This is a genomic window from Tessaracoccus yangjingae, assembly GCF_055326235.1.
The window spans coordinates 1-47,910 of sequence record NZ_JBUZNN010000013.1 but is presented as its reverse complement, the minus strand read 5'-3'; the positions used below and the strand labels follow the sequence as shown (position 1 = coordinate 47,910).

Annotated in this window: 42 protein-coding genes; 23 read left to right on the top strand and 19 right to left on the bottom strand. The window is 69.9% G+C overall.

Going from position 1 to position 47,910, the window contains the following annotated elements; genetic code table 11:
• Positions 1 to 141 precede the first annotated feature (141 nt).
• Together ACZK5D_RS15155 and ACZK5D_RS15150 are read left to right on the top strand one after the other, a co-directional pair.
• Positions 142 to 1,749 (top strand): alpha-amylase family protein, encoded by a 1,608-nt coding sequence (locus ACZK5D_RS15155; RefSeq protein WP_463665880.1) that lies wholly within the window; start codon positions 142 to 144, stop codon positions 1,747 to 1,749.
• Between the two features lie 71 nt (positions 1,750 to 1,820).
• On the top strand, positions 1,821 to 3,149 hold the full coding sequence (locus tag ACZK5D_RS15150) for a serine hydrolase domain-containing protein (RefSeq protein WP_463665879.1): 1,329 nt from the start codon (positions 1,821 to 1,823) through the stop codon (positions 3,147 to 3,149).
• A gap of 126 nt (positions 3,150 to 3,275) precedes the next feature.
• Here ACZK5D_RS15150 and ACZK5D_RS15145 read toward each other — a convergent pair whose 3' ends face one another.
• Positions 3,276 to 3,881, bottom strand: a complete 606-nt coding sequence (locus ACZK5D_RS15145; RefSeq protein ID WP_463665878.1) for a GNAT family N-acetyltransferase — start codon at positions 3,879 to 3,881, stop codon at positions 3,276 to 3,278.
• A 208-nt stretch (positions 3,882 to 4,089) separates the two neighbouring features.
• Positions 4,090 to 4,767 carry a FadR/GntR family transcriptional regulator gene (locus ACZK5D_RS15140; RefSeq protein ID WP_463665877.1) on the bottom strand — a complete coding sequence of 226 codons (678 nt, stop codon included), beginning with the start codon at positions 4,765 to 4,767 and terminating at the stop codon, positions 4,090 to 4,092.
• Between the two features lie 153 nt (positions 4,768 to 4,920).
• Here ACZK5D_RS15140 and ACZK5D_RS15135 point away from each other — a divergent pair, with 153 nt between their 5' ends.
• The 7 genes from ACZK5D_RS15135 to ACZK5D_RS15105 all read left to right on the top strand — a co-directional run bounded on the left by ACZK5D_RS15135 (position 4,921) and on the right by ACZK5D_RS15105 (position 13,357).
• Positions 4,921 to 6,549 carry an ABC transporter substrate-binding protein gene (locus ACZK5D_RS15135; protein WP_463665876.1) on the top strand — a complete coding sequence of 543 codons (1,629 nt, stop codon included), beginning with the start codon at positions 4,921 to 4,923 and terminating at the stop codon, positions 6,547 to 6,549.
• A gap of 90 nt (positions 6,550 to 6,639) precedes the next feature.
• Entirely contained in the window at positions 6,640 to 7,605 is a 966-nt protein-coding gene (locus ACZK5D_RS15130; protein ID WP_463665875.1) for an ABC transporter permease, read from the top strand.
• The gene (locus ACZK5D_RS15125; RefSeq protein ID WP_463665874.1) at positions 7,605 to 9,683 is read left to right on the top strand and encodes a dipeptide/oligopeptide/nickel ABC transporter permease/ATP-binding protein; all 2,079 of its coding nucleotides are present in this window, start codon (positions 7,605 to 7,607) and stop codon (positions 9,681 to 9,683) included. The genes ACZK5D_RS15130 and ACZK5D_RS15125 overlap by 1 nt, the downstream gene beginning before the upstream one ends.
• Positions 9,680 to 10,492 carry an ATP-binding cassette domain-containing protein gene (locus ACZK5D_RS15120; RefSeq protein ID WP_463665873.1) on the top strand — a complete coding sequence of 271 codons (813 nt, stop codon included), beginning with the start codon at positions 9,680 to 9,682 and terminating at the stop codon, positions 10,490 to 10,492. The genes ACZK5D_RS15125 and ACZK5D_RS15120 overlap by 4 nt, the downstream gene beginning before the upstream one ends.
• 294 nt (positions 10,493 to 10,786) lie before the next feature.
• On the top strand, positions 10,787 to 11,704 hold the full coding sequence (locus ACZK5D_RS15115; protein ID WP_463665872.1) for a dihydrodipicolinate synthase family protein: 918 nt from the start codon (positions 10,787 to 10,789) through the stop codon (positions 11,702 to 11,704).
• Positions 11,701 to 12,630 carry an ROK family protein gene (locus ACZK5D_RS15110; RefSeq protein ID WP_463665871.1) on the top strand — a complete coding sequence of 310 codons (930 nt, stop codon included), beginning with the start codon at positions 11,701 to 11,703 and terminating at the stop codon, positions 12,628 to 12,630. The genes ACZK5D_RS15115 and ACZK5D_RS15110 overlap by 4 nt, the downstream gene beginning before the upstream one ends.
• Before the next feature lie 37 nt (positions 12,631 to 12,667).
• A complete protein-coding gene (locus ACZK5D_RS15105) occupies positions 12,668 to 13,357 on the top strand; it encodes an N-acetylmannosamine-6-phosphate 2-epimerase (protein WP_463665870.1) in 690 nt (229 codons plus the stop codon).
• Between the two features lie 343 nt (positions 13,358 to 13,700).
• Here ACZK5D_RS15105 and ACZK5D_RS15100 read toward each other — a convergent pair whose 3' ends face one another.
• On the bottom strand, positions 13,701 to 15,077 hold the full coding sequence (locus ACZK5D_RS15100) for an HNH endonuclease signature motif containing protein (RefSeq protein ID WP_463665869.1): 1,377 nt from the start codon (positions 15,075 to 15,077) through the stop codon (positions 13,701 to 13,703).
• Positions 15,078 to 15,365: 288 nt separating this feature from the next.
• Here ACZK5D_RS15100 and ACZK5D_RS15095 point away from each other — a divergent pair, with 288 nt between their 5' ends.
• From ACZK5D_RS15095 to ACZK5D_RS15085, 3 genes are all read left to right on the top strand, one after another.
• Positions 15,366 to 16,805: an SNIPE associated domain-containing protein gene (locus ACZK5D_RS15095; RefSeq protein ID WP_458994933.1), complete on the top strand. Its 1,440-nt coding sequence runs from the start codon at positions 15,366 to 15,368 to the stop codon at positions 16,803 to 16,805.
• A 204-nt stretch (positions 16,806 to 17,009) separates the two neighbouring features.
• Positions 17,010 to 17,582: a TetR/AcrR family transcriptional regulator gene (locus ACZK5D_RS15090; protein ID WP_463665868.1), complete on the top strand. Its 573-nt coding sequence runs from the start codon at positions 17,010 to 17,012 to the stop codon at positions 17,580 to 17,582.
• A 4-nt stretch (positions 17,583 to 17,586) separates the two neighbouring features.
• Positions 17,587 to 19,995, top strand: coding sequence for a glycoside hydrolase family 2 TIM barrel-domain containing protein (locus ACZK5D_RS15085; protein ID WP_463665867.1), 2,409 nt, complete (start codon positions 17,587 to 17,589; stop codon positions 19,993 to 19,995).
• A 111-nt stretch (positions 19,996 to 20,106) separates the two neighbouring features.
• Here ACZK5D_RS15085 and ACZK5D_RS15080 read toward each other — a convergent pair whose 3' ends face one another.
• Positions 20,107 to 20,601, bottom strand: coding sequence for a bifunctional nuclease family protein (locus tag ACZK5D_RS15080; RefSeq protein WP_463665866.1), 495 nt, complete (start codon positions 20,599 to 20,601; stop codon positions 20,107 to 20,109).
• Positions 20,602 to 20,769: 168 nt separating this feature from the next.
• Between ACZK5D_RS15080 and ACZK5D_RS15075 the strand changes: the two genes are divergently transcribed.
• Positions 20,770 to 21,882 (top strand): peptidoglycan-binding protein, encoded by a 1,113-nt coding sequence (locus tag ACZK5D_RS15075; protein ID WP_463665865.1) that lies wholly within the window; start codon positions 20,770 to 20,772, stop codon positions 21,880 to 21,882.
• Positions 21,883 to 21,907: 25 nt separating this feature from the next.
• Here the strand turns inward: ACZK5D_RS15075 and ACZK5D_RS15070 are convergent, their stop codons facing one another.
• The 12 genes from ACZK5D_RS15070 to ACZK5D_RS15015 form a co-directional block, all read right to left on the bottom strand.
• Positions 21,908 to 23,260: a glycoside hydrolase family 32 protein gene (locus ACZK5D_RS15070; protein WP_463665864.1), complete on the bottom strand. Its 1,353-nt coding sequence runs from the start codon at positions 23,258 to 23,260 to the stop codon at positions 21,908 to 21,910.
• Between the two features lie 32 nt (positions 23,261 to 23,292).
• Positions 23,293 to 24,888, bottom strand: a complete 1,596-nt coding sequence (locus ACZK5D_RS15065) for an extracellular solute-binding protein (RefSeq protein ID WP_463665863.1) — start codon at positions 24,886 to 24,888, stop codon at positions 23,293 to 23,295.
• A 26-nt stretch (positions 24,889 to 24,914) separates the two neighbouring features.
• Positions 24,915 to 25,853, bottom strand: a complete 939-nt coding sequence (locus tag ACZK5D_RS15060; RefSeq protein ID WP_463665893.1) for a carbohydrate ABC transporter permease — start codon at positions 25,851 to 25,853, stop codon at positions 24,915 to 24,917.
• Positions 25,854 to 25,858: 5 nt separating this feature from the next.
• Positions 25,859 to 26,839: an ABC transporter permease gene (locus ACZK5D_RS15055; protein WP_463665862.1), complete on the bottom strand. Its 981-nt coding sequence runs from the start codon at positions 26,837 to 26,839 to the stop codon at positions 25,859 to 25,861.
• Entirely contained in the window at positions 26,836 to 27,861 is a 1,026-nt protein-coding gene (locus ACZK5D_RS15050) for a LacI family DNA-binding transcriptional regulator (protein ID WP_463665861.1), read from the bottom strand. Before ACZK5D_RS15050 ends, ACZK5D_RS15055 begins: the two co-directional genes overlap by 4 nt.
• Before the next feature lie 168 nt (positions 27,862 to 28,029).
• Positions 28,030 to 28,521 carry a DUF456 domain-containing protein gene (locus tag ACZK5D_RS15045; RefSeq protein WP_458994928.1) on the bottom strand — a complete coding sequence of 164 codons (492 nt, stop codon included), beginning with the start codon at positions 28,519 to 28,521 and terminating at the stop codon, positions 28,030 to 28,032.
• A 271-nt stretch (positions 28,522 to 28,792) separates the two neighbouring features.
• Complete coding sequence (locus ACZK5D_RS15040) at positions 28,793 to 29,653, bottom strand: 2-oxo acid dehydrogenase subunit E2 (protein WP_458994927.1); 861 nt, start codon at positions 29,651 to 29,653, stop codon at positions 28,793 to 28,795.
• 61 nt (positions 29,654 to 29,714) lie between these two features.
• The gene (locus tag ACZK5D_RS15035) at positions 29,715 to 30,338 is read right to left on the bottom strand and encodes a phosphatase PAP2-related protein (RefSeq protein WP_458994926.1); all 624 of its coding nucleotides are present in this window, start codon (positions 30,336 to 30,338) and stop codon (positions 29,715 to 29,717) included.
• Between the two features lie 77 nt (positions 30,339 to 30,415).
• Positions 30,416 to 31,435 (bottom strand): LacI family DNA-binding transcriptional regulator, encoded by a 1,020-nt coding sequence (locus tag ACZK5D_RS15030; RefSeq protein ID WP_458994925.1) that lies wholly within the window; start codon positions 31,433 to 31,435, stop codon positions 30,416 to 30,418.
• Positions 31,436 to 31,464: 29 nt separating this feature from the next.
• A complete protein-coding gene (locus ACZK5D_RS15025; RefSeq protein WP_463665860.1) occupies positions 31,465 to 32,289 on the bottom strand; it encodes a carbohydrate ABC transporter permease in 825 nt (274 codons plus the stop codon).
• Positions 32,289 to 33,200, bottom strand: a complete 912-nt coding sequence (locus ACZK5D_RS15020) for a carbohydrate ABC transporter permease (RefSeq protein WP_458994923.1) — start codon at positions 33,198 to 33,200, stop codon at positions 32,289 to 32,291. Before ACZK5D_RS15020 ends, ACZK5D_RS15025 begins: the two co-directional genes overlap by 1 nt.
• A gap of 100 nt (positions 33,201 to 33,300) precedes the next feature.
• The gene (locus tag ACZK5D_RS15015) at positions 33,301 to 34,557 is read right to left on the bottom strand and encodes an ABC transporter substrate-binding protein (protein ID WP_458994922.1); all 1,257 of its coding nucleotides are present in this window, start codon (positions 34,555 to 34,557) and stop codon (positions 33,301 to 33,303) included.
• Positions 34,558 to 34,801: 244 nt separating this feature from the next.
• Here ACZK5D_RS15015 and ACZK5D_RS15010 point away from each other — a divergent pair, with 244 nt between their 5' ends.
• The 3 genes from ACZK5D_RS15010 (at position 34,802) to ACZK5D_RS15000 (ending at position 37,215) form a co-directional block, all read left to right on the top strand.
• Complete coding sequence (locus ACZK5D_RS15010) at positions 34,802 to 36,334, top strand: alpha-N-arabinofuranosidase (RefSeq protein WP_463665859.1); 1,533 nt, start codon at positions 34,802 to 34,804, stop codon at positions 36,332 to 36,334.
• 171 nt (positions 36,335 to 36,505) lie between these two features.
• Positions 36,506 to 36,790 carry a type II toxin-antitoxin system Phd/YefM family antitoxin gene (locus ACZK5D_RS15005; RefSeq protein WP_463665858.1) on the top strand — a complete coding sequence of 95 codons (285 nt, stop codon included), beginning with the start codon at positions 36,506 to 36,508 and terminating at the stop codon, positions 36,788 to 36,790.
• On the top strand, positions 36,787 to 37,215 hold the full coding sequence (locus tag ACZK5D_RS15000) for a type II toxin-antitoxin system VapC family toxin (protein WP_463665857.1): 429 nt from the start codon (positions 36,787 to 36,789) through the stop codon (positions 37,213 to 37,215). The genes ACZK5D_RS15005 and ACZK5D_RS15000 overlap by 4 nt, the downstream gene beginning before the upstream one ends.
• 8 nt (positions 37,216 to 37,223) lie before the next feature.
• Here ACZK5D_RS15000 and ACZK5D_RS14995 read toward each other — a convergent pair whose 3' ends face one another.
• Positions 37,224 to 38,660, bottom strand: coding sequence for a helix-turn-helix domain-containing protein (locus tag ACZK5D_RS14995; protein ID WP_463665856.1), 1,437 nt, complete (start codon positions 38,658 to 38,660; stop codon positions 37,224 to 37,226).
• 135 nt (positions 38,661 to 38,795) lie between these two features.
• On the opposite strand from ACZK5D_RS14995, the gene ACZK5D_RS14990 reads away from it, so the two are divergent.
• The 3 genes from ACZK5D_RS14990 (at position 38,796) to ACZK5D_RS14980 (ending at position 41,379) form a co-directional block, all read left to right on the top strand.
• Entirely contained in the window at positions 38,796 to 40,613 is a 1,818-nt protein-coding gene (locus ACZK5D_RS14990; RefSeq protein WP_463665855.1) for a phosphoenolpyruvate carboxykinase (GTP), read from the top strand.
• Positions 40,614 to 40,726: 113 nt separating this feature from the next.
• Positions 40,727 to 40,987, top strand: a complete 261-nt coding sequence (locus ACZK5D_RS14985; protein WP_463665854.1) for a type II toxin-antitoxin system Phd/YefM family antitoxin — start codon at positions 40,727 to 40,729, stop codon at positions 40,985 to 40,987.
• A complete protein-coding gene (locus ACZK5D_RS14980) occupies positions 40,984 to 41,379 on the top strand; it encodes a type II toxin-antitoxin system VapC family toxin (RefSeq protein ID WP_463665853.1) in 396 nt (131 codons plus the stop codon). The genes ACZK5D_RS14985 and ACZK5D_RS14980 overlap by 4 nt, the downstream gene beginning before the upstream one ends.
• Positions 41,380 to 41,400: 21 nt before the next feature.
• Here ACZK5D_RS14980 and ACZK5D_RS14975 read toward each other — a convergent pair whose 3' ends face one another.
• Positions 41,401 to 42,261, bottom strand: a complete 861-nt coding sequence (locus ACZK5D_RS14975; RefSeq protein WP_463665852.1) for an exodeoxyribonuclease III — start codon at positions 42,259 to 42,261, stop codon at positions 41,401 to 41,403.
• Between the two features lie 10 nt (positions 42,262 to 42,271).
• Positions 42,272 to 42,721 carry an HIT family protein gene (locus ACZK5D_RS14970; RefSeq protein ID WP_463665851.1) on the bottom strand — a complete coding sequence of 150 codons (450 nt, stop codon included), beginning with the start codon at positions 42,719 to 42,721 and terminating at the stop codon, positions 42,272 to 42,274.
• Between the two features lie 39 nt (positions 42,722 to 42,760).
• Between ACZK5D_RS14970 and ACZK5D_RS14965 the strand changes: the two genes are divergently transcribed.
• From ACZK5D_RS14965 to ACZK5D_RS14950, 4 genes are all read left to right on the top strand, one after another.
• Positions 42,761 to 42,958: a type II toxin-antitoxin system RelE family toxin gene (locus ACZK5D_RS14965; protein WP_463665850.1), complete on the top strand. Its 198-nt coding sequence runs from the start codon at positions 42,761 to 42,763 to the stop codon at positions 42,956 to 42,958.
• Positions 42,959 to 43,055: 97 nt separating this feature from the next.
• On the top strand, positions 43,056 to 44,333 hold the full coding sequence (locus ACZK5D_RS14960) for a hypothetical protein (RefSeq protein WP_463665849.1): 1,278 nt from the start codon (positions 43,056 to 43,058) through the stop codon (positions 44,331 to 44,333).
• A 12-nt stretch (positions 44,334 to 44,345) separates the two neighbouring features.
• Positions 44,346 to 45,455 (top strand): hypothetical protein, encoded by a 1,110-nt coding sequence (locus ACZK5D_RS14955; protein WP_463665848.1) that lies wholly within the window; start codon positions 44,346 to 44,348, stop codon positions 45,453 to 45,455.
• 411 nt (positions 45,456 to 45,866) lie between these two features.
• On the top strand, positions 45,867 to 47,243 hold the full coding sequence (locus ACZK5D_RS14950) for an HNH endonuclease signature motif containing protein (protein ID WP_463665847.1): 1,377 nt from the start codon (positions 45,867 to 45,869) through the stop codon (positions 47,241 to 47,243).
• Positions 47,244 to 47,910: the final 667 nt, after the last annotated feature.

Here is a 47,910-nt window from a genome sequence, read left to right as displayed (position 1 = left end):
CCCCCCTCTCCTGTCTGGCTTGGTTGGTGGGGGGAGTTGAGCCGATGGATGGGTTCGCGGCGGGCTCCCCGCGGGAACCGCGCGTGAGCCTCGCCGCGAACCCATCCATCGGCTCAAACCACCACCCCGGGAGGACCCACCATGATCATCACCGTTCCGACGCCGGACCTTGTCCGCGTCCAGTCCGGGCCCCGCGACGCCTGGGGCAGCCCGCACGCCGCGGGCGTCGCCGTCGATTTCCGTGCCGACGGCGACGGCCTGGCTGTCAGCGTCGCGGCCGCCGCCGGGCGTCAGCTCAGCCGCATCCACCTCCGCTGGCGTCGCGACCTCCCCGCCGACGCGCTCATCCTCGGCGACGCCTGGGAACGCACCTACGGCGACACCTGCTGGCAGCCGCTGCGCGCCGAGGTCCCTCAGCCGTGGATGGTGCTGGTCCACTCGCCGTCGGCCGGGTCCACCTGGGGCGCCGGCGTCGACGTGCGGGCCGGCGCCTTCGCCTTCTGGACCGTCGACGACGCCGGAGTCTCCCTCTGGCTCGACGTGCGCGCCGGCTCGGACCCGGTCCTCCTCGGCGACCGCACCCTGCTGGCCGCCGTCGTGCGGTTCGTCGACGGCGGGGCCCCGTTCGCCGTCCAGTGCGGGCTTGCAGAGGCTCTCTGCCGCGACCCTCGCGCCACAGGCCCCCTCGTCGGAGCCAACAACTGGTACTACGCCTATGGCCGCGACTTCGACGCCGACGCGGTCGTCCGCGACGCGCGCACCGTCGCCGAGCTCGTCGGCGACCATCCCGTCCGCCCGTTCGGCGTCGTCGACGACGGCTGGAGCCTCGACGGCACCGCCGACGGGCTGCCTGCGTCGGGAGGCCCGTGGGACGTCGGCCGCCCGGTCGAGTTCCCGGACATGGCCGAGGTCGCGGCCAGGATCGCAGCCGAGGGGGTGCGGCCGGGCATCTGGTTCCGGCCGCTCCAGCACCGCTGGGAACCCGACCTAGGCGGGTTGCGCCCGTGGGAGGGCGGATGGGCGCTGGACCCGAGCCACCCCGCGACGCTCGAGCGGGTCGCCGCCGACGTCCGACGCATCCGCGGCTGGGGCTTCGAGCTGATCAAGCACGACTTCTCAACGTTCGAGGCGCTCGGCCAGTGGGGCCCGACGATGGGGCCGCGGCCCGTCACCGACGGCGTGCACGTGCATGACAGGACCCGGTCCACCGCCGAGGTGCTGGTGGACTTCTACCGCGCGATCCGTGAGGCCGCCGGCGACGACGGCGTCGTGCTCGGGTGCAACGTGGTCGGCCACCTGGCGGCCGGTCTCGTCGAGGCGCAGCGCACGGGCGACGACACCTCCGGCCTGGTGTGGGAGAGGACCCGCCGGGTGGGGGTGAACACGCTGGCGTTCCGGGCGGCGCAACACGGGCGGTTCTTCACCGTCGACGCGGACTGCGTGCCCAGCACGCCCAGGACCGACTGGGCGAAGAACCGCCAGTTCCTGGACCTCATCGCCCGCTCGGGCACGGCGCTGTTCGTCTCCGTGGACCCCGCGACGAGGACAGACGCGGTGGATGCCGACCTGTCTGCGGCGCTCCGGCTGGCGCTCGACGGCGGGGCGCCCGGGGGAGTGGAGCCGCTCGACTGGCTGCACACCGCCACGCCGTCGCTGTGGGGGTCGGGCGGCGGGACCGTTCGCTACGACTGGTTCGCCGACGACGGCGCTGACCCCTTCGACGCCGTCGAGGGAGGGACCCCCTCCTGACCCGCGGTCGCGGCGCCACCGATCACGATTCCCCGGCCCCGCGTCCGGGACCCTGGGGCTAGATTCGGGCCATGCGTCGGTGGGTGGTCAGGGTTGTGGTGGGGGTCGTCGTGGTCGCGCTCGCGGCGGGGACGGCCGGGTACTGGTACGCGCGCCCCCTCCTCCTCACCGGCACGGGCTACGCCGCCCACAACGCATGCGCGCTGACGCACCTCGCGGACCGGCCCGCCGGAGACGATCTGCCGCCCAACCCGCTCGTGCCGTACCTGCGCACCAGCACCACCGACGACGGCGCCCGCACCACGGTGCTCGGCGCGCTCGCCGCCCAGCGCGCCTGGTACGCCGACGGCTTCGGCTGCACGCTGGCCGACGCCGCGCCCGACCTGGGCGAGCCGACGCCCATCAGCCCCAACGCGCTGACCTCCGCGCCCGCCCCGGCCCCCTCTCCGGAGATTGACGCCGCCGTCGGCCGGGCGTTCGGGGACGACCTCGACGCCGCCGCCCGCGACGAGCTGGGCACCCGCGCCGTCGTCGTCCTCCACGACGGCGAGCTGGTGGCCGAGCGCTACGCCGACGGGTTAACCGCCGCGACACCGCAGCTCGGCTGGTCCATGGCCAAGAGCGTCGCCAACCTCCTGACGGGCGTGCTGGTGGAGAAGGGGAGTGTGGCGGTGGACGACGCCGCCCTCCGCCCGGAGTGGACGGACGCCCGCCGCGACATCAGCGTCGACCACCTCATGCGCGGCACGAGCGGCCTGGAATGGGACGAGACCTACGACCTGGGCACGCCCATCACCCGGATGCTCTACCTGGAGGAGGACATGGCGGGCTATGTCGCGGGCCTGCCGTCGGCGCACGCGCCCGGCACCTATCAGCAGTACTCCAGCGGGGGCACGAACCTGCTCTGCTCGGTCCTGACGGAGCGGGCGGGGGTGGGCGCGGACCTGCCGCGGCGGGAGCTGCTCGCGCCGCTGGGGCTGTCGTCGGCGGTCTGGGAGGCGGACGCGACCGGGCTGCCGGTGTGCAGCTCCTACCTGTGGGCCACCCCGCGGGATTGGGCGGGCATCGGCCAGTTCGCCCTCCAGGACGGCGTCTGGGAGGGGGCGCGGATGCTGCCGGAGGGCTGGATGGCGGACTCGACGACGGTGACCGAGGTCGCCGAGAGCGAGGAGGAGGGGTACGCGGCGGGATGGTGGGTGAACCAGCTGCCCGACGGGTCGCTCGTCGACGAGTCGCTGCCCGCTGACGCCTACTCGGCCAATGGGCACGACGGTCAGCGGATGTACGTGGTGCCGTCGGCCGGCCTCGTGGTGGTGCGGATGGGGTTCAGCCCCGGGGTCGCGCGCGACGACCTCCGGGTGGGTGAGCTGGTGGCGGAGTTGGTGTCGCGGCTGGGGTGAGAGCGGTGCCTCGGCGGCCTGCAGTGTGTGAGGCGGTGGGCTTCGACCGCGGAGAACTGCCAGGATCAGCCACCACCCCACCCCTCCCTGAGCGCGGACGCCCGGACTGGGGGACCTCCTCCGCGCTCAGGCGAGGGTCTTGGCCAGCGCCTCGCCGCGACGCTCGAAGCCGACGTGCTCGAGGTAGTGGCGGTGGGCCTCGGTGGTGGGCGAGGCGGTCACCTCCCGGATGCCGTGGGCACGCAGCGCGCTGGTGCGCGACCCGTAGATCCACCTGCCCAGCTGGGAGTCGCGGTAGGCGGGCAGGACGTAGTCGAGCGTGAGGTTCAGGGTGTCGCCGTCGCGCGTGCCCAGGACCGCGCCCGCCGGCATCCCCTCCCGCATGAGGACGAAGGCGGTGTCCGCCGGACGTTGCTCGTACTCGGGCTGGGACGTGCGGATGTCGTCGAGGTGTGAGTGCAGGAAGTCGACGAGGAAGGGCGCGTCGGGCGCGATGGGGGTGGCGCCGAGCTCGGACCTGCTGCCGAACTCCCGGTACAGCGCGAGGCAGTGGAACACGACGATGGTGGCGTTGGCGAGGATGATAGGGATCGAGCCGATCAGCACGCCGTAGGCGACGTAGAACACGGAACCGACCAGCGAGATGGTGCGGATCTTCACGATGGAACTCATCGCGAAGGACAGCACCACGAACGCCGAGGCGATGTAGCCGACCAGTTCGATCCAGTTCATTGTTCAGTGGTTCCTTCGCTCGTTTGCCCGGGGTGCCCCGGCGCACGTGGGCCACCGAGCGGCCACTGTTCCAGTCGTTCAGCGGAGTGCGAGGCGGCTCGCGCGCCCCGAGGCGTACCTGGCATCCTCGCACACCGCATCCGCGACCCGCGAGGACTTGGGCGGGTATGCGGAGCCGCTGCGGGAGCGATCGGCAGCTCGTGCGAGGTCAGGCGGGGGCGGAATCCAGGACCCTCAAGAGCGGCGCGTAATGGTTCTCCACCGCCGCCCGGTAGGCCTCCAGGTCTCCGGTGACGGCGGCGTCCAACATCGCCCGGTGCGCAGCCACGGTGTCCTCGATGTCGCGGGGGGTGGGCACGCCCAGCCGGGGGGCGAGGCGCGTGTGCACATCCCAGAAGGCCCCCACCAGGTCTTCGTACAGCTCGTTGTCGAGCAGGGAGGCCAGCGTGAGGTGGAACGCCCGGTCCTCGGCCGCGAACGCCTCGTCGCGTGAGCTGTGCGCGGCCATCGCGTCACACAGCTGCCCCAGCTCCTCGGCCGCGGCCGCGTTCATGCGCTCCACCACCGACGGCGCCAGCGTCTGATCCAGCCCGCTGCGCACCTCGACGATCTGCCGCAGCGCCTCGAAGTCGAGCCCCGGCGAGACCACCCCTCGGAACGCGAGGCCCTCGACCAGCGGCTTCAGGGACATCTGCCCGACGAACGTGCCGGTGCCGTGGCGGACCTCCAGGATGTCGAGCGCGACGAGCGTGCGGACGGCCTCGCGCAGGTTCCCCCGCGACACGTCCAGCAGGTCCACCAGCTGCGCCTCGGTGGGCATCGGGTCGCCCGGCTTGAGGCCTTGGTCGAGGATCAGCTCCTTGACCGCGTGGATGGTGGACCTCAAGCGCTGTGGCTCGTTCCTGGCCATGCGTAACCCCCGGGGAGATGGTGAGCGAAACGCTCACGATGCTGAGCGATGTGGAAGCGGGCGTCGATTCCATGCGCTAGCATAGCGGACACGTCAGACATCGGATGTCCGATCACCTAGGAGTCAATGATGAACCAGATGCCCGTCACCTCCCGACGGAGTCTCCTCAAGCTCGCGGGCAGCTTCGGCGCCGCGGCAGCCTTCACCGCCGGCCTGGCCGCCTGCGGCTCGTCGGCCGAGACCCCCAGCGCCACCGCCGGCGCCACCGACGCCTCCAGCGCGCCCGCCTCGTCGGCCGGCGCCGCCGGCGCGATCACCGCCGCCATCTCCTACGAGCTGGGCACCAACGGCTACGACCCCATGACCACCACCGCCGCGCTCACCGTCGCCGCGAACTGGCACACGTTCGAGGGCCTCACCGAGATCCACCCCGCCACCCGCGAGGTGTTCGCAGCCCTGGGCAAGGACCTGCCGAGCCAGGTGGACGACACCACCTGGGAGGTGGCCCTCCGCGACGGCGCAGTGTTCCACGACGGCACGCCCGTCACCGCCGACGATGTGGTCTTCTCCTTCCAGCGCGTGCTGGACCCGGCCAACAAGAGCCTCTACGCCACGTTCATCCCGTTCCTGGACTCGGTGACCAAGAAGGACGACGCCACCGTCACCTTCGCGCTCAAGTACCCCTTCTCGCTCGTCGCCGAGCGCCTGTCGGTGGTCAAGATCGTGCCGAAGGCTCTCGTCGAGGCCGACCAGAAGGCCTTCGACCTGGCCCCCGTCGGCACCGGCCCCTACAAGATGATCGACAACGGCGCCGCGTCGCAGAAGATCACCTTCGAGGCCAATGACGCCTACACCGGCCCTCAGCCGGCGCGCGCCGCCACCATGGAGTGGCAGATCATCCCCGACGACTCCACCCGCACCAACGCCCTCACCTCGGACGCCGTCCAGGCCATCGACTCGGTGCCCGTGGCCAACCTCGCCACCCTGGCGCAGTCCAAGTCCGTTGCGGCACAGCAGGGCTTCGGGCTGGTGTTCGTCATGTTCAACACCGGCTCCGCGCCCATGGACGACGTGCGCAACCGTCAGGCCGTCATGTACGCGCTGGACTACGAGAAGATCTGCACCGTCGGCATGTCCGACCTCGCCACCCCGGCCACCGCCTTCGTGCAGAAGGAGCACCCCGCCTACAAGGCCGCCAAGGTCCAGTACCCGGGCAACCAGGCCAAGGCCAAGGAGCTCCTCGCCGAGACCGGCCTGAAGCAGGTCCGCCTCCTGGCCTCCGACCACGGCTTCTTCGCCAACGTGCGGCCGATGATCAAGGAGTCGCTCGAGGCCGCCGGCCTCACCGTGACCTACGAGGAGAAGAAGTCCTCGGACGTCTACGCCACCATCGACGGCAACCCCGGCGCGTTCGACATCGTCGTCGCTCCCGGTGACCCCTCGGTCTTCGGCGACGACGCGGACCTCCTGCTGCGCTGGTGGTACGCGGGCGAGACCTGGACCGACGCCCGCATGCACTGGAAGGGCCAGGAGTCCCACACCAAGGTGCAGGAGCTCCTGGACACCGCCTCCCAGGCCACCGGCGACGAGCAGAAGGCCGCCTGGCACGAGACGTTCGACGTGATCAGCGAGAACGTCCCGCTCTACCCGATCTTCCACCGCAAGACGCCCACGGCGTTCGACCCGGAGACGCTGTCCGACTTCAAGCCGCTCGCGGTGACCGGCCTGTCGTTCGTCGGCGTCGGCTCCACCAAGTAACCCGAGGCGCCCAGCGCACTCGGCCAGGGACGGCGCCGTCGGCCAACCACGACGGCGCCGCCCCACCGGGCAATCCCTAGGAGCTCACACGTGTCCACCCTCATCCGCCTCCTCGGCCGCCGCATCGTCGCGCTGCCGATCATGGTGCTCGGCGTGACCCTGCTGGTGTTCATCGTCATGTCTCTCTCGACCGCCGATCCCGCCCGCCTGGCCCTCGGCGAGAGCGCCTCCGCCGAGGCGCTCGACGCCTACCGCGAGCAGCTCGGCCTCAACGACCCCCTGCTCGTGCGCTACGGCCGCTACCTGCTGGGCCTGGTCCAGGGAGACCTCGGCGAGTCCTTCACCGGCGTGCCGATCTCGCAGATGGTGGGGGAGAACTTCCCCGTCACGCTGCAGCTGACCTTCATCGGCCTGGCGATCGCGGTGGTCGTGGCGCTGGTGCTCGGCGTCGTCGCCGCCCTGTACCGCGACAGGTGGCCTGACCAGGTCATCCGATTCTTCTCCATCGCCGCGCTGGCGACGCCGTCGTTCTGGCTGGCGCTGCTGCTCATCCAGGCGTTCGGCAACGTGCCCGGCGGCACCGGGACCTTCCCGGCGGTCATCACCGAGTGGGCCTCCTTCCGCGACAGCCCGGCCGCCTACGTCAACCAGATCTTCCTGCCAGCGGTGGCGCTCGCCGTGCCCGTGGCCGGCTCACTCACCCGCGTGGTGCGCACCTCCATGGTGGAGGAGCTGGACCGCGACTATGTGCGCACCGCCATCGGCGCGGGCGTGCCCAAGCCGGTGGTTGTCGGCCGCAACGTGCTGCGCAACGCGCTGATCACGCCGCTGACCGTCCTCGGCCTCCGCGTCGGCTACCTCATGGGCGGCGCCGTCGTCATCGAGATGATCTTCAACATCCAGGGCATGGGCCAGCTGATCTTCCAGGGCATCACCCGCAACGACGTGAACATCGTCCAAGGCGTCACCATCACGGTGGCCATCGCGTTCATCGTCGTCAACGTGGTGGTCGACATGCTCTACGTCCTTGTCAACCCGCGAATCAGGAGCATCTGATGTTGTCGGCGGAATCCCGCACCAAGCTCCAGCGCCCCGGGCTCCGGCTCCCCGGCTGGTCCGCCCTGCCGATCGGCTCGAAGATCGCGACGGTGGTGCTGGGCCTCATGGGCCTGCTCGCCGTGTTCGCGCCGCTGGTCGCACCGTTCGAGCCCGGCGCGGCCGGCCTCGTGCCGCCGGACATGGTGGTGCAGCAGGAGATCGAGATCGAGGGTGTGGGCAAGCAGCTCGTGCCGGACAGCTCCATCCCGCCCAACTCCATGTTCTGGTTCGGCACCGACGACACCGGCCGCGACACCTTCAGCCGCATCGTCTACGGCGCCCGCGTCTCCCTGATCGTCGGCCTCGCCGCGACGGGCCTGGCCCTGATGGCGGCCGCCGTGCTCGGGTCCATCGCCGCGACGGCGGGCAAGGCCGTCTCCGAGGTGCTGATGCGCATCCTCGACATCATCATGAGCTTCCCCGGCATCGCGCTCGCGGCCGTCATGGTCACCGCGCTGTCGTCGCGGCTCCCGATCCTGCCCGTGGTGATCTTCTCGATCGCCTTCCTCTACGTGCCCCAGCTCACCCGCGTGGTGCGCGCCAACGTGCTCGCGCAGTTCGGCGAGGACTACGTGGCTGCGTCGCGGGTGATGGGGGCGCGCACGTCGTGGATCCTGCTCAAGCACGTGGCGCGCAACTGCCTGGCCCCAATCATGGTCTTCGCGACGGTGCTGGTGGCCGACGCGATCGTGTTCGAGGCGTCGCTGTCCTTCATCGGCACCGGCATCACCTCGGTCAACACCCCCACCTGGGGCAACATGCTGAGCGAGGGCAAGGCCCTGCTGCTCAGCGGGCACTGGTGGGTGACGTTCTTCCCCGGCCTGTTCATCCTCATCACCACGCTCAGCCTCAACGTGCTCGCCGAGGGCCTGACGGACTCGCTGGCCTCCCCGAAGATCCGCACGCGGGTCAACGTGCAGGCCGACGAGGACAAGCTGGCCGGCGAGGCCACGGCCGCCGGGATGGCGGCCTCCTACGCGGCGCAGGCCGAGTCCCTCGAGGCGCGGCTCGCGTCGCTGCGGGTGGCCGAGTCGCTCCGCGAGGACCGACTGGTCCTCGATACCCCGGACGCCGAGGCGCTGCTGGAGGTCGAGAACCTGTCGATCTCGTTCCCGGGAGCGCACGGCGAGGTGAAGATCGTCGACGGCGTCACGTTCACCGTGCGGGCCGGGGAGACCATGGGCCTGGTCGGGGAGTCGGGCTGCGGCAAGTCGATCACCTCGATGGCGATCATGGGGCTGCTGCCGGAGACGGCCCGCATCGAGGGCTCGATCCGGTTCGCGGGCCGCGAGCTGCTCACCATGACCCCGAAGGAGCGCAACGCGCTGCGCGGGCACGAGATGAGCATGGTCTACCAGGACGCTCTGAGCTCGCTCAATCCGTCGATGCTGATCCGCGCGCAGATGAAGCAGCTCACCTCACGCGGCGGTCAGCGCACCGCCGAGGAGCTGCTCGAGCTGGTGGGCCTCGACCCGGCGCGGACCCTCAAGTCCTACCCGCACGAGCTGTCGGGCGGGCAGCGGCAGCGCGTCCTCATCGCGATGGCGCTCACCCGCAACCCGCGCCTGGTGATCGCCGACGAGCCCACCACGGCCCTCGACGTCACCGTCCAGGCCCAGGTGGTGGACCTGCTCAACGAGCTGCGCGAGAAGCTCGGCTTCGCGATGGTGTTCGTGTCGCACGACCTGGCACTGGTGGCGCAGGTGGCCCACCGGATCACCGTCATGTACGCCGGCCAGGTGGTGGAGCAGGCCGCCACCCGCGAGCTGCTCACCAACCCCGTCCACGAGTACACGCGCGGCCTGCTGGGCGCGGTGCTGTCCATCGAGTCCGGCGGTGGGCGCCTGCACCAGGTGCCGGGCGTCGTGCCGTCGCCGCGGGAGTTCGTGGCCGGTGACCGGTTCGCGCCCCGCTCCTCGCACCCCCGCGTCGGCCTCGACGAGCAGCCCCGGCTGCGGACCGTTCCCGGAACCGACCACGTCTACGCCCGCACCGACGCGCTCGCCGCGCTGCTGGAGAAGGAGCCCGTCCGATGACCATCCTGGACGCCGATCGGCCGACGGGGGTGCCCGTCGTCGACCTGCGTGACGTGCACGTCGTCCACAAGGCCCGCACCGGCACGCTCTTCCGCCGCGACCTCGTCCACGCGGTCAACGGCGTCAGCCTGACCGTCAGCCGAGGTGAGACCGTCGGCCTGGTCGGCGAGTCCGGATGCGGCAAGTCGACGCTGGCCCGCGTCATGGTGGGCCTCCAGCCCGTCACCGACGGCGAGGTCCGCTACTTCGGCGAGCCGCTCAAGCTCGACGGGGCCGGCCGGAAGAAGCTCGGCCGGGCGGTCTCCGTCGTCTTCCAGGACCCCGCCACCGCGCTCAACCCCCGGATGCTCGTCCGCGACACCCTCCTGGACCCGTTCAAGGTGCACGGCGTCGGGACGACGGCGGAGCGGGAGAAGCGGGTCAAGGAGCTGCTGGACCTGGTGGGCCTGCCGCAGTCGGCGCTCGACGTGCTGCCGCGGCAGATCTCCGGCGGGCAGCGGCAGAGGGTCGCGATCGCGCGGGCGCTGGCGCTGGGCCCGGACGTGATCATCGCGGACGAGCCCACCTCGGCGCTGGACGTGTCGGTGCGCGCGCAGGTGCTCAACCTGCTCACCGACCTGAAGGACCAGCTGGGCCTCGGGCTGGTGTTCATCAGCCACGACATCAACACGGTCCGCTACGTCTCGGACCGGATGGCGGTGATGCTGGCCCGCAAGATCGTCGAGTCGGGCCCGGCGGACCAGCTCTTCGCGAACCCGCAGCACGAGTACACCCGCACGCTGCTCGGCGCGGTCCCGTCCCTGCTGTGAGGACCGTCGGTGCCCCGCTGGCGCTCCTCGCGGCCCGGCTCCACCAGCGGGGGTAGCCGACCCGCTGGCTGAGGTGCCGCGTAGCGGCCTCGAAGCCTAAGAAACCCGGACCTCCCACCCATCCCGATCAATCTCCCGCTTTCTAGGCTTCGAGGCTCGTCGCTGGCGCTCCTCGCACCTCAGCCAGCGAGGGGGCGAACAACTGAATCCGATCAATTTCCCGCTGTTTGGGCTTCGAGGCTCGTCGCTGGCGCTCCTCGCGCCTCAGGCCAGCGGACCTACCAAGGAACACACATGCACACCTTCCACGGCACCATCCCCCCCGTCGTCACCCCCTTCACCGCCGACGGCGACCTCGACCTCCCCTCCCTCGACCGCGTCGTCGACCACCTCATCGACGGCGGCATGGACGGGCTTTTCATCCTCGGCTCCTCCGGCCAGGTGGCCTACCTCACCGACGACGAGCGCGACACCGTGACCCGCCGCGTCGTCGAGCGCGCCGCCGGCCGCGTTCCGGTCCTGGTCGGCACGCCCGACTTCACCGCCCGCCGCGTGGCCGAGCAGGCCGCCCGCGCCGAGGCGCTGGGCGCCGACGCCGTCGTGGTGACCGCCCCGCTGTACGCGATCAACGACGTCGCCGAGACCGAACGGCACTTCCGCATGGTGGCCGCCGCCGTCGATATCCCGGTGTTCGCCTACAACGTGCCCGTGCGCGTGCACAGCTACCTCGGTGTGGACCTGCTCGTGCGGCTCGGCCGCGACGGCGTCATCGCCGGCGTCAAGGATTCCTCCGGCGACGACGTCGGCTTCCGCCGCCTGGTGGCCGCCAACGAGCGCGCCGGCCGCCCGCTGGCGCTGCTGACCGGGCACGAGGTGATGGTCGACGGCATGTACCTCCTGGGCGCCGACGGCGCGGTCCCCGGGCTGGCCAACGTCGACCCCGCCGCCTACACCCGCCTGTGGACCGCCGCGCAGGCCGGCGACTGGGCCGCCGCCCGGGACGAGCAGAACCGCATCGCGCGGCTGTTCGACATCGCGTTCGTGCCGCAAGGCCGCTCCGGCGACGCGGGCGGGATCGGCGCGTTCAAGGCGGCGCTCGCGCTGCTCGGCGTCATCGACTCCGCCGCGATGCCCGCCCCGCTCGAGGGCCTCACGGATGACGACACCGCCGCCATCCGCGACATCCTCGTCGAGGTGGGACTCCTGCAGTGAGGGCCGTCGGTGTTGATCTCGGCGGCACGAAGATCGCGGTGGCGGTCGTCGCGCCGGACGGGACCATGGGCGAGGCGCTCACCGCGCCCACGCCCGCGCTCGACGGCGGCGAGGCGGTGCTGGACGCCGTCGCGTCGCTGGTCGCCAGGGCCGTGGAGGGGCTCGACGATGTGGCCGGGGTGGGCGTCGGGACCGCCGGGGTGGTGGACGCGACCCGCGGGTCGATCATCTCCGCGACCGACACCTTCTCCTCGTGGGTGGGCACCGATGTCGCGGCGGGGCTGCGCTCCCGGCTCGGCTTCGGCGACGCCCACGCCGTCGAGGTGCGCAACGACGTCGACGCCCACGCGCTGGGCGAGGCGTGGCTCGGCGCCGGCAGGGGGCGCTCATCGATGCTCATGGTGGCCGTCGGAACCGGGGTGGGCGGCGCCGTCGTGCTCGACGGCCGGCTGTGGACCGGGGCGCACCACGTGGCCGGCGAGATGGGGCACATCCCCACGCCCGGCGCGGAGGGGCTCCGCTGCCCGTGCGGGGTCGAGGGGCACCTGGAGGCCGTCGCGGCGGGGCCGGCGATCGAGCGGGCGTACGCCGCCGTCGCGGGCGGGGCGCTGACGGGGCCGGCCATCATGGCGCTCGCCGCCGACGGCGCGGAGCCCGCGCGGGGCGTCGTGGCGGCGGCCGCCGTCGCGCTGGGGCGAGCGATCGCCGGTGTCGCGACGGTGCTGGACCCGGAATGCGTGGTGATCGGCGGGGGAGTGGCCCGCGCCGGCGACGAGTGGTGGGGGCCGCTGCGCGACGCGTGTCGCGGCGAGGTGGTGCCGGTGCTCAAGGGCCTGGCCATCGAGCCCGCGGCCCTCGGGCCCGAGGCCGCGATCCTGGGGGCCGCGCGCACGGTGTTCGACGCCGTCGGCGCGCGGGTGGACTGAGCCGTGGAGATTCCACGGAGACGACGAGAGGACTGAGATGAGTGACGTGACCGAGGCGATCCGCGGGCGGCTGGTGGTGTCCTGCCAGGCGTATCCCGGCGAGCCGATGCTTGACCCGCGGACGATGAGCCAGGTGGCGCAGTCGGCGGTGATCGGGGGAGCGGCGGCGATCCGCGCCAAGGGGCTGGACGACCTGCGCGCCATCCGCGCCGCCGTCGACGTGCCCATCATCGGGCTGGTCAAGGTGGGCAAGGAGGGCGTCTACATCACGCCGACGCTGGCCGACTGTGTCGCGGTGGCCGAGACGGGGTGCGAGGTGGTGGCGCTCGACGGCACCCGCCGCCCGCGTCCCGACGGGCTCTCCCTCGCCGAGACCATCGCGGGGCTCAAGGATCGCTTCCCGGATGTGCTCGTGATGGCCGACTGCGGCTCCGCCGGCGACGCCGTCGCCGCGCAGGAGGCGGGCGCCGACCTCATCGGCACCACGCTGGTGGGCTACTCCGGCGAGCGCCCGAAGACCGACGGCCCGGACTGGGAGGCGGTCGACGAGATGCTTGCGGTCGCGGACCGGCCCCTGATCGTCGAGGGCCGCCTCCACACGCCGGCCGACGCGGCTGAGGCGATGCGCCGCGGGGCATGGTCGGTCGTAGTCGGCACGGCGATCACGCACCCCGCGACGATCACGCGCTGGTTCGCCGAGGCCCTCCCCGCACCCGCAGCCGGCTGACGCGCTGGTTCGCCTTCCCGCTGGAGAGCTCGCGCAGGAGCTTGGTAGTGAGGCGGTGACACCAGCCGCCTGGATGAATGGCGCGCCCGCTGGCCTCGGTCACTCAGATGCGCACGAGAGGCACTGCACAGAGGATCGTGGAGGCGGATCAGTGGACGTGCGAACGAGACCCCGCCGGTGAGCCGGGTGGTGCGGAGCGCAGCGACGCGCGCCCGCGTGTGAAACCAGCACCGGCTGGTTGAGCCGGGCCCCAGTTCCGCTGGTTGAGCCGGGCCGTGAGGAGCGGAGCGACGCGCGCCCGTGTTGAAACCGACGCGGGTTCACCGGCGACGGGGTGGGCGGGTCACTGGCGCCAGGCGGGGGAACTGGCCAGGATCAAGTCGTCGTCCTCCGGTGGGCAGGGTGGCGCACCTGCCTGAGGTTCGAGCTGTTGCAGCCGGTGGCGTTGGTGCTGCCGAGGTTTGCGGGTGGGGTCGATGTGGCGGGGTGGGGTGAACCATGGCAGCCCGGTCACCTGGTCGAGGTGTACCTGCCACTGTGATTCGGCGGATTGCAGCGGGTCTGGTTCGACGAGTCGGTGATGGTGCGGGCACAACAGGACCCCGTTGGCGAGGCAGGTGGGGCCGCCTGTCCACCAGGGGATGATGTGGTGGCATTGGCAGCCGGCGGGGGTGGCGGTGCAGCCGGGGAACACGCAGCCTTGGTCGCGTTGGGTGATCGCGGCGCGGAGGGCGGGGGTGAAGTGGCGGTGGGTGCGGCCGACGTCGAGGGGGCGGGATGCGCCGCCGAGGACCATGGGGGTCAGGCGGGCGTCGCAGGCCATGCGTCGTGCGTCGCCTGCGGTGAGGCCGTCGATGCCGCCCACGCCGAGTGTCGTCACCTGCCCGAGGCCTGACACGAGGGTGTCGTAGTTGAGGGTGATGTGGACGTGGGGGCGGTCGACGCCGTGGGAGGGGAGGGTGCCGCCGGAGGCGGCGTGCTGGACCAGCAGCACCAACGCATCCGCCCGCCGGGTGTCCGGGCCTGCTGCTTCTCCGGCGTGGGTGTAGGTCGATTTCGCGGGCATCAGGGCGTCGAGCTGCGCGGACAGGAGCGCGGCGTCGGCGACGGGGAGTTGGCCGGTGATGCGGATCGAGCCGTGGTGATCGGGGGCCAGCCGCAGGAACCGGTTCCGCCGCGCTGCGGCCTCCTCCCTGGCCAGGCGGCGGGCGTCGTCGGCATCCGCCCGGTCGGGGTCGACGACCTCCGTCAAACGAGCCGCCAGGATCCGCAGTTCGGTGGGGCCCAACGTGGTGGCGTGGGCCAGGATCAGTTCCTGGCATTCCACCAGTTGGGCGCGGGTCAGGTGCGGGGGGAGTTTCCGCAGCCCGGTGATGATCGCGTCGGCCTGCGCCACCGAGATCTCGCCGTCGTTGAGGGCGGCGCCGATGAGGGGGAATCGGTCCCCGAGATCGGCGGCGAGGCGTAGCGTGGCGGTGGCCTGCGCTGGGGTGGTGCGTACCGATTGCCGCACGCCGTCGATGACAGCGTCCGCGGCGGACAGGCGTGCTTCGTTGAGTAGGTGGAGCCGCAGCCCGGCGAGTTGGGCCTCGAACTCCCCGATCGAGTCGACCAGCCCGGCCAGACGCTGCACAGCGGCGGCGTCGGTGCCGAGCGCGCCGGCGGCGTCCCACAGCGCGGCGAGATACCGCTGCCCCAGGTCCACCACCGACTCGCTCATGTGAACTATTCTGTCAACGACCACCGACAGAAACGTGCCCGGAAAGCCCTCCCGGCAAGAAACTCTTCGAGCAATTTCTGGAGCCTGCTCGACCCACGTCCAAGGCCATCGTGGGCGCACTGGCAGGGCAATACGGAGTGCTTGTCAACAGGAATTGCCGCGTGAGTTGTGGCGAGTCTGAATCGGTGCCCAGTCGCATCCGGATCCGTGACGTTGATCTGGCAAGAGCCTGATCCCCTTGGGCGGTAGGTTGGGCGCGGAAACCGCGTCGCTTGGGGGTACTTGAACATGGCACATCGATTCAATGTCCCGCCGGACTGGCCGACTCCACCGTCGGGTTGGGTTCCGCCTGAGGACTGGCAGCCGGACCCGTCGTGGCCGCCCGCGCCGGCGGGCTGGGTCTTCTGGGTCGATGATGCGTCAACGCCGCCCGCGACACCGTCAGCATCCAACACCTCGGGAGAATCGCCTTCGGCTGGCAAGGGCTTTCTCGGGGGGCTGTTCGGCGGCAAGCGTGCGCTTGAAGAGGAGAACGGCCAGCTGAAGCAGGCGGTCCAGCGGCTCGGAGCGATGGATGCGGTGCAGTTGCAGGCTGAGTCTGCGCGTGTCGCCGCTGAACTTGCTCGCGCTCGCGGTCAGTTGGCCGAGGCTCAGGGAGAGTTGGCACGGGCGCGAGCCGACATCGTCGAAACCAATGAGCTGGCACAGCTTCAAGAGGCGGGCATCTACCAGTATGCGCATCCGCTCGCCAGCGCCGTTGGTTATCGAGACCTCCTCGCTGCGGTCAAGAAGGACACCAGCGCTCTGATCAAGCAGGGCCGGGCCGTCCACGCCACGACCACGTGGCAGGTCAACGGCTCGGCGGCTCAGGGCCGCAAGATGGTGTCCGACTTCTCGAAACTGCTCCTGCGTGCGTACAACGCGGAGGCCGACAACTGCGTTCGGACCGTGAAACCACATAGCCGCCGCGCCTCTCTGGACCGACTCACCAAGGCGGCCGAGACTATCGCTCGTCTTGGAAAGACCATGGACATCAGCATCACGGCCGAGTACCACCACGTCCGGTTGTACGAGATCGAGCTGACGGCCGACTACCTGGCCAAGGTGGAGGAGGAGAAGGAGCGAACCCGCGCTGAGCGTGACCGGCTTCGCGAGGAGGCTGCTGCCCAGCGTGACTTTGAGCGGGAGAAGGCCAAGCTTCGCAAGGAGCAGGAGCACTACATGACCGCGCTCGCCAAGATGCGAAGCAACGGCTCATCCGGCGATGCGATTGCCGACATCGAAGCGAAGCTCGCCGAGCTCGGGGTGGAAATGGACAAGGTGATCAGTCGTGAGGCGAACATCCGCGCCGGTTATGTGTATGTGATCTCCAACATCGGCGCTTTCGGGGAGCGGATGGTGAAGATCGGTCTGACACGGCGACTGGAACCGATGGATCGGGTTCGGGAGTTGGGTGATGCGTCCGTTCCGTTCCGGTTTGATGTCCATGCACTCATCTTCAGCGAGGACGCCGTCTCGCTCGAGACGCAGCTGCACCAGCGTCTTGCGGACCGAAAAGTCAATCGGATCAACAACGCCCGGGAGTTCTTCTTCGCCACGCCTTCGGAAGTGAGGGAACTGCTCACCGACATCGCCGGACAGCATCTACTGGAGTACACGGACGAACCCGAGGCGGCCGAGTGGCGTGCCAGTGCCGCACGCGGTGACTCGGGCGCCGCGCACGGCTGACGGATATCGCACGAGTATCCGAGGCCCGGGTTCAGTGTCGGCGCTGCAGTGAGTCCCGTGGGCGCGAGCAGGGTGATCGGACGATGATGCGGGTCGCGCGAGCGATGTGTGGACCGCCCTGCGACCGCTCTCTCGCCCCTGCCTCAGCAGCAATATACGTACGTTCTGATAGGCTCAGGTAGTCGACGACGATAGGAGCAGGGAATGGAGCGCATCACCCGGCGCCACGACCCAGAGCGCCGCGACCGCATCATCGCCGCGACCCTCGATCTCATCGCGGACCAGGGGACCGCCGGCGCCACATACCGCACGGTCGCGGCCGCGGCGGGCATCCCGCTGGGCTCCATGACGTACCACTTCCCCAGCCGCGACGACCTCCTCTTCGCCGCCTTCGAGCGGTTCGCCGACGAGACCTTCTCCCCGCTGGACCGCGCCATGAGCACCGCCGATGGAGACCCCCGTGAGGCCCTCGCTCAGCTCGTGATCCAGGACGACGACGATCCGCGCACCAAGATCCTCCTGGCCGAGTTGTACGTGCTCGCCTTCCGCGAGACCCGCTACGCAGACCTGATGCGGCAGTGGATGGGCAGGTCCCGAGACGCGATCGCCCGCCGGATCGACGGCGTCAACCCACGCGTCCTCGACGCTGTCCAGGAGGGCCTCGGCCTGCAGCGGTGGCTGCTGCCGGACGAACTGACCGCCGACGACGTCCGCCACGTCTTCCACGCGCTGATCCCCGACCCGTCCGACCCGCCCGTCGGCCCCTACCAGGAGTGACCCCATGAACGCGATCCCCTTCAACGACGACTGGACGTACCGCCTGCCGCTCGGCCCGTTCGCTGCGGCCAACGGCGAGGACGCCCAGCCCACGCCCGTCCGGTTGCCGCACGACGCCCTCCGCGACACCGACCGCACCCCCGAGGCCCCGGGCAAGGGCGCAGGCGCCTACTACCCGCACGCCGGCTTCACCTACCTCAAGGCCTTCCAGGCCCCGGAGGAGTGGCGCGGCAAGCTCGTGCGTCTGGAGATCCAGGGCGCCTACCGCCGCGCCCAGGTGTTCCTCAACGACGAGTTCGCCGGCAACCGCGCCGACGGCTACGCGCGCTTCTTCGTCGACCTCACCCCGTACCTCCGGTATGGCCAGGAGAATGCGCTGCGCATCGAGGTGCGGTCCGGCCAGGACTCGCGCTGGTACTCCGGCTCCGGCCTGCACCGCCCGGTGGTGCTCCACGTCGACGACCCCGTCCACGTCGTCCCCGACGGAGTGACGGTCACCACCGTGCGCGTCGAGGACGACCAGGCGGTCGTCGACGTGGTCAGCACCCTCGCCAACGCGGGCCTGACCACCCGGACCATCACGGTGGACACCGCCCTGGCTGCGCCCGACGGAGGGGTCGTGGAGCGCGACAGCACCCCGTCGACCCTGGCACCCGGAGAGACTGCCCTTGTCAGACAGCGGTTCTACGTCCAGCAGCCGCAGCTGTGGGGCCCGGAGCATTCCGCCCTCTACACCGCGACCCTCTCGCTGGGCGAGGGCGCCCCCACCGAGGTGAGGTTCGGGATCCGCACCGTCACCGTCGACCCCCGCAAGGGCCTGCGGATCAACGGCGAACCCGTGCTTCTCCGCGGCGCGTGCATCCACTCCGACAACGGGCCCCTCGGCGCCGCCGCCATCGGGCGCGCCGACGAGCGCCGCATTGAGCTGTTGAAGGAGGCCGGCTTCAACGCCATCCGGACCGCCCACAACCCTGCGTCGCCGGCCCTTCTCGACGCCTGCGACCGCCACGGCGTCCTCGTCATGGACGAGGCGTTCGACATGTGGACCAAGTTCAAGACCCCGTACGACTACGCCGCGGAGTTCCCGCAGTGGTGGGCGGAGGACCTGGAGGCCATGGTGGCCAAGGACCGCAACCACCCGAGCGTGATCATGTACTCCATCGGCAACGAGATCGCGGAGGTGGGCACCCCGCACGGCGCCCGCTGGGCCAGGCGGATGGCCGAGCTCGTGCGCGCCCTCGACCCCACGCGCCTCGTCACCAACGGCATCAACCCGTTCCTCGCCGTGATCGACGAGGTGGCCGCCATCGCGGAGGAGTCCGGCGGGCTCAACGAGATGATGGCCGCCGAGGGCGGACCGTTCGCCGTCGTCAGCGCCAGCGAGTCGGCGGGCCGGCGGACCGCGGAGTCGAGCGCCCCGCTCGACGTGCTGGGGCTCAACTACGCCGAGTCCCGCTACGCCATCGACCGAGAGCTGTTCCCCCACCGGGTGATCGTGGGCTCGGAGACGTTCCCGTCCCAGATCGGGCGGCTGTGGCCCATGGTCCGGGACTCGCCCAACGTGATCGGCGACTTCACCTGGACCGGCTGGGACTATCTCGGCGAGGTGGGGATCGGGGCCACGGCCTACGCGGAGGATCCCGGCGCCGTCGCGGCGCTGGAGCGCGAGTACCCGTACCTGACGGCGTGGTGCGGCGACCTCGACATCACCGGGTGGCGGCGCCCGGTCTCGTACTACCGCCAGATCGTGTTCGGCCTGCGCGCCGAGCCCTACATCGCCGTCCAGCGCCCAGGGCGCCAGGGGCACACGATCACCATGCAGTCGCCCTGGGGGTGGAGCGATTCGGTCTCGTCGTGGACGTGGCCGGGCTTCGAGGGCAGGCCGGTCACCGTCGAGGTCTATGCCGATGCCGACGAGGTGGCGCTGCTGCTCGACGGGGTGGAGGTGTCGCGGGCGACGGTGGGGGAGAGGCTCCCGATGCTGGCCACCCTGGAGACCGCCTACGGGGCGGGGGAGCTCACCGCCGTCGCCTACCGGGACGGCGAGGAGGTGGGCCGCACCGGCCTCGCCACCGCGACCACCGCTGCCCGGCTGACCGCGACCGCCGACCGCACCCGCCTGAGCGACGACGACGCCGACCTGGCCTTCGTGGCCATCGAGCTGCGCGATGACAACGGCGTTCTCGTCACGACGGAGGACCTTGCGGTCACCGTCGAGGTCGAGGGGGCGGGCGTGCTGGCAGGGATGTGCAGCGCGAACCCCGCCACCGAGGAGCGCTTCGACGCCCCGACCTGGCGGACCTTCGACGGCCGGGCCCTCGCCGTCGTGCGGCCCACCGGGCACGGCGCGGTCTCGGTGACAGTGTCGGCGGAGGGGCACCAGCCGGTGCTGCTCACGCTGAACGTGGGCTGAGCTCCCGGGGGCAGGCGTCTCCCGGGACGCCACCGGGCACGTCGACGGATGTGCGTCCGCGGCGGGAATCGACCTCGGAGGCGACACTCACTGCCCTTCCCTCCCGGGCGCTCAGCCCTGGAAATCCTCCGGGTCGACGTTCTCGAGGAACTCGCTGAAGGCCGCGACCTCCGCCTCCTCGTCGGCGTCCCCCTCGCGCTCGTCGGGGACGCCGGCCTGCTCGAGCACCTCGTCGGCCACCCAGATCACCGACCCTGTCCGCAGCGACAACCCGATGGCGTCGGACGGGCGGGCGTCGAGCACGCGCTCGCCGGCGGGGGTGTTGAGCCGGATCTCGGCGTAGAAGGTGCCGTTCTCGATCTTGGTGACCGCGATGCGCTCAACCTCCGCGTCGAGTGACTCGAGCATCGCGCGCATGAGGTCCAGGGTTAGCGGACGCGGGGCGGGGTTGCCGTCGGCGCCCGCGAGGATCGCGGCGGCCTCGAGGCCCCCGATCCAGATGGGGAGCATGCTGCCCTCACCAGGCTCCTCGTCGAGGGGCTTGAGGATCACCACCGGTTGCTGCTTCACGTCCAGGGCAAGCCCTGCGATGCGGACGGGGATCATGCGCTCCACCTCCCTGCCGGGCCCGGCGATGAGCCGGGTGTTGCGGTGGTTCCATCGTATGCCTCTGCTCGCATCGTCGTCGGCCGGCAGTCGGACGCGCCCTATGCGCAGGGCGTGGCCACTGCGGATTGAGCGTGTGCCATGATGCGGGTGAGCCAGGGGGCGACCATGAAGCACTGTCGAGTGTGTGGGAATCCGACCATGGGGGACCTGTGCCCCGAGTGCGAGGCGCGCTACGGTGCCGGCCCGCAGGGGGGCTCCGGTCAGGTGGGGGATCCGGGGTCGCAGTCGCCCTTCGCGCCCCCCGCCTATCCCGGTGCGCAGACCCCGCCGCCCGCTTACCCCAGCGCCCAGACGCCTCCGCCCGCGTACTTCGGCGCGACTACTCCGCCGTCCGCCTACCCCGGTGCACAGACGCCGCCGACGGGATACCCCGGTCAGAGCGTCCCTCCCCAGGGGCCCGAGTACACCTACCGGCCGGCGCCGCAGCAGCCGACTGCCGACCCGTCCGCCTGGGCTTACCCCCCGGCGGCCGTCTCTGGCGCTGACACCCGCGCGCGCACGGGCCGTGGCGCCACCGTCGCCCTTGTTGCGGGCCTCGCCGTCGTCGTCCTGGCGGCGGGCGTGGGGATGGTCATGCTGCTCCTCGGCGGAGGCCGCGAGGGAGAGGTGGCCGCGGATCCCGTCGTCGCGACTCCGGCGCCGGCGTCGACGGTGTTCGTCACGCTTGCACCCTCCGTCGAGGAGACGACGCCGGCGGCGGCGCCGACGGCCGCCGCCAGCGCGGATGCTCCGAGCGTCGCGGCCCAGCCGACCGCCCAGCCCGCCGAGCCGACGCAGGCGGCCCCGGCCGACGACGCGCTCGTCAAGCCCCAGGTGTTCGTGCGGTATTACCCCCTCTTCCGCGGCGACCAGGGCTATGTGGTCCTGGCGCTGCAGGAGCTGCTCTCGTGGAGGGGCGTCCGGACGCTGGCCGACGGCGACTTCGGCCCCGCCACGGAGCGCTCGGTGCGGCAGTGGCAGGCCCAGAACGGGCTGGACGCCACGGGCGCCGTGGACGACACCACCTGGGACTCGCTGGTGCCGAGGCTGTCTGAGGGGTCGCAGGGCGAGGGGGTCGCGGTGATGCAGCGACTGCTCGGCTACCGCGGATACGACGTGGTGGTCGACGGCGACTTCGGCCCCCAGACCGAGGCGGTCGTCCGCGCCTTCCAGTCGGATCGCGGCCTCCCCGTCGACGGCGTGGTGGGCCCGGTCACCTGGGCAGCCCTGCTCGCGTAGCGGCGCCGCTCGGGCGGGCCAGGCATCATCCCGCGAGCGGTAGTTTCGGCGAGGTGGCGACGTGGGCGAGCCCGGAACCTGACACCCGGACAGGCCCGGCGTGCGGGAAGGTCTGCGCGGTCACCGCGACCCTCCCGCCGTCGAGGAACACCTCGATGAGTCCGTGGTCCTCGACGAGGACGCCGGTGACCGGCCCGTCGGGGAGGGGGATGGGGGGCGTCACGTGGATCCCCGCATGGACCCCGTGGGGATCAGCGGCGCTCCGGTCGACGACCAGAGCGCCGTCGGGCACGCGCCTCAACACGAGCCGGCTGACCGACCCGCCGTCGCCGGTCTCCACGACGACCTCTCCCGCGCCGGGCAGCTCGAAGTCCACCTGGTGCGTGTCTTCAGGCATGTCGGCGGGCAGCACCGGCGCGTGCCGGAGCACTGGGCCGCCCTGGGCTGGCACCAAGGTCAGCGTGCGCGCCACCGTCATCGCCGACTGCCACGGGAACGTCGGAGTCTGGTTGGCGTAGGCCCAGTTGCTCATCCACCCCATGACCGTGGGCCTGTCCGTGCCCTGGAACGAGACCGCGGCGTACATGTCCGGCCCGTGGTCGAACCAGCGCAGGCCTCCCGCGTCCGGGGTGAACACGGCCCCGTCGAAGTCCCCGACGAGATACCGCATGCCCGACCCGCCAGCGAAGCCGCCGGGGTTGGTGCTGAGCAGCAGCACCCACCGCGACACCCCGGTGCCCTCCACGGGCACCTCAAGGAGATCGGGACACTCCCACAGCAGGCCCGGCTCGCCCAGGGGCCCGACGCTGCTCTCGTGGGTCCAGTCGATGAGGTTGGGGGAGGTGTGGACGAGCACCTGCATGTCCTCGGCCTCCACCGTCACCATCACCCAGCGACGCGTCTCCTGGTGCCAGGAGACCTTGGGGTCCCGGAAGTTGGCCGAGCCGCGGTCGAGCACCGGGTTCTCGGCGTAGCGCGCCCAGGTGAGCCCGTCGTCGAGGCTGTAGGCCAACGACTGGGCCTGCCGGCCCGCGTGCTCGGGATGCGCCGCGGAGTACGAACTGGTGAAGATAGCCACAAGCGGTCCCTCGGGGCCGTCGCCGAGACCGGAGGTGTTGTCCCGGTCCCAGACGACGGACCCCGAGAACGCCATCTCCAGCTCGGTGGCGGGGATGGCCATCGGGAGCTCCTCCCACTCGACGAGGTCCGACGACACGGCATGCCCCCAGCCGATGTTGCCCCAGGTGCGGCCCTCCGGGTTGTTCTGGAAGAACAGGTGGAACCTGCCCTTGTGCCGGATCAGCCCGTTGGGGTCGTTCATCCACGTGGAGCGGGGGGTGAAGTGCACCGTGGGGCGGTACTGGGGGGTGTCGTGCATCAGGGAGACCTCGTCAGAATGGGATGGGTGGGTCAGGCGCTCTTGTAGCGGTCGTACGCGGCCTGGTAGACCTCGACCACCTTGGACAGGCCCATGGACTCGAGCTGGGCCACGTAGCCGTCCCACTGCGAATCGATGTTGCCCTCGACGATGAACGTCGCGAACTGTCGGCCCACGTAGGTGTTGATCTCGGTCTGGGCGTCGGCGATCTGCTGCAGTTCCTCGTTGCTGAGCATGACCGGCGGGTAGGCGTCGTTGGCGCGATGCGGCTCGTAGTACGTGACGCACATGTCCTGGCGCTCCTTGGCGCGGGGTTCGGGCGCCACCACGGTCTGGAAGTGCTCGCGGGTGGTGATGCAGGGGCCCATCGGAGCCACCTTCTGACGGCGCTCGCCCTCCGACTCGCCGGCCTTCGCGGGGATCTGCACGAGGATGCCCTCGGCGTTCTTCTCCAGCGTCACGCCCACGGGGCCCCAGCGGGTCTCGGCGGACATCACCGGGTCGTACAGCCGGTCGACCCAGCGCATGGTCGCCGCCGGGTACTTGTTCGCGCTGGTGATGGCGAACGCGCCGCGGTTGATCTCGGCGTAGTTGGAGACCGATGCCCGCTGCTTGCCGTCGAAGCCCTTGAGGACGCCCACGTGCGCGTAGTCGGCCACCCGGTCCTCGCCCACGGCCTCCTTCATCTCCCACCAGATGAACGAGCCGAGGCTCATCGGGTCGGCCTTGCCCTTGGCCAGGTAGGTGGGGTCGTCCTGCGAGAAGCTCTCCGGGTCGATGAGCCCCGCCTTGTACCACTCGCCGAGCCGCTTGACGGCCGTGCGCCACTCCTCGCGGGCGGCGGTGAAGATCACCTTGTCGTCCTGGACGATGCGGTGGTCGTTGTTGTCCGGCAGGCCGCCGATGGCCGCGATGAGGTCGGCGACGTTGGCGCAGAACGAGTCCACCCGGAAGGACAGCGGGATCACGCCGTCGCCGCGTGCCTTGAACGCGCGCAGCGCGGCTTCGTACTCGTCGATGGTGGTGGGGACCGGCAGGCCGGCCTCGTCGAGCCACGTCTTGTTGACGAAGAGGAAGTTCGGGTACGCGAGGATGCCCAGCTCCTCGACGGCGGGGAGGGTGTAGATGTGGCCGTCGGAGGCTGTGATGGCGCCGCGGATGTCGGGGCGCGCGTCGAGGATGCCCTTGAGGATGGGGGCGTGCGTGGCAATGAGCTCCTCCAGCGGGATGAGTGTCCCGTTGGAGCCGTTGGCCACCACGTCGCTGTCGGTGAGGCCGGTGTTGAACAGCGCGTCGGGCAGGTCGCCCGAGGCCAGCATGAGGTTCTTCTTCTCGGCGTAGACGTTGTCCGGGAGGTTGTCCCAGCTGATGTCGATGTTGGTGTCGGACTTCCACCGCTGGACGAGCTCCATCGTCTCGTAGTCCGGGGCCAGGGCGGACTTGGTGCCGGAGAACGTGAGGGGGAGCGGCTTGTCCGTGATGGGCAGGCCCTCGGCCTTGAAGCCGAACGCGTCGGACGCGTCTGACGGGAGGCCGGAGCCGGCGTTGCCGTCGGAGCAGGCCGCCACGAGGCCGGAGACGGCCACCGCGGCGAACCCGGCCAGGATGCTGCGTCGCTTGATCATCATTGATGTTTCCTTTCGGGGGGGGTGGGTCACTTGAGGGCGCCGAGGGTGGCGCCCTTCACGAAGTACTTCTGCAGGAAGGGGAAGATGATCAGCAGCGGGACCGTGGAGACGACGATCATTCCGTACTTGATCAGCTCGCCCAGGCGCTGGGCGGCGGCGTAGGAGTCGATGGATCCGGTGTCGAGCGAGGCGGAGGCCTGCGACTCGACGAGGACGTTGCGCAGCACCAGCTGCAGCGGGTACATCGACTCGTCGTTGAGGTAGATCATCGCGTCGAAGTAGGAGTTCCAGTACGCCACGATGTGGGTCATGGCCATGAGTGCGATGAGGGGCTTGGTGAGAGGCAGCGCCATCCGGAAGAAGAACTGGAAGTCGTTGGCGCCGTCGATCTGGGCGGCCTCGCGCAGCTCTGCGGGGACGTTGGTCTCGAAGAAGGTGCGGGCGATGATGAGGTTCCACACGCCGACGGCGCCGGGCAGGATGACCGCCCACATCGTGTCCAGCATCCCCAGGTCCCGGACCACCAGGTAGCGGGCGATGAGGCCGCCGTCGAAGAACATGGTGATGATGAACGCGATCATGAAGAGGCTGCGGCCCGGCATGTCGCGGCGGGACAGTGCGTAGCCGGTGGTCAGGGTGATCGAGACGCTGACCAGGGTGCCGACGGCGGTGTAGAGCATCGAGTTGCCGAAGCCCCTGAGCATGGCGTCGTTGGCGAAGAGCGTGGCGTAGCCCTCCAGGGTGAAGCCTTGGGGGAAGAGCCAGACCTTGCCCTGGGCGATGAGGTTCGGGTCGCTGACCGACGCGATGACGATGAAGTACAGCGGGTAGACGATGGCCGCGACCGCCAGGAGGAGCAGCCCGACGCTGACGATGTTGAACAGCGGATCCGCGATCCGCTCGGCGAGCCCGTCCTGCTTGGTGAGCGACGGGGTGGGGGAGAGGGAGTGTGTCTGCGTTGTCATGGAGATCACCAGAGGGAGGATTGGTTGGCCTTCTTGGCGACGAAGTTGAACGTCACGAGAAGGATGAGATTGAGGACCGAGTTGAACAGCCCGATGGCGGCCGAGTAGCTGAACTGCGCCTGCTGGAGACCCGCCTTGTACACGTAGGTGTTGATGATCTCCGAGGTTTCGAGGTTGAGCGGGGTCTGCATCAGGTAGACCTTCTCGAACCCGAGATTGAAGATGTTGCCGATGGCCAGGACGAACAGGATCGTCACCACGGGGAGGATGCCGGGGATGTCGATGTGCCAGATCCGGCGGAACTTGTTGGCGCCGTCCATCTTGGCCGCCTCGTGCAGGGAGGGGTCGATCGCGGTGAGCGCGGCGAGGTAGATGATCATCGAGAAGCCGGCGTTCTGCCAGATGTCGGACCCGATGTAGAGGGGACGGAACCAGCCCGGGTCCCCCATGAAGAAGATGGGATCCCCGCCGGCCAGCTCGACGGCGTTGTTGACGATGCCCGAACTGGGGCTGAACAGCAGGAAGATCATCCCCACCACGACCACGACCGAGATGAACGAGGGCGCGTACAGCACGCTCTGCACCACCTTCTTGAACCGTGGCGAGGACAGCTGGTTGACGATCAGCGCCAGGACGATCGGCACCGGGAAGGCCACGAGCAGGCCGACGGTGTTGATGGTGAGCGTGTTGATCAACAGCTCCTCGAACTGGAACGAGTTGATGAACCGCTCGAAGTGCATCAGTCCCACCCAGGGGCTGCCCAGGAACCCGGCCGAGGGGTTGTAGTTGCGGAACGCGATCTGAGCCCCGTACATCGGCCAGTACTTGAACAGGACGAGATAGATGAGGCCCGGAGCCAGTAATACGTATAACTGCCACGAGCGAAGAATGGAGGTGCGGCGCGACACGCGTTTCCGCGGCGCCGGCGCCGCGTCACTGGTGACGGGTGGGGTAGGGGCGGGTGGGGCGGTGAGAACGGACGTCATGCGGGGACCTTTGCGAGCGCGACGGATTCGCGGGACTGGAGGGAGCATTCGACGGCGAGCCGCTTCGGCTCTGAGCGGGGGCTCAGGACCTCGGCGACCGCGAGGCGCCCCATCTCCACGAGTGGGAGCTGGAACGTCGTGAGGCGCGGGGAGAACATCGGGGTCAGCAGGGCCTGGTTGTCGAAGCCGACGATGCTGACGTCGTCGGGGATGGAGAGGCCGAGGCGCTCGGCGGCGTGGTACGTGCCGAGCGCCGTGCGGTCGTTGCCGCAGAAGATGGCGGTGGGCCGGTGGGCCTGCCGGAGCAGGTCCGTGCCGTAGTCCAGGCCCTCCTCGTAGCTGCCGTGGCCGAAGCGGAGGAGGTCGGGGGTGAGCTCGACGCCCGCGTGGTGCAGGGCGTCCGAGAAGCCCTGGAGGCGGCCCGACGCGGCTGGGAGGGTGGAGCCCTCTTCGGCGATGTTGATCATCGCGATGCGACGGTGGCCGGCGTCGAGCAGGGCCTGCGCGGCCGCGCGGCCGCCTGCCACCTCGTCGGGGAAGATGCTCGTGACGGTGCCGGCGAGGTCCTGCGAGTTGACGCAGACTGTGGGTGTCGCGGTGAGGCTGTCGGGGAGCTCCACCCGGCGGTGGTACATGGACGCGTAGATCACGCCGGCCACCCGGTAGGACTGCATCATCGAGATGGCGGCCCTCTCAAGGCCGGGATCCCCGGCGGTGTCGACGGTGAGCAGCACGTAGCCTCGTCGCCACGCCTCCTGCTGGGCGCCGAGGATCATCTGGCCCGCGAACTCGGTGGTGGCCACCTCGTCGCCGACGAGCCCGATCATCCGTGACCTGCCCTCGCGGAGCACCTTGGCGTGGACGTTGGTGCGGAACCCGAGCCGTTTGGCGGCATCGAGGACCCGCTGGGTGGTGGCGGCGGAGACGCGTCCGTGCTGGGCCCCGTTGAGCACCATGGACACCGTGGCCTGCGACACGCCGGCGGCTGCGGCGACGTCGTTCATGGTGGGCTGGTTCTCCATCGAACACCTCTCGGGTTATGCGTATAACTGAACATTAGTTCACGCCCGATGGGATGTCAACACCGTTGGGAGAGTTCGAGGGTCCCGGGCTGCCGGCCGCACTCGCGCAGGGAGCGTCGGCTCACGCCCGGGCCGGGCCCGACGCGTGGGCAGCCGCCCCGCGGCCGTTCACCAGGCGGTGAGGACACTCACCGCCAGCACTGCGGTGGCGAGCATCGCGCACGACAACTCGATCAGGATGCCCAGCCCCAGCGCCTTGATGGTCTCCCAGCTGGTGGCGGCGGCCTTCCGGAAGTCGCGCATCCGGTACCACTCGGCGAGCAGCAGGCCGACGGCGAATCCCACCGCCAGGCCGAAGCCCGGCAGCACGAACATGCCGACGATGCCCAGCAGCAGACCGACCGCGATCGGCCACTTCGGCACCTCACGCTGCTGGAGCGACCGGCCGGTGAGCAGCCAGCTGCTGACTCCGCCGATGACCAGCAGGACGGCGGCCACACCGAAGGCGACCCATCCCCAGCCCGACGCGCCCCAGATCGCCCAGACCAGGGCCCCGGCGCCGACCAGGATGCTGCCGGGCAGGACGGGAAAGACGATGCCAACGAGCCCCACCAGGGCCAGGACTACAGCCGCTATGGCGGCGATCACTTCAACGGTCACACGCTCCAGCCTACGGTGCGCGCAATCAGCGGGGCTGCATCGCCAAGTCCTGGGAGTTGGCCACTGGGGCCTGCGTGACGTCGTCGTCGAAGAACGACCGCCAGGGGTGGTAGCGGTCTGGACGGGCTTGAAGTGTCGGTTCTTGCCGGGACTGCCCGGTCAGAACCGACACTGGAGTCCGCGACGGGGGGATGGTGGGCGTCTCACCCGTGCTCTGGACAGGAGTCGGGTCGCAGGTCGGGATGGCCGCATACGACTCACCCGGCAGCCGTCACAATGCGGAGTTGAGGGCCTCCGGGTCGTCGATCATCCGCTGCAGCAGCTGGGCCGAGCGGACCAGGTAGAAGCCATCGGTGACCCGCTCGTCGATCGTGTAGACGACGTCCACCCGCCGCCGCGCGACGATGGCGCCCGACTCGTCGACCACCGCTTCGGGGGAGATGGTGCCGATCGCGACGAACACGCCCGCGGTGCCGTGCCGGTACAGGTGGTGGAACGGCGCCTCCGCCTGGAGCGAGCCCATGTTGACCAGGTAGGCGCTCGCATAGGTCGGGATGGCGTCCTGCAGGACCCTCGGCAGCATGTTGATCGAGTCCAGCATCCACGCCGCCCGCGCGATGCCGGCCACCACAGGCCCGGGGAGCCGGACCAACGTGGACACCAACTTGTCGCTCTCGTTGCGGGTGTGGTTGCGCGCCCGGTCGAGCGACGCGTCCACCTTGACGCGCACCTCGTCGACGGTCTCGAGGCCGGTGAAGGTGATGAGGGCCTGCACCTCGTCGGCCTCGTCGGTCAGGGCTTTCTTCACCGTGAACGAGAAGGAGATCTCCCGGTGCTCGTAGGTGCGCTTCCCGGAGACGAACCGGTTGAGCTCAGGACGCTGGTGGAAGAGCCGCGCCAGGGCCGTGAGGAAGACGTGGAAGAAGCGGATCCGCTCCTCGGGCGGACGGTCCCGGTTGACCTCTTCGAGCCACGAGGTCAACCGCTCCACCTCCATGTGCTGGGGGTAGTAGACGGTCGCGTCGAGCCGGGTGGGCATCAGGTGGGGGACGACGCGGCGCACGGCGGGCAGGTCGTGGACCAGGCGCCCATCTCGTCGTCCCTTGAAGGGCCGTGCCCCGGTGAAGATCATCGTTCCCTCTGCTGGCGTCGTCGCTGTACCTGATGGCCACACCCTAGGTCAGCGGCGGGGCTCACCTGCCGGTAACCGCCGCAATGGGTGCGAACAGCCGTCCGTGCCGCCACACGGTGGCGACGAAGTAGGCGAGCAGCAGGCCGCCGACGATGTCGATCGAGTAGTGGCCTCGGGCCAGCAGGAGGCCGGCGAGCATCACCGCGACTATCGACCAGTGGAACAGCCGGAGCCGAGGCTGGTCGTCGGGCACCAGGAGGGCGAGCAGGGTGAGCAGCGCGATGTGACCGGAGGGGAACGTGCCGAACTGCTCCTGCGGGAAGACGAAGATGCCCTCGCCGTACGCCGGCGCGAGGGGGGTGAGGGCGATCATGCCCGCCCGTATGAGGTACAGCAGGGCGATCGTCGCGCCGACGGCGGGCAGCCTCGACGGCGCCGCCCGGAGGGTGGCCCACAGGAAGACCCCCAGCCCGGCCGCCAGCGCCACCACCGTCAGCCAGCGGGCGGGGCCGACGTAGGGCAGCAGGCCGAACAGCAGGTCGTCGGGGCGGGGAGCGTCGGCGAAGGACCTGATGATCAGCTGGTTGGCGAGCCACGTCGCGACGCCTGCAACCACGCCCAGCACCACCGTGGTGGCCCAGGCGGCCACGAGCGACGGTGGCCGGCGCTCCGACGGTTCCTCCATGGCCCCAGTCTGCCGAAGCCCATCGCCTGCGCGTCGGCGGATCGCCGGGAAGTTGCCGGTGGGCCCGGCGGCCAGACCTATGCCACGGGCGCCGGAACCGCGGTGGTGTCGCGGGCCATGACGGTGAACGGGGCGGCGATGAACCGCGGCGGCAGGTCCGGGTCCGTCGTTGCGGCGGCGATCCGCTCGGCCAGGAGCTTCACGCACAGCTTGGCGATCTCCGTGCGTCCGGGGTTGACGCTGGACAGCGACGGCATTGTGTACTGGGCGGCCTCGGTGTCGTCGAAGCCGATCACCGCCACGTGGCGGGGGACCGAGAGCCCGTTCCTCGTCAAGGCGTGGATGGCACCGAACGCCAGCAGGTCGTTGAGCGCCACCACCGCGTCGAAGTGTGCCCCGCGGGCCAGCAGCGTCTCGACGGCGTCGGAGCCCTTGTCGCGGTGCCACCGGTCCTCTCCGACGATGAGCGTCTCATCGACGGGGATGCCGCGGGCCGCCAGCGCCTCCTTGTAGCCGCGCAGGCGCAGCCCCGAGGCTCCCCTCACGTCCTCCGGGTTGGCGCCGATGAGCGCGATGCGGGTCCTGCCCGCGTCGAGGAGGTGCTCGGTGGCGGCTCGGGCGGCCTCGACGTTGCTCATGGTGACGTGGTCCAGGCCCACGTCGAACACGGCCTCGCCGAGGAGCACGACGGGGAAGTCGACGTTGAAGAGGCGCAGGTCCGCCTGGCCGAGCAGCAACGGCGAGAAGATCACGCCGTCGACGCCGAGGGCCTGGGCGCCCTCCAGGATGGCCACCTCTGCATCCCTGTCGAAGTTCGTCTGCTGGATCAGCACCTTGAAGCCGTATGACTTCGCCTCCTCCAGCACCAGGTCCGCGAGCTCGGCGAAATACGGGTTCTTCAATTCGGGCAGCGCGAGGCTGATCTGTCCGGTCTTCCCTTGACGCAGATTCCTGGCCGCGACATTGATCCGGTAACCAAGCAGATCGACGGCTTCCAGCACACGCGCCCTGGTCTCCTCTGTGGCTTTCGGGTGCCCATTGAGGACATTGGAGACGGTCTTCGTCGAGACGCTGGCCAGGCGGGCAACGTCCTGCATGGTGACGCGCCTGGCACCGGCAGCTTTCACTATCCCTTCAACCCTCCTGCGAGCAGTCCGCTGACGATGTGACGCTGAGTGAAGATGAAGAAGATCACCATGGGGATCAGCGCGACCACCGACACCGTCATGAATCTGGGCCAGTCAGTGGTGAACTCAGACACGGCATTGTATACCTGAAGGACCACCGTCCTGCGGCTCGGTGTGCTGATGAACACGGTGGGGAGGAGGAAGTCGTTCCACACCCACATTGCCTGGAACACTCCCACCGTCACCAGGATCGGCTTGATGAGCGGGAGCACGATGCGCCAGAAGATCTGCAGCGCGTTCGCGCCGTCGAGCCGTGCCGCCTCGATGATCTCGTAGGGGAGGGTCTTCATGTAACCCTGGATCAGGAAGTAGCAGAATATGGATCCGCCGAGGTACATGAGGATGAGTCCGTTGAGAGAATCGACCAACTTGAACCCGACGAGGGTGCGGTAGAGCGGGATCAGGGTGGACTGCCCGGGGACGATGAATCCGATCAGCAGGATGTTCCCGATGAGCAGGTTGACCCGGCTGCTGCGCATGATCATGGCGAATGCCGCCATGGCGCCCACGATCAGCTGCAGCACCACGGCCAGCGCGGTCACGTAGAGCGTGTTGGCGAATGACAGGTAGATCCGGGGATCGGAAAGCACCTGCGCGTAGTTCTCGAGCGTGAATTCACGCGGGAGGCTGAGAGGCGAGGTCACCATCTCGCCCTGGGTCTTGAACGTGTTGACCACGATGTAGTAGAGCGGGACGGCGACGAGCGCGGCGAGCAGGATCATTCCCACGCTCAGGCCGATTCGACGGAGATTCTGGTTCCTCATCACACGTACCTCTTCTCGATGAGACGGGTGAGCCACAGTTGCGCGAACGACAGGATCGCCACGGCAAGGGTGAAGATGACGGCCAGAGCCGAGGCCAGGCCGTAGCGCCCCTGGCCCACGCCGGTCGTGATGATCGACTGGGTGATCGTGTAGGTGGCGAACCCCGGCCCGCCGTTGGTGAGGGTGTATGGCAGGTCGAACACCTTCAGGCCGCCGGTCATGAGCAGGAAGGAGCTGACCACCATGGCCGGGGTGAGCAGGGGAAGCGTGATGCTGAAGAACTGCTGGCGGGCCGAGGCGCCGTCCACCTTGGCCACCTCGTAGAGCTCCTGCGGGATGGACTGCAGGTAGGCGGTGTAGAGCACGGCGTGCCACCCGGTGGCGGCCCAAACCCCGACGGCGATGACGGAGAACTTGGCCAGCGCGTCGACCGACAGCCATCCCACGGGTGGCAGGCCGGCCGAGGCAAGGAGCGAGTTGAGCACGCCGGACTCCAGCGGCGAGAGGATGTAGCGCCACACCAGGCCGAGGATGGCCATCGACGGGATGGCCGGGAAGAACCAGAGGCTACGGACGAAGTTGCGGCCGATGAAGGCCTTGTTCAACTGGACCGCGAGCGGGATCGCCAGCACGGTGACGAGGACGGTGGTGGCCACCCCGAAGAGCAGGGTGAACCCGAGCCCGGCAAGCATCGACGGGTCGTTGGCGATGGTGGCGTAGTTCTGGAGCCCCACGAAGTTGGCCTCGGGGCTGTACCCGGTGAAGTCGGTCAGGCTCCAGTAGAACGACTGGGCGAGGGGAATGACGAAGAGGAAGAGGAAGACCAGAATCACGGGGACGAGGAAGGCCTTGTTGACAGCCGTCTGGGTCCAGCCGCCGTAGATCTTCGACGGTTGGTGTCGGGGCGTCACCCGTTCTTGCGTGACAGCTTGTTGCACGTTGATCACACACCTTTTGAACCAGGGTTGGGTGGAGAGGGTGGGGCACCGGCGTGGTGCCCCACCCTGGGGCTCATGAAGCTGCGAGCTTGGTATCCATCGCCCGTGCCACGTCGACAGGTTCGATCTGTCCCTGGATCATGCGCTGGATCTGGGCCACCGCCTCCACGTTGAGGACGTCCTCGGACCGCTGCCACGAGATCATGGGCAGGTACAGCTGGCCGGTGCGGATGGACTCGGCCATCGGCTCGAATGCCGGGTCCACCGTCGGCTCGAAGTCGCTTGTGACGGTGACGTCGTTGGTCTGCTCATGGAAGATCTCCACCCCCGCGGGTGAGGCCAGGAAGGCAAGGAAGGTCTTCGCTGCCTCCTGCGCCTCGTCGGAGGCCTTGGAGTTGATGGCGTAGCCCGGAGAGGCCGCACCAGCGGCGAAGGGTGCGCCGCCGAGGACGCCCGGCACCAGGTCGAACTTGAACGCGAGGTCCGGCGCGCCTTCGCGGATGGCGTTGATGAGCCAAGGCCCGCCGTTGATCATGGCCACGCGGCCGGCGATGAACTCGTCACGGATCATGTCGCCGTCGAGACCGAGCACCTCCTGGCCGACGACGCCCTCGGTGTAGAGGCGGTTGTACTCCTCCAGGAACGGGGTCCACTGCTCCTCGAAGGTCGACTCTCCGGAGAAGATCTGCTCGTCGAGGGTGGGATCCATGGTGGAGCTCTCCTCACCGACCCAGGCGGAGACGGTGGTGGGCATCTGATCGACGGACTCCATGAAGGGCTTGATCCCGGCGGCCTCGAGCTCCTTGCACATCTGGAGGAACTCGTCCCAGGTGTCGGGGACCGAGTCGTAGCCCACCTCCGCGAGGAGTTCCTCGTTGTAGATGAACCCGGCCGCCCAGCTCGAGACGGAGAGGCCGTAGGCGGCGCCGTCCCGGCCGTAGGTGTCGATGTTGAACTGCTCCACGTTCTCCATGAAGGGCTCGCCGGACAGGTCGAGAACCTGTTTCGCGTCGATGAGGTTGGTCTTGTTCTCTGCTGCGATCACGAAGACATCTGGGGCGGTGCCGGACAGCACGCGCGTCTGGAGCGTCTGGATGTACTCGGCCACGGGGGGAGCGAACGAGACGTCGATTCGGATGTCAGGGTGCTCCTCGTTGAAGGCTTCGATGATCGGGGTCATCTGCTCCTCGCCGGTCCACGAAAGGAAGGTGATGGTCTGGGCGCCGTTCCCGCCGTCCGCGGAGCCCTCGCTTCCGCCACCACCGCAGGCTGCCAGCAGCAGGGATGCCGAGACCGCCAGTGTTGCTGCGATTCTTAGTCGATTCTTCACTTCTCTCCTCCTTGAGTCAGCGGTTCATCGATGGACCGCTGAACTCATGGTTACACGGGAGGAGTTGTGCGTCAAGCGAAGATTCCGCGTGGAATTTGTTGTCTCTTCAGTTGAATGCGTCCTCTTGACCAAGGCGGATGCAGTCTGACATGCTTGGTTCATCGATGCACCGTCGCACGCGCGAGGGTGTGGTTGGGGGCGCACCTGGCGTCAACCCCGCCTCGCTGACGAGAAGGAGACACCTGTGACCAATCCGCCCCTCACCGCCGTCGTGAACCTCGACGTGCCGGGCCCCACCATTTCCCGGCACGTGTACGGGCACTTCGCCGAGCATCTCGGCGCCTGCATCTACGGCGGGCTGTTCGTCGGCGAGGACTCGGAGATCCCGAACGTGCGCGGCATGCGCTCGGACGTGGTCGAGGCCCTCCGCGGGATCGACATTCCGAACCTCCGCTGGCCCGGCGGCTGCTTCGCCGACGAGTACCACTGGCGCGACGGTGTGGGCCCGCGTGAGGATCGACCGTCGGTGGTCAACACCCACTGGGGCAACGTGGTCGAGGACAACTCGTTCGGCACCCACGAGTTCATGGACCTGGTCGAGCAGCTGGGCACCGAGCCCTACATCTGCGGCAACGTCGGCTCCGGGACCGTCCGCGAGATGGCGGACTGGGTGGAGTACCTGACCCGCTCCGGCTCGGCCCCGATGTCGGAGCTGCGCCGCGCCAACGGCCGGGACGAGCCGTGGACGGTCAAGTTCTTCGGGATCGGCAACGAGTCCTGGGGCTGCGGCGGCAACATGCGCGCCGAGTACTACGCGGACCTCGCCCGCCAGTACTCCACGTACTGCCGCGAGCACGACGGCAACCAGCTGTACAAGATCGCCGGCGGCGCCAACGTCGACGACTACCACTGGACCGAGACGCTCATGAAGACCCTGGGGGACCTGGGGTGCGGCTGCAACCCGCGGCACTTCTTCGACGCCATCTCGCTGCACTACTACACGATGCCCACCACGTTCGAGGACAAGAAGTCGGCCACCGACTTCGACGACGACACCTACTACGCCACCATGCGCGCCGCCTGGCGGATCGACGAGCTGCTCACCCGTCACGGCAACATCATGGACGTCTACGACCCGTCGAAGCGGATCGGGCTGGTCCTCGACGAGTGGGGCACCTGGTTCACCGTGGAGCCCGGTACCAACCCCGGCTTCCTGTACCAGCAGAACACCATGCGCGACGCGCTGGTGGCCTCGGTCCACTTCGACTCGTTCCACCGCCACGCGGACCGGCTCGTGATGGCTAACATCGCCCAGACGGTCAACGTGCTCCAGGCGGTGCTGCTCACCGACGGGGACACCCTGATCAAGACCCCCACGTACCACGTGTTCGAGATGAACAAGGGCCACCACGACGCCGACTCGCTGACCGTGTCCTGGGTTGGGCAGCCGGTGCCGGTCCACGGTGAGGGCCGCGCCGCGACCCCGCTGGTGTCGGCCTCCGCCAGCACCAAGGACGGCCGGGCGCTCGTCTCGCTGTCCAACCTGGACCTCGCCGAGACCCGCACCGTGCGCCTCGACCTGCGGGGCCGCGCGGTCGCCGCCGTCGAGGGCCGGATCCTCACCGCCGGGGCGATCGCGGACCACAACACCGCCCAGGCGCCCGACGTCGTCGCCCCCGCCGAGTTCGCCGTCGGGGCTCCGGCCGACGGCGTCCTCGAGGTCGAGCTGCCCCCGCACAGCTTCGTCACACTGTCGCTGACGCTGGCCGGTGCCTGACCGCTGAAGGAAAGGGGCGGATCTGGTGGCGTAGTCGCCGCCAGATCCGCCCCTGTCGGTCTCATCGCCGGCCCTCACCCCTTGTCAGCATGGCGAGAGAGGCGGGCTTGAGGGCGTGGGGAATGCATGCCGGAACACGTACGACCTTGTACAGCAATGTACAATCGTGACATGTCGACGATCAACGTGAGCACCGCGCGCCAGACGCTCCCCGAGCAGCTCGACCGTGTGGAGGCGGGCGAAGAGGTGTCCATCACCAGGCACGGTCGGGTTGTCGCCGTCCTCGTCCGTCCGGACGCGCTCCGGGTGCGTCGCGCACCAGGCGCATTGGCCGAGGCCGAGCGCATCGCAGATCTGCTGGCCGCGGCGCGAAGTGAGCCCTTGCAGCCTGTCATCTCGGCCGAGCGGGCTGAGGAGCTGATCGAGGCCGTCCGCGACACGCGATCGGGCCGATGACACCCCTCATCGCGTTCGACGCCGATGTGCTCATCTACGCGGCGACAGCAGGGCACCCCCTAGGCATGCCGGTGGCCTCGCTGTTCGCCGTCGAGGGTGAGGGCCCCGTCGGCATCGGCTCGGTCCTGCTCCTCCCCGAGGTTCTGACCAAGCCGCTCCGGGACAGCCCGGATTCCGCGGAGGTCAGGGCGCTGGCAGGCCTGCTCGGCCGCCTGGACTTGCGGCCGCTGGACGAGACGACGGCGCGCCTCGCCGTCGCACTGGCAGTGACCTACGGGCTGCGCGCGGCGGACGCGGCCCATCTGGCCACCGCCGTCGCAGCCGGCGCGGACCAGTTCCTGACCAACAACCGAAGAGACTTCCCCGCCACGATCGAGGAGATCGAGGTCCTCTATCCGGAGGATCTCACCAGCGAGGCGGGGTAAGCCTCCGGCTACTCGCCGTCGTGGGCGTGCGCCTCCAGGAACTCGTAGAGCTCGCGGTCATCCACGCCCGGGTAGGTTCCCTGCGGCAGGGGGGCGAACAGGTGGGTGCGCACCCTCGGCGACGCCCACCCTTGCCCCTTCCAGCGCTCCGTCAGCCCGTCGTCGGGCCTGCGGCAGCACCGCGCGTCGGGGCAGGTCGACGACTCCCGCTGCTGGGATTCCCGCCCCCGGAACCACTTCGACTCGGCGTACGGCACGCCCAGCGTGATGGAGAACTCCGAGGTGGCGCCCGTGCCGGTCTGGGTGGACTCGAAGAACGTCCCCGCAGGCGTGGCCGTGTACTGGTAGTGCTCGCTGGTGCGCGTGGCGCGCGCGAACGCCTTCCGCGCGCTCCAGTGCCGGCACACCACCTCGCCCTCCGTCGAGCCGGTGGCATCCTGGGGCAGCGGGAGGCCGTCGTTCTCGTAGGCGCCCACGACGGTGCCGTCGCCGTCGACGCGCAGGTAGTGCAGCGTGATTCCCAGGTAGTGGGTGGCCAGGTTCGTGAACCGCAGCGCCGCGCCCTCGTGGGTGACGCCGAAGGTGTCGCGGAAGTCCTCGATGGCGATGTTGCGCTCCCGCTTGGCCCGCTCCAGGAAGTCCACCGACGCGGTGCGCGGCATCAGGCACGCGGCGGCGAAGTAGCTGGCCTCGAGGCGCTGGCGGAGGAAGTCGGCGTAGTCCGTGGGCGGCTCGTGCTCGAGCACCTTCTTGGCCACAGCCTGCAGCGCCAGCGAGCGCAGCCCGTGGCCCCCGGGGATCGACGCGGGCGGGATGTAGATGCGACCGTGCTCGAGGTCCACCACCGCGCGCGCCGAGTGGGGGAGGTCGTCGGTGTGCACGATGGTGAGCCCCACCCGCCTGGCCATCTCCGCGACCGTGCGGTGTGTCAGCGCGCCCGACGTGTGCCGCACGGCCTTGGTGGCCTGCTCGGCGACCAGCTCGATCTCCGGCAGGTGGTTGTTGCGCTCCCGCATGTGGGTGCGGTGCTGCGTGTTGGCTCGCCGGGCCTCCTCAGGCGTGGCGATCGACATGCGGGCGCGCCTGTCGAGCTCCCGGTGCAGGCCGACGATGGTCTTGAGCGTCGCGTCGGACATGGCCCGCGACGGGCGCAGGACCGGCAGGCCCAGCTCCCGGTAGGCGGGCGAGGCCTGCGCCTTCTCCAGCTCGATCTCGAGGGCGGCGCGCGGCGACGGCGGCTCCGCGGCCAAGAGGTCTGAGGCGGTCACCTTCAGCGCCTCGGCGATGGCCTCCAGCAGCGAGATCCGGGGCTCGCGGTGCCCGTTCTCCACCATGGACAGCTGGCTGGGCGCGGTCCCTGTGATCTCTCCCAGTTCTTCCAGCGTCAGCCCCGCCCTGGTGCGGAAATGCCGGATGCGGCGCCCGAGCGTCGAGAGATCTGCCATGCAGTTCACCATACGCGAAGAACTGCCGAACTTCACAGCCTTCCGGCTACCGGAACACCCCCTGGTCTTCCGTATGGTGAAGCCAAGAGGACATCCCGCACCGAAGCGCAACACCCACAAGGTTTGGAGAATCTCATGACCGCCACCGTCACGTACACCCGCCACGCACCCGATAACGCCGACTCCCGCATCGTCGCATGGGTGGACTCGATCGCCGAGCTGACCCAGCCGGACCGCATCGTCTGGTGCGACGGCTCCGCCGAGGAGCGCCAGCGCATGCTCGACGAGTCGGTGGCCGCCGGCACCCTGATTAAGCTCAACCCCGAGAAGCGCCCCAACAGCTACCTCGCCCGCTCGAACCCGAGCGACGTGGCCCGGGTCGAGTCGCGCACCTTCATCTGCTCCGAGCGTGAGGACGACGCCGGCCCCACCAACAACTGGGCAGCTCCGGCCGAGATGCGCGAGACCCTGGGTGGCCTGTTCCGTGGCGCCATGCGGGGACGCACCATGTACGTCGTGCCCTTCTCGATGGGCCCCGTCGGCAGCCCGCTCGCCCGCCTCGGAGTCCAGGTCACCGACTCGCCCTACGTCGTGATCAGCACCGGCATCATGACCCGGATGGGCGCCGAAGCGCTCGCCCAGATCGGTCCGGAGACGGAGTGGGTGCCCGCCGTCCACTCCGTCGGCGCGCCCCTGCTTCCCGGGCAGGAGGACGTGGTCTGGCCGTGCAACGAGACCAAGTACATCGTCCATTACCCCGAGACCCGCGAGATCTGGTCCTACGGCTCGGCCTACGGCGGCAACGCCATCCTCGCCAAGAAGGGGTTCGCGCTGCGCATCGCCTCCAAGATCGGCGAGCAGGAGGGCTGGATCGCCGCCCACATGCTGCTGCTGAAGGCGACCAACCCGGAGGGCCGCTCCTTCCACGTGGCCGCCGGCTTCCCCAGCGCCTGCGGGAAGACCAACTTCGCGATGCTGCGCCCCTCCATCCCCGGCTGGACGGTGGAAACCATCGGCGACGACATCGCGTGGATGGCCCCGGGCCCCGACGGCCGCCTGCGTGCCATCAATCCCGAGGCCGGCTTCTTCGGCGTCGCCCCGGGGACCGGGCACTCCACCAACCCCACGGCGATCGCCACCATCGAGGGAGACACCGTCTTCACCAACGTGGCCCTCACCGACGACGGTGACGTGTGGTGGGAGGGTCTGACCGACGAGGCGCCGTCGCACCTCATCGACTGGCAGGGCCGTGACTGGACGCCGGATTCCGAGACCCCGGCTGCGCACCCCAACTCGCGGTTCACCGTCGCCGCCGACCTGTGCCCGTCGATCGCCGGCACGTGGGACGATCCGGCTGGCGTGCCGATCGACGCTGTCATCTTCGGCGGCCGACGCGCCACCAACGTGCCGCTCGTGGCGCAGGCGCGGGACTGGGAGCACGGCGTCTACATGGGCGCGACGCTGGCCTCCGAGCGCACCGCCGCTGCCGAGGGGACGCTCGGCGAGCTACGCCGCGACCCCTTCGCCATGCTGCCCTTCTCCGGCGTGCACATGGCCGACCACTGGCAGCACTGGCTCAACGTCGGCGAGAAGCTGGGCCGGACGGGCAACGCGCCGCAGATCTTCCAGGTGAACTGGTTCCGCCGCGGCGAGGACGGCCGCTTCCTGTGGCCGGGCTTCTCGGAGAACTCACGCGCCCTGGCGTGGATCACCGAGCGCATCGAGGGGCGGACGGGCGCCGTCGAGTCGCCCTTCGGGCTGGTGCCGGTCGACGGCGCCATCGACCACGCGGCGGCCGGCGTGAGCGACGAGGACTGGGAGGCGCTCTTCGCGATCGACCCCGAGGCGCTCAGCGCTGAGGCCGACGACACGGACGTCTTCCTCGCCCGCATGGGACCCAAGGTGCCGGCCGCGGTCATCCGCCAGCACGAGGAGTTCCGCTCGCGGCTGTGAGGGTCGCGGCGGGCCGGGGCGTTGACTCCGGGTGACGCGGGGGCGCTCGTCTGAGGACGGGCGCCCCCGCTGTGCTCGGTCACGCGTGTGGCGAGAGTGCTACAGTTGCGCACATGTCCACCGTCGCCTCGCGTGACCTGCGCAACCACACCCGCTCGGTCCTGGACCGTGTCGCGGCCGGGGACGTCGTCACGGTGACCGTGAACGGGGAGCCGGTGGCCGAGATCCGGAGCCCCGCGAGGCGCAGGCCCGCCGCCATGACGCGCTCCAGCGTGATCGACCTCGTGGACGCCCAGCGGGTGGACGCCACCCTCGAGGCGGACCTCGGCTGGATCTCCGCCGGGTCCACCGAAGACCTCGGGCCCATCAGATGAGCGCGGGTCTGCTGGATACCGGCGTGTGGATCGCCGGGGAGGTGGGTCGGCCGCTCGATGTTGCCAAGCTTCCCGACGAGGCCTACGTCTGCGTCGTGACCCTGGCCGAGCTGCAGGCGGGCGTCCTGGCGGCGCCTGACACGCGGACTCGCGCGGCCCGGTTGGCCACCGTCGAGCGGCTTGCCGGCCTGGAGCCGCTGGTGGTGGACTCGACGGCGGCCAGGCATTGGGCGTCGCTGCGGGTGCAACTCCATGAGGCGGGCAGGGCGATGGGCGTCAACGACCTGTGGATCGCCGCGGTCGCGCTGGCCAACGGGCTGCCGGTGGTCACCCAGGATTCCGGGTTCGACGTGCTCGCTGAGTTGGGCGCGCTCGAGGTCGTCCGCGTCTAGCCGGCCCGCCCCGCCGGTGCGCTAGTCCCGCGCCTGGGGCAGCCTGGTCCGCCCGCCCCGCTTCGGGTTCGACGGCGGGGGCACGACGGGGCCGATGTCGCCGTCGGGCGCCTCGTCGAGGTCGACGATGACGGGGGCGTGGTCGCTGGGGAGCTTGCCCTTGCGGGCGGCCCGGTCCACCCAGGCGGCCTTGACGCGCTCGGCCACCGGCTGCGACGCCAGAACGAGATCGATCCGCATCCCCAGGTCCTGGTGGAACATGCCCGCGCGGTAGTCCCAGTAGGAGAACACGCGCTCGTGCTCCGGCCAGCGGGCCCGGACCACGTCGACCAGCCCGAACGAGGCGATGCGCTGCCGCTCCGGCTCGGTGACGTGCGTGTGGCCGAGGTAGGCGGCCGGGTCGAAGACGTCCGCGTCGGCCGGGGCGACGTTCATGTCCCCGCACAGCGCGACTTCAGCCGGCCCCGCCGCGACAGCAGCGGCCAGCGCGTCCAGCCATTCCAGCTTGTAGGCGTAGTGGTCCGAGGCCACCTCGCGCCCGTTCGGCACGTAGAGGCTGTGGACGCGCACCCCGCCGCAGGTCGCGCTGACCGCGCGCGCCTCCGCGACCCCGAGGTACTCGGGCTGCCCGGCGAAGGTGCGCTCGACGTCGTCCAGCCCAACGCGTGAGAGCAGCGCCACGCCGTTGAAACCGCCCAGCCCGTGGTGCGCGTAGGCGTAGCCGAGGTCCGAGAGCGGGCCGGCGAGCAGCTCGTCGAAGGCGGCGTCGGTGAGCTTGGTCTCCTGGAGGCAGACGACGTCGGGGCGGCGCTCCTCCAGCCAGGGCAGCAGCCGCGGCATCCGCTGCTTGGCGGAGTTCACGTTCCAGGTGGCGATCCTCACGAGCGCGAGGCTACCCGCCCGGACGCCTCGGGGGAGCCGCGAGCGCCTCGCGCAGCCTCGCCGCGTACTCCGCCTCCTCGCCGTGGGCGTACCGGGTGCGGGGCCAGAAGAAGCCGCGCAGGCCGTCGCCCTTGGATCGTGGGACCACGTGGACGTGGAGGTGGGGGACGGACTGGCTGACCACGGTGTTGATGGCGGTGAAGGAGCCCTGCGCGCCCAGCGCCTCGACGACGGCGGCCGCGACCTTCTGCACCGCGCCGAACAGCGGCGCGAGCAGCTCGGGCGGCAGGTCGGTGAGCGTCGCGACGTGGGTCACCGGGCAGACCAGCACGTGCCCCTTGAAGACGGGCCGGTGGTCGAGGAACGCCACGACGTGCTCGTCGCGGTAGACGATCTCGGTGTCGATGTGGCCGGCGACGATCCCGCACACCAGGTCGACGGCCTCGCGATCCATGTCCATGGCGACATCCTGCCCCCGTTAGTTGACGCTGACCAGCCCGTGGCCAGGCGGGTGTTCGACGCGGTCCAGGATCTGCAGGACGATCCTCGCCCGCCGGGTGCGAGGAAGCTCGCGGGGGAACGGACGGCCTGGCGGATCCGCGTCGGGGATCACCGCGTGATCTACGACGTGTTCGATGCAACCCTTATGGTCACCGTCGTGCGGGCAGCCCATCGGCGTGAGGTGTACGGCCGGTAGGGCCGAGGCCGTGATCACGCCGCCCCCGCAGAGCCTGCCGTGATCGCCCGGCGACTCGCTGTAGCCTGATCGTTCGAGCGACGACGCCGGGGAGACCATGAGCCCATCAGTTGGCCTGTATGCCTGGGGCGGACCCGGAACCATCCGGCTCCTCCGGGCCAAGTACCGCGCTCCGCGCATCGACGACGAGAGCTTCCTTCGCCTCTACGACCAGGACGCCCTCGCCGCCGCAGGAACCAACCTCGGCGTCACGGACATGTGGGTGACCTACTCGTGGGGCTTCTCCGACCAGACAGAGGCGCCAGACCGCCAGTTCCTGCGCGAACGACTCCCGGAGTTCCGGCGCCAGGGCATCCGGACCCATGCCTACGTGCAGGGCCTCAACGTCGTGACAAGCGAGTTCACCGGCCGCGACGTCTTCTGCCGCGACCCCGACGGCCGCCTCCTGCCCTACAGCCGCGGCCGGTCGCTCACGTGTCCGAACAATCCCGAGGCGAGGCAGATCATCCTGGACCGCGTGGCAGCCGCCTGCGGCGAGGACATCGACGGCGTGTTCGTCGACAACATCATCTTCGGCATCCCGCCGTTCCTCGTGCGCCGGGACTACATCGCGTTCTTCGGCTGCTCGTGCCGGTTCTGCCGCGCCGCGTTCCAGGCCCGGTTCGGATACCCGCTGCCCGCGGCCGGCAAGGCCGGGGTGCAGGTCATCGCCGACTACCTCGACTTCCGGCGCCGCAGCGTCGAGGCGTTGCTGGGGGAGGTGTCCGCCGTTTGCCGGGCGACCGGCAAGCAGTTCGGCGTCAATCTCTACGACCCGCTGCGACACACGCCGGAGGTCTACTTCGGCTACCGGCTTGCGGACATCGCACCACTCGTCGACTACCACCTCATCGAGAACCATGCGCTGGCCGGCGCCGACGGGATCAGCAACGGCCACCTCGCGCCGCTGATCGCGTCCGCCGACACTCCCGTGTTCGTGGTGTCGTACCGGCAGGGGATCGGGTTCGAGCCCGCCTACGGCGCGGGGGAGGTGGATGCCATCTGGAGCGACGCCGAGGCGTTGGGCTACTCGCCGTGCCTGAAGGTGTCGGAGTTCACCACCAACGGCGTCTGGCACGCGCTCGACCTCCGGTCCGTGCGGCCGCCGGTGGCGTCGCCGTCGGTGCGGCCCGGTGCCGCCGTGGCGGCGCGACGGTTGCGCCCCAGCTCGCTGGGGGAGCGGGTGGTCGCGCGCGCCGTCGAGAAGCGCTACGCCCAGCTGGCGACGGCGGCGTTCGAGAACGACGCGCTGGCCTACGCGCTGGCCAAGAGCGGCTTCGCGCCACGGTCCCTACGCCACGACCGGTACTTCCTCCTCGGCAGCTCCGGGGCCTGAGGAGCAGCTCCCATGACGCACCCCGGACCAGTTACTGCCGCAGATCTGCTCGCGGGGCCGCGAGGTCGTCGGCTGTGCCTGGAGTGGGCACGCCAGGCCCTCGAGGACCTGGCCTCCGACATCTCGGATGCCGCGTACCGGCTGGACCCGGGGAGCGGAACGTCTCGCATCCGCTTCACGATCGGGCCCGGTCCGGTCGAGCCCAGGTCTGTGCGGGCCGACAAGGTGGCGACGGCCCTGGCCCGGGCAGAGCTGCCTCCGGTCAGCGGCCCGACGGTGTGGATGGCCCTGCGGGAGTCCGTGGGCAGCGCCCGTTACTGGCAGGAGCCCGACGGGGAGGACGTCCTCGCCGCGACACCGTCAGTCCGCGCCGCGCTGGCGGCCGTGGCGGAGGCGATCGCGACCTCGGGTCATGTCGCGTGGTGGACCGAGGGGTTCGCCGCCTCCCCGCAGTTCCGGACCCTGATGCGCGACCCCGGCCTGAAGCGACGCCGGGCGGCTCCCGACGAGCTCCTCCGCGCCTGGCGGACGGGCGCAGTCGAGTGGGAAGCGCGTGCCGCCCGGGAGTTCCCCGTCGACCCCACCGCGCCGTACTCGGGCGAGTGGTGGTCCATCCCTCCGCACGACCTGCCGCGGACCACCCGGTCACTCGACGTCGGGCCAGTGGGGCTGTGGCTGATCGAGGACGAGGCGGGTTGGCAGGAGGCAGCCACCGTCGCCGTCGAGGTGCCCGAGGGGCTTCGGGTGTTGGAGGTTCGCGGCCCCGACGACTGGGCGGAGTTGTGCCGTCGCCATCCGTTGCGAGTGACGGCATCCCGCCGCCACGACTGGTACCGCACCACCGGGCTCGGGGCCGTTGAATGGGTCATCCCGGACTGGGTGGGCGTGGCCGGCGAGTTCGATGTGGTGCACGTCCCGGTGGCGGGCTGGTTGACCACCGCCGGGGTCGCGGTGACGGTCGACGACGGCGTCGCCTCGGTGCTGGCGGGCTGGGACCCTGGCGCCGCCTACTGGCTGGCCAGCTCGCCACGCGACGTGGGGGAGCAGACCCTGTGGAGATGGCACCCGCACGAGGACCGCTGGCTCGTGTCCAGGGCTGATCGCGGCCATGCTGGCAGTTGAGCCGCACCGAGCTCAGCCCTCCGGCGCATCTGCCTCCGGCCGCCGGGTCCCAGGACGTCGGCGCTGTGTTGTTGGCCAACCGCCTCCAGAGGCAGGGTGGTCCCTGGCGTGAGTCTGGCGCGGCCGGAGGCTGCCCTTGTCTGACGCCCGAGTCGAGGAGCCGGGTCCACCCGTTGTCGCCGTTGTCGAAGCCCCTGTCAACCGGTCGACCACTACCCTGATCATCAGCCCGATTGCCACACCGGAGAGTGGAGCACGGAGCGGGTCTGGCAGTGGTGTATGCCCTTGTCGGAGAGTTTTGCACATTCGTGCAGATGTCCGGGAATGGCTGGAAGATTGCCCAGAGAATCTTCTTGCCGGGAGGGCTTCCCGGGGCCGTTTCTGTCGGTGGTCGTTGACAGAATGGTTCACATGAGCGAGATGGTGGTGGACCTGGGGCAGCGGTATCTCGCTGCGCTGTGGGACGCCGCCGGCGCGCTCGGCACGGATGCCGCCGCGGTGGGGCGGCTGGCCGGGTTGGTCGACTCGATCGGGGAGTTCGAGGCCCAACTCGCGGGGTTGCGGCTGCACCTGCTCAACGAAGCACGCCTGTCCGCCGCGGATGCCGTCATCGAGGGTGTGCGGCAGTCGGTGCGTACCACCCCGGCGCAGGCCACCGCGATGCTGCGTCTCGCCTCCGATCTGGGTGACCGGTTCCCCCTGATCGGCGCCGCCCTGCATGAGGGTGTGGTCTCGGTGGCGCAGGCCGAGGCGATCATCACCGGGCTGCGGAAACTCCCCCCGCAACTGACCCGTGCGCAGTTGGTGGAGTGCCAGGAACTGATCCTGGCTCACGCCGACACGTTGGGCCCCACCGAACTGCGGATCCTGGCGGCTCGTTTGACGGAGGTGGTCGACCCGGACCGGGCGGATGCCGACGACGCCCGCCGTCTGGCGCGGGAGGAGGCCGCGGCGCGGCGGAACCGGTTCCTGCGCCTGGCCCCGGATCATCAGGGCTCGATTCGCATCACCGGCCAGCTCCCCGTCGCCGATGCGGCGTTGTTGTCGGCGCAGCTGGACGCGTTGATGCCCGCGAAGTCCACCTACACCCACGCCGGAGAAGTAGCAGGCCCAGAGACCCGCCGCGCCGATGCGTTGGTGCTGCTGGTCCAGCATGCCGCCTCCGGCGGTACCCTCCCCTCCCACGGCGTCGACCGCCCCCACGTCCACATCACCCTCAACTACGACACCCTCGTGTCAGGTCTCGGCCCGGTCCAGGTCCTTGGTGTGGGCGGGATCGACGGCCTCACCGCCGGAGACGCGCGACGGATGGCTTGCGACGCCCGCCTGACCCCCCTGGTCCTGGGCGGCGCATCCCGGCCGCTGGACGTCGGCCGCACCCACCGCCACTTCACCCCCGCCCTCCGCGCAGCGATCACCCAACGCGACCAAGGCTGCGTGTTCCCCGGCTGCACCGCCACCCCCGCCGCCTGCCAATGCCACCACATCATCCCCTGGTGGACAGGCGGCCCCACCTGCCTCACAAACGGCGTCCTGCTGTGCCCACACCACCACCGCCTCGTCGAACCCGACCCGCTGCAATCCGCCGAATCCCAGTGGCAGGTACACCTCGACCAGGTGACCGGCCTGCCATGGTTCACCCCACCCCGCCACATCGACCCCACCCGCAAACCTCGGCAGCATCAACGCCACCGGCTGCAACAGCTCGAACCTCAGGCAGGTGCGCCACCCTGCCCACCGGAGGACGACGACTTGATCCTGGCCAGTTCCCCCGCCTGGCGCCAGTGACCCGCCCACCCGCGGGTCCACGGATCGGGCGCGGATGGGTTTCGACGCGGGCGCGCGTCGCTCCGCTCCTCACGGCCCGGCTCAACCAGCGGGACTACCGCTGGCTGAGGTGTGAGGAGCGAAGCGACGAGCCTCGAAGCCTCAGAAACGGTCCTTGTCAGCTCACGTTTTCTAGGCTTCGAGGCCGCTACGCGGCACCTCAGCCAGCGGTGGAGGGGACCTCGGGCAGCAGTGGGCGGAGCGGTGGGGACCGGGAGGGCGATGGGGGAGGCAGGGGCGGTGGGGACAGCAGGGCGATGGGGACCGGGAGGGCGATGGGGGAGGCAGGGGCGGTGGGGACAGCAGGGCGGTGGGTGGTGGGGGCCGGGGCAGGTTGGGTGGGCGTTGCTGACGGCGCCGGCGCGGAGCGCCACCGCCGGAAGCATGGGCGGCCCGGCCCCCACCACACACCGCTCCACCCAACCACAGACACCACCAGCAGAGTCCCTGGTCAAACTCGCGTTTCTTAGGACGCTCCTATGTTTTGTCAACCCCTTTTTCGAGGATTCTGAAGGTCTGGCGGGCGACGTATCGTTTGAGGCAGCGGCGGATCTCTCGCTTGGTTCGGCCTTCAGCGGTGCGGCGTTCGATGTAGGCCTTGGTGGCTGGGTCGTTGCGTTGTCTGCAG

Coding starts and splice junctions, on each gene's coding strand:
- ACZK5D_RS15005 (WP_463665858.1), top strand. CDS start 36,506: ATGTCGACGATCAACGTGAGCACCGCGCGCCAGACGCTCCCCGAGCAG.
- ACZK5D_RS15115 (WP_463665872.1), top strand. CDS start 10,787: ATGCACACCTTCCACGGCACCATCCCCCCCGTCGTCACCCCCTTCACC.
- ACZK5D_RS15100 (WP_463665869.1), bottom strand. CDS start 15,077: ATGAGCGAGTCGGTGGTGGACCTGGGGCAGCGGTATCTCGCCGCGCTG.
- ACZK5D_RS15030 (WP_458994925.1), bottom strand. CDS start 31,435: ATGCAGGACGTTGCCCGCCTGGCCAGCGTCTCGACGAAGACCGTCTCC.
- ACZK5D_RS15155 (WP_463665880.1), top strand. CDS start 142: ATGATCATCACCGTTCCGACGCCGGACCTTGTCCGCGTCCAGTCCGGG.
- ACZK5D_RS15095 (WP_458994933.1), top strand. CDS start 15,366: ATGGCACATCGATTCAATGTCCCGCCGGACTGGCCGACTCCACCGTCG.
- ACZK5D_RS14995 (WP_463665856.1), bottom strand. CDS start 38,660: ATGGCAGATCTCTCGACGCTCGGGCGCCGCATCCGGCATTTCCGCACC.
- ACZK5D_RS14985 (WP_463665854.1), top strand. CDS start 40,727: ATGTCCACCGTCGCCTCGCGTGACCTGCGCAACCACACCCGCTCGGTC.
- ACZK5D_RS14955 (WP_463665848.1), top strand. CDS start 44,346: ATGACGCACCCCGGACCAGTTACTGCCGCAGATCTGCTCGCGGGGCCG.
- ACZK5D_RS15065 (WP_463665863.1), bottom strand. CDS start 24,888: ATGATGATCAAGCGACGCAGCATCCTGGCCGGGTTCGCCGCGGTGGCC.
- ACZK5D_RS14950 (WP_463665847.1), top strand. CDS start 45,867: ATGAGCGAGATGGTGGTGGACCTGGGGCAGCGGTATCTCGCTGCGCTG.
- ACZK5D_RS15050 (WP_463665861.1), bottom strand. CDS start 27,861: ATGGAGAACCAGCCCACCATGAACGACGTCGCCGCAGCCGCCGGCGTG.
- ACZK5D_RS15025 (WP_463665860.1), bottom strand. CDS start 32,289: ATGAGGAACCAGAATCTCCGTCGAATCGGCCTGAGCGTGGGAATGATC.
- ACZK5D_RS15000 (WP_463665857.1), top strand. CDS start 36,787: ATGACACCCCTCATCGCGTTCGACGCCGATGTGCTCATCTACGCGGCG.
- ACZK5D_RS15085 (WP_463665867.1), top strand. CDS start 17,587: ATGAACGCGATCCCCTTCAACGACGACTGGACGTACCGCCTGCCGCTC.
- ACZK5D_RS14970 (WP_463665851.1), bottom strand. CDS start 42,721: ATGGACATGGATCGCGAGGCCGTCGACCTGGTGTGCGGGATCGTCGCC.
- ACZK5D_RS14960 (WP_463665849.1), top strand. CDS start 43,056: ATGAGCCCATCAGTTGGCCTGTATGCCTGGGGCGGACCCGGAACCATC.
- ACZK5D_RS15125 (WP_463665874.1), top strand. CDS start 7,605: ATGTTGTCGGCGGAATCCCGCACCAAGCTCCAGCGCCCCGGGCTCCGG.
- ACZK5D_RS15055 (WP_463665862.1), bottom strand. CDS start 26,839: ATGACGTCCGTTCTCACCGCCCCACCCGCCCCTACCCCACCCGTCACC.
- ACZK5D_RS15150 (WP_463665879.1), top strand. CDS start 1,821: ATGCGTCGGTGGGTGGTCAGGGTTGTGGTGGGGGTCGTCGTGGTCGCG.
- ACZK5D_RS15145 (WP_463665878.1), bottom strand. CDS start 3,881: ATGAACTGGATCGAACTGGTCGGCTACATCGCCTCGGCGTTCGTGGTG.
- ACZK5D_RS15035 (WP_458994926.1), bottom strand. CDS start 30,338: ATGGAGGAACCGTCGGAGCGCCGGCCACCGTCGCTCGTGGCCGCCTGG.
- ACZK5D_RS15070 (WP_463665864.1), bottom strand. CDS start 23,260: ATGCACGACACCCCCCAGTACCGCCCCACGGTGCACTTCACCCCCCGC.
- ACZK5D_RS14990 (WP_463665855.1), top strand. CDS start 38,796: ATGACCGCCACCGTCACGTACACCCGCCACGCACCCGATAACGCCGAC.
- ACZK5D_RS14980 (WP_463665853.1), top strand. CDS start 40,984: ATGAGCGCGGGTCTGCTGGATACCGGCGTGTGGATCGCCGGGGAGGTG.
- ACZK5D_RS15135 (WP_463665876.1), top strand. CDS start 4,921: ATGAACCAGATGCCCGTCACCTCCCGACGGAGTCTCCTCAAGCTCGCG.
- ACZK5D_RS15120 (WP_463665873.1), top strand. CDS start 9,680: ATGACCATCCTGGACGCCGATCGGCCGACGGGGGTGCCCGTCGTCGAC.
- ACZK5D_RS15090 (WP_463665868.1), top strand. CDS start 17,010: ATGGAGCGCATCACCCGGCGCCACGACCCAGAGCGCCGCGACCGCATC.
- ACZK5D_RS15080 (WP_463665866.1), bottom strand. CDS start 20,601: ATGATCCCCGTCCGCATCGCAGGGCTTGCCCTGGACGTGAAGCAGCAA.
- ACZK5D_RS15075 (WP_463665865.1), top strand. CDS start 20,770: ATGAAGCACTGTCGAGTGTGTGGGAATCCGACCATGGGGGACCTGTGC.
- ACZK5D_RS15060 (WP_463665893.1), bottom strand. CDS start 25,853: ATGACAACGCAGACACACTCCCTCTCCCCCACCCCGTCGCTCACCAAG.
- ACZK5D_RS15105 (WP_463665870.1), top strand. CDS start 12,668: ATGAGTGACGTGACCGAGGCGATCCGCGGGCGGCTGGTGGTGTCCTGC.
- ACZK5D_RS15040 (WP_458994927.1), bottom strand. CDS start 29,653: ATGATCTTCACCGGGGCACGGCCCTTCAAGGGACGACGAGATGGGCGC.